Source organism: Kitasatospora sp. NPDC058184, from assembly GCF_042883725.1.
In the GTDB taxonomy this organism is placed as follows: domain Bacteria; phylum Actinomycetota; class Actinomycetes; order Streptomycetales; family Streptomycetaceae; genus Kitasatospora.
In genome coordinates this window covers 267,932-323,434 of sequence record NZ_JBHVVE010000009.1, presented here as the reverse complement: position 1 = coordinate 323,434, position 55,503 = coordinate 267,932, and the positions used below count along the sequence as shown (strand labels likewise).

Genomic DNA, 55,503 nt, shown 5'->3' with positions numbered 1-55,503 from the left:
GCGATGAGCTTGGCCAGACCGACGGGCCTGGCTCCGCCGTTGTCCCGCAGGGCCGTCCTGACCTGGTCGGGGTCGATGTCGCCGACGGCGAACCACTGGTTCACCCGCTTGGCGTCCGGCAGTCGTTCCCAGGTGGGGCCGGCGGGGACGACGACGAACGGCTTGCCCGGGTCCGGCAGCGCGGGGGTGGCGCCGACGGTGTCGGCGACGGTGAGGCGCAGGTCGTTGCCGTTGAGGGTGCGCACCCGGGACGGCCCCGCGGCCAGGTGCTGGGCCAGGTCGCGGCTGACCAGGGCGGGCACCGGGGTGTCCCGGCCGCCTGGCGTCCCGGCCAGCTTCGCCGGGTCGAACTCGCCGACCCCGAGGGCCCGGGCGATCTCGGCGTACGCCGTCGGATCGGTCACCACCACCAGGTTGGCCTCGGTGTAGTCCTGGTCGCCGCCGAAGACGCGGGCCTTGGTCTCCATCCAGACCCCGGTCGAGGTCCGGACGCCCGGCAGGGCGGCCGCGGCCTTGGTGAACGGCTCGGTCAGGGTGGCGTAGTCCGGGAGGGAGACGCCGATGTCCCCGCCCGTGGTGATGCGCGCGGCGCGGGTCCGCACGTCGTCGACGGTGTCGAGCACGGTGGCGCCGAAGCCGGTCGTGGTGACGGCGATCAGCAGGGCGAGCAGCGGCAGCACGGAGGGCCTGCGGCGGCCCGAGGCGTCGCGGGCGGCCCGGGAGAGGCCGAGGAAGCCGATCAGGCCGCGGCCCCGGCCGACGAGGGCGGCCAGCCGGCCGACCACCACCGGCTCGATCCTGGCCAGCAGCAGTCCGCCGGTGACGGCGAGCAGCAGCGGCGCGGCGACCAGCAGCGGGTCCACTCCGGCCCCGGGGTGGCCGACGCCCCGGCGCCGGACCTCCGCGACGGCCGCGGCGGTGACCGCCAGGACGGCGAGTTCGCCGACCAGTCGGCGTCGGCCGCTGACCGGCCGCCGGCGCACCCAGAGCAGGGCCGCGCGGACCGGGAAGCCCAGCAGGGCGATCAGGGTCGCGACCAGGGCCGCCAGCACCGCGCGGTCCCACCGGGGGGTGGGCAGCAGCACCAGGGCGAGCGTCGTGGCGAGCACGGCGGCGGGCAGGACGGTGACCGCCCCCTCGCCGATCAACCGCCGCAGCACCCCGGCGACGGATCCGCCGCGGGCCCGAAGCAGCCGGATCTCGGCGGCGCGCCGGTCGGTGGTGAGCGCGGCGGCCAGGAACAGCACCACGGTGGCGACGCCCGCGACGCCGACCGGTCCGATCACGCTGAGCGGCAGCGAGGCCCGGTAGCGCTCGTCCGCCCTGGTGAGGACGTCGCGCAGGCCGGAGACGGTGTGCAGGTCGGGGCGCCCGATCGCGTCGTGGAGAACGGTGGCGTCGTGCCCGGTCAGGAAGGAGGTGATGACGCCGCGGGTACGGTCGAGCTGGTCGGCGTGCAGCGAGGCGGGGTCGACGGGCAGCCGCCAGAAGTTCTCGGCGTTCGAACCCCAGTGGACCAACGCGGATAGGCTGCCGCCGTCGACGAACCCGCTGGTCGTCCAGTGCTCGTGCTCGGCGTCGGTGTTCAGGCAGGCGCGGGCCGGGCAGCCGAGGTCGTCCCAGAAGGGGTCCTGGGGGTCGTTGACCTCGTAGAGGCCGACCACCACGGTGGTCCGCCGGACACCCGCGCCCTCGTCGCCGTTGTCGATGACGTCACCGAGCTTGATGCGGATGGTCTCGGCGGCCTTCTTGCTGACCACGATCGGCAGCGGATCGCCGACGGCGCCGGGGGTCGGCCAGGTGCCCTCGGTGAGGGTGGCCCGGGCGGCCAGGTCGTGCAGGTAGAGCAGGCTGAGGGCCGGGTACGGCTCCTTGTCCGAGAGGTGGGCGTACCCCGGGTTGGTCATGTAGCGGTCGGCCAGGGCGCGGGCGCCGTAGGCCTGACCCGACGGGGACAGCGTCAGCCGCCCGTCGACCTGCTCGACGAGCTGGCGCTGCACCCGGTCGAGTTCGGCGATGCTGTCGTCCTCCCGCGTCTTGGAGGTGGTCCGCAGGCTGGTCGGGTTGACGCCCTTCTCGCTGACGAAGGACTGGAGCGCCGTGTCCGCGCCCCGGTCCATGACGAGGGGGAAGGCCGCCGCCAGGAAGACGGTGACGAACGCGAGGGCCGCCATGAGCAGCGCGGCCAGCGGGTTCGCCCGCAGCCTGGTGCGGACCCAGCGCGCGGGGCGCCGGGCGGTGTCGGGGGTGGGCACGCGGGTGCCGGCCTGGGTGGTCACATCTCCTCCACGTGGCGCGGGCGGGCGGCCACGTCTCGACGGCGGCGTCCGATGAGGAAGGCCGACAGCAGCAGGGGCGGCCGCGATCGCGGTCGCGTGCGGCGCACTGATCACCGGCAATCGGTCGCCGGATAGCGGACGATGCTGTCAGATTCGATCGAGGAACGGAAGGGATTCGCACGAATCAACTAAGCACTGAGCGAATTCCTTGCATTGGCGGGATCCGGGCCGGCGGCAAGTCGTCGAAATGCCATGCGCACTTCACAACTCCGGCTTCACCGCACGCCCTTGACCAGGCAACTTCTCTTTCCGGAATTCTCTACTCGAAACGGTGAACCCGCCAAGCCGCCCCAACCGTTGCCCCGGACGGAACCGCACAGCCACGCCCGCCAGGAGCGCCGCCCCGACGGCCACCCGCCCGACGGCGGCCGTGACCGGTCCCCGGTGCAGCACTCGCAGACGGGCCACGGGCCGGCGACGCCGACGGCCCACGCCCCGTGGCCGTCGGGGCGGGGCCCGGGAGATCGCCTCCGCAACCTGGCATATTCCGTCCGCCGGAACGGGCTTGAAAGCACCTTCGTGCACCAGCAAAGTGGTCGCCAGTGAACCGGCACCATCGATACGAGGAGGATGCATGACGCAGACGCCCGTACCGTGGGGCATCGGCAGGATGACGCCGTACGCGGCCACCACTGCCACGCTCCCGGCGCTCACGCCCGTGATCGACCCCGAGACGCAGATCGCGGTCGTCGTGGACGAGGACGGCCGCACGGTGGAACTGGGTTCCCATGGCACCAGCACCAGTGGACTCACCCCGACCAGCACCCGCCCCGGCGACGGGGCCGCTCCGGGCGGTGCGACCGACGCCGACAGCACCGAGTCCTACGACCAGGACCAGAGCGGCAGTTGACGCCGAGACACCGTCGGCCGGTGCTGGTGCTGACCAACCCCTACGACGTCACCGCGGACGTGGTCCTGCGCGTCCTCGCGCACCGCCGCTCCCCCGTGGTCCGTCTCGACCCCGGCACCGACCTGCACACGGGCGCCTCGCTGACCGCCTCGTTCCGTACGGACGGCCGGCGGGGCACCCTGCGCACCCCCAGCCGGGAGCTCGACCTCACCGAGGTGGGGGCCGTGTGGGTGCGCCGGGCCTCGCCCTACGAGGGGCCGGCCGACCTCGACGGCCCGGAACGCCGCTTCGCGGCCTCGCAGTCCGTGTGGGGCGCGGGCGGCATCCTCGCCTCCCTCCCCGGGGCGCACTACGTCAACCACCCGTGGGCGAACCGCGCCGCCGAACACAAACCCGCACAACTCGCCGCCGCGCAGCGCTCCGGATTCGCTGTCCCGGACACCCTCATCACCAACGACCCGCAGGAGGCACGGGACTTCGTGGCCCTCCAGCGGGCCGGAGCGGTCTACAAGCCCGTGTGGAACACCCCGTACTCCGTCGACGGCGAACCGCGGGCCGTGTGGGTGCGGGACGTCCGGGCGCAGGAGATCACGGACGCGGTCCGGGCCTGCCCGCACCTGTTCCAGGCCCGGGTCCCCAAGGCGTACGACGTCAGGGTGACCGCCGTCGGCGACCGGCTGTTCGGCGTGCGGATCGACAGCCCGGACCTCGACTGGCGCCACCGGCAGGACCTGATGACCTGCACGCCGATCGCCGTACCCGAACCGGTCGCGCGGTCCGTGGCCGACTACCTCGGCCACTTCCGGCTGGTGTTCGGCGCGTTCGACTTCGCCGTCACGCCGGACGGCAGCTGGTCGTTCCTCGAATGCAACCCCAACGGCCAGTGGGCCTGGCAACCGCCCGAGACCACCGACCGCATCGCACACGCACTCGCTGACGAGCTGCAGAGAGGCCCCGACGCATGAGCACGTCCGAAGAGCTGCGCGCCGCCCTGACGGCCGACCTCGCCGAGAACGGCGCGCTGTCCGACCCGGCATGGATCAAGGCGGCCGAAGCGGTCCCCCGCGAAGCCTTCGCCGGGGCGTACTTCCTCCCGGTCGACGGCAGCGACCCGACCGCCTACCGGCCGGTCCGGCAGGGCGACCCCGGCTGGCTGGAGGGGATCTACACCGACCGGACGCTCATCACCCAACTCGACGGCCACACCGGCGCGGACGAGGCGGACGGACAACCCGTGGTCGGGGCCCCGTCCTCCTCCTCCACCCTGCCGTCCCTCGTCCTCGGGATGTGGCAGCGGCTCGGCACGGACACCGGACACCGCGTCCTCGAGATCGGCACCGGCACCGGCTACTCGACCGCCCTCGGCGCCCACCGGCTCGGGGACGGGAACCTCACCAGCATCGAGTACGACCCGCGGGTCGCCGAACGCGCCGCCGCCGCACTCCGGACCGCCGGCTACCAGCCCCGCCTCCTCGTCGGCGACGGACTGCGCGGAGACCCCGGCGGCGGCGCCTATGACCGGCTGATCGCCACCTGCTCGGTCCGCTACCTACCGATGCCCTGGCTGCACCAAGTGAAGCCGGGCGGCCGCATCCTGGTCACCCTGTCCGGCTGGAGCTACGCCTCCGGCCTGGCCGAGCTCACCGTGACCGGCCCCGGCGAAGCCACCGGCCGGTTCCTGCCCGGCTACACCAGCTTCATGATCGCCCGCCCGCACGACCGCCCGCCCCGCTCGACCCTCACCATGCTGCCCGGCGACGAACGGCCCAGCCTGATCGACCCGGCCGCCGTCGACACCTGGACCGGCAGCTGGGTCGCCCAGCTCGCCGCCCCCTCCGCCGAACGCATGGGCAACGGCGCGACCCAGATCCTCTCCGACGTCGCCACCGGCTCCCAGGCCCGCACCGCACCCCGCCCCGACGGTGGATGGACCGTCACCCAACGGGGCCCGCTGCGGCTGTGGGACCGCGTCGAAGAGGCCGTACGGCTCTGGCAGCGGGCCGGCGAGCCGCACCAGGAAGGCTTCGGGATCACCGTCTCGGCGGCCGGACAACGGGTGTGGATCGGTACGGAGGACGGCCCGGGCTGGGACCTGCCGATCTGAGCGGTTGCACTGGTGGAGGGCAGTGCCCTACCAGAGTCCGGCGGCCAGCCAGACGGTCACGGCCGCGGTGGTGACGAGCCCGAGGTTGAGCGCGATCCGGCGGTCGCCGCCGGTCAGGTGGACGGCGACCGCGCCGGCCTGGAGCAGCACGAGGCCGACGGCCGCCGCCAATGCCAGCGGGGGCGCGACGCCCGTCAGCGGCGGCAGGACCAGGCCGATCGCGCCGAGCACTTCGACCGTCCCCAGCGCCCTGAGGGCGGGCAACGGTACGCGGTCCACCCAGGCCATCATCGGCCGGAGCTGATCGGGGCTGCGGGTAGCCTTCAGCGTGCCCGCGTAGGCGTAGAAGAGGGCGAGCGGTGCCGCGAGGAGCCAGTAGGCGATGTTCATGGTTTCCGTTCGGTGTTCCTGTTCACGTGTCACCGGTCTACGGGGACCGGTCGACTGCTTCAGGCGAGGTCGGTGGCGGGCTCGGTCGCGTAGCGGCTCATCGCCTCGGCGTTGGCCTGCGGCGTCAGCGGCCGGCCGTCGGCGAGCACCTGCTGGAGGTCCCGGAAGTACTGCACGTACAGGTCGGGGGTGAACGTGCTGAGCATGGTGGCGGGTTGGTCGGTCGGGTTGGCGAAGGTGTGCGGGGTACCGGGCGGGACCATCACGAGCGTCCCCGCGGTGGCGTCGTGGTCCTCGTCCCCGACGGTGAACCGCACGGTGCCGGAGAGGATGTAGAAGCCCTCGTCGTGCCGGGCGTGGCGGTGCTGCGGCGGCCCCTGGGTGTGCGGGGCGAGGACGGACTCGGCGATCGCGAGGCGGTGCCCGGTGTGGCTGCCGTCCTCCAGGACGCGCATGCGCGTGGTGCCCAGGACGATCGTCTCGCCGCCGCCGGGGCCCACCACCGAGAGGGCGGGGCCGACCTGCGGTCCGTTGCTCCGTGTCTCCTCGGTCCTGGGTCCTTCGGCCATGGCTTCTTCGGTCCTGGCTTCTTCGGGCGTGGCTTCTTCGGGCGTGGTCTCTTCGCTCATGTCCACCAGTGCACCGCCGGGGCCTCACGGGTGTCCAAGACCCGTCCTGCGGTATCGATACCCGGCGGGTATCGTTGCAGCGTGGAGCTTCGTACCTTGCGGTATTTCGTGGCGGTCGCCGAGGAACTCCACTTCGGCCGGGCAGCCACCCGACTGCACATGACCCAGCCGCCGCTCAGCCGGGCGATCAAGCAGCTGGAGGCCGAGGTGGGGGCCCTGCTGTTCGACCGCTCGCCCGCCGGCGTCTCGCTCACCCCGGTGGGCACGGTGCTGCTCGACGAGGCGCGGGCCCTGCTCGACCACGCCGGCCGCGTCCGTGCCCGCGTGAGCTCGGCAGCCGGCGCCGCGACCATCACCGTCGGCATCCTCGGCAACCTCACCGACCCCGGCGTGACCAGGCTGGCGGCCGCCTACCGCCGACGCCACCCCGGCATCGACATCCGCGTCCGCGACACCGATCTGACCGACCCCACCTGCGGGCTGCGCGCCGCACTCGTCGACGTCGCCCTCACCCGGGCACCGTTCGACGAGACCGCCCTGACGGTGCGCACACTGCGCAGCGACCCGGTCGGCGTGGTCCTGCGCGCCGACGATCCGCTGGCCGGCCGCGGCCGACTCCGGCTCGCCGAACTGGACGACCGCCGCTGGTTCCAGTTCCCCCAGGGTACCGACCCCGTCTGGCAGTCGTACTGGAACGGCGGCAGGCCGCGCGAGGGCGCCGTGGTGCGCACCGTCCAGGAGTGCCAGCAGGCCGTCCTGTGGAACGGCAGCGTCGGCCTGGCCCCGCTCGGACACGACCTGCCCGCGGAGCTGGCCGTGGTGCCGCTGACCGACATGGCGCCGAGCCGCGTGGTGGCGGCGTGGAACGAGGGCGACACCAACCCGTTGATCCGGTCCTTCGTCGAGATCGCGACGGCCGCGTACCGCCGCTGAGCACCGGCAACCGGTCCGGCCGGTGCCACCGCCCTCGCTCGGGCGCGGGCGAACGCCTTCGCCCGCAACACCTTGAACGGCTGCCGGGGTACGGCATGCACAGTACGCCCGCTGCCCGGTTGTCCGCCGTACGGCCGGGAAGCGCGGGCTCCTGTCATCCGCGGAGGTGATGCGTTGCTACGCCTCGGAGATGACGGTGTCTCAGTCTTCACGGCGAGGTCGGATCGGAGTTCGCGACCTACCGTTTCTCACATGACCAGACTCCGTCGCGCCGCCGTGGCCGCCGTGCTCGCCCTCGTCCTGCCGTTGCCGATCGCCGGGGCGAGTTCGGCGCTCGCGGCCACCGCCACAGCTCCCGCCGCCTCCTCGGCGGAGGTGTCCGCCGCAGAGCTCGACCTGCCCCGGCCGACGGGGTCGCAGGCCGTCGGCCGCAGCACGCTGCACCTCGTCGACCGGGACCGCCCGGACCCGTGGGTGCCGGCCGCGGGGGCGCGGCAGTTGATGGTGTCGATGTACTACCCGGCCCGTCCCGGGACGGGCGGTCCGGCGACCCCGTACCTGACCGCCGAGGAGGCCCGGCTGCTGCTGGACTTCCAGGTGCCGGGCGGCACCATACCGCCCGAGGCGGCCACCGGCCTCCACCCGTGGGCCCGCACCGACGCGCGCCCGACGCCGGGCAGGTACCCGCTCGTCGTCCTCTCCCCCGGGTTCACGCTCCCCCGCGGCACCCTCACCGGCCTCGCCGAGGACCTGGCCAGCCGCGGGTACGTCGTCGCCGCCGTCGACCACACCTTCGAGACCTCCGGCACCACCTTCCCGGACGGGCGCACCCTGACCTGCGCCGTCTGCCAGGACCTGAACGACGACAAGATCGCGGCCGTCCCCCCGAGCCGGGCCAAGGACATCTCCTTCGTCCTCGACCAGCTGACCGGCCCCCGCCCCGCCTGGCCGCACGCCCGCATGATCGACCGGGACCGGATCGGCATGGCCGGGCACTCCATCGGCGGCAACTCCGCGGCCAGCACGATGGCCGCCGACCAGCGGATCCGCGCCGGCGTCAACATGGACGGCAAGTTCTTCGACCCGTTCCCCACCGGCGGGCTGGGCGGACGGCCCTTCCTGATGCTCGGCACCCAGTCCGTCCACAACCCCTCGGGCTGGGACACCACCTGGAACGAGGCCTGGGCCCGCGCGGACGGCTGGAAGCGCTGGCTGTCCGTGACCGGCTCCGACCACGGCAGCTTCACCGACGCACCACTCATCGGCGCCCGCGCGGGCCTGCCCGACCCCGAGGCCACGCTCGCCCCACTGCGCGCCGAGAAGATCACCCGGTCCTACGTGGGCGCCTTCTTCGACCTGCACCTGAAGGGCATCCCCCAGCGGCTGCTCGACCGCTCGTCGACGGCGTACCCGGAGGTCCTCTTCCAGCAGCCCCTCCACTGAGCCCGGCGGCCCCTCCGCCAATGCGAAATCCCTTTGCCCGGCCGCCTCGCGTGGTTCGACACTGAGCCCATGCTCGGATTCGTCAGGACCGACAACGAAGCCCTCGTCTCGTGCCTGGGCGACCCGCAACGTGCCGTAGCGGCCTACCGGGAGCTGCTGCGGCGCACGGAGGACGCGCTCGGTGCCATCCGCGCCGGCCTGTCCCACGAGAGCGCAGCCGTACGGGAAGGCTGCTGCCGGCTTCTGGACCACCTGGTCGATACCGAGTCCATGGGCGAGCTCATCACCATGGCCGACGATCCCGACGCCCGGGTCAGGATCGCCGCGTTCCACGCCCTGGCGTGCGACCGGTGCAAGGGGGACACGTGCGCACCGGGCGCGGACCGGGTCCTCGAACCAGCGCTGCGGCACCTGGCCTCCGACCCCGACCCGCGGGCCAGGGCGATGGCCGCCGAGCTCGTCGGCAAGTTCGCCCACACCGATGCCCGAGCCGTCGCCGCCTTGCGCAGGTCCTCCGCGCAGGACCCGAGCCCGGCCGTCCGGAAGAAGGCAGGATGGTTCATCCCCGGAGGGGCCGTCTACGAACGGACCGCCCCTCACCCGCCCAGGTGACGGGCCAGCCCTTACGTCCCCGAAGGGGGCCCAGCCCGGGTCACGCCGGTGGGATCGGGCCGAGGTAGGTGCCGCCGGAGGCGTCGATGGTCTGGCCGGTCACCCAGCGGCCCTGCGGGCCGGCGAGGAAGCCCACGACGTCCGCGACGTCCTCCGGCAGGCCGATCCGGCCCAGGGCGGTGATGGACTCCAGTCCGGCCATCGCCTCCGGGGCGCTCGTCCACGCGGAGGTCATGTCGGTGAGGATCACGCCGGGGTTGACGGTGTTCACGGTGATCCCGCGCCGGCCGAGCTCGTTGGCGAGGGGCGCGGCGAGGGCCACCAGCGCCGTCTTGCTGACGCTGTAGCCGATCTGGAGGGGCGAGCCGATCCGGGCAGCGGCCGAGGCCACGTTCACGATCCGCCCGCCGTCCCGGAGCAGCGGCAGGGCCCGCTGGATCACGAAGACCGGCGTGCGGACGTTGATCGCCATCACCCGGTCGAACTCCTCCTCGGTGATCTGTCCGATCGAACCGGCCAGGTGGATGCCCGCGTTGTTCACCAGGACGTCCAGGCCGTCCTCGCCGTGCTCCGCCAGCCCGGCCGTGAGGCCCTCGAACAGTTCGTCCAGCGCACCACTGGTACCGAACCGGGCCCGCACCGCGAACGCCCGGCCGCCGGACTTGGCGATCAGCTCCACGGTCTCCGCGGCGGCCTCCTCGTTGCCGCCGTAGTGCACCGCGACCAGCGCCCCGTCGGCGGCGAGCCGCAGCGCGACCGCCCGCCCGATCCCGCGCGACCCGCCCGTCACCAGTGCCGTCCTACCGTCCGGTTCGCCCATGGCCGCCGCTCCTTCGTACCCGCCCCGGCCGAGTCCGGGGCCGGTTCCGGATCGTCACGGCCCGATGCCGGACAACCCCTCATACATGCCCGGCGCCGCAGCGCTGATGCCACCCGGCGGACGGCGACACGACGACGGCCCCGGCACGGGCGGTGCCGTGCCGGGGCCGTCGTGGCCGTCGTGGCCGTCGTGGCCGTCGTGGCGGAGGGATCGGATCCGGAGCCCGGAGGGGTCAGATCCGGACCCGGTTGGCCGGAGCCACACCGGCGGCGATCCGGCCTGCTTCGATCCAGCCCGGGGCGTCGCCGCCGTGGTTGAGCCAGACCCTCATCGCGCCGTCGTCCGCCAGGACGAGGTAGTCGTCCCTGCCGTCGCCGTCGAAGTCGGCGAACCGCACGTTGTCGCGGGGGGCGACGCCCGCGGCGATCTGCCCGAGTTCCCGCCAACCACCGTGCCCGTCACCGCCGTTGTTGATCCACGCCTTGACCGAGCCGTCGTCCTCCACGACCAAGTAGTCGGCGCGTCGATCGCCGTTGACGTCGGCGAAGCGCACCTTCCCACTCGGGGCGACGCCGGCGGCGACCCGGCCGATGGCCTCCCAGCCTCCGTACCCGTCACCGCCCTTGTTCAGCCAGACGCTCACCGAGCCGTCGTCCTCCAGGACGAGGTAGTCGGCCTTCCCGTCACCGTCGAAGTCGGCGAGTCGTACCTTCGCGGGCGGGGCGACGCCTGCGGCCACCGTGCCGCCGCTGCGGAAGCCGCCCTTCCCGGTACCCGCCCAGCACATGACCCGGCCGTCCGGCATCACCTCCAGGTGATCGGCCTTGCCGTCGCCGTCGAAGTCCGTGAAGTACGGTGTGGAGTAAGGGAGTTCATCGGGGCCTCGGTCACAGGAGGACTCCTTCGGGACCGGCTCCTCCCAGCCGCCGCGCCCGTCACCGCCCCGGTTGAACAGCATGCACTGGTCGAAAACCCCACCGCCCTTGCTGGCGAGGTAGTCGACCTTCTTGTCCCCGTCGATGTCGCCCAGCCACACGTACTTGCTCGGCAGACCGACACCGGTGGCGACCTGGCCGAGTTCGGTCCAGCCGCGCTCGGCGGTGTCGCCTCCGTTGTTGAGCCACGCGTCCAGCGAACCGTTGTCGCCGACCACGACGTAGTCGGCCCGCTTGTCGCCGTCGACGTCCGCGAAGCGGACCTTGCCGCCCGGCGCGACCCCCGCGGCGACCTTTCCGAGAGCGCTCCAGCCGCCTCCGCCGGGCATGTCGGTGCCCTTGTTCAGCCAGACGTTCACCGAGCCGTCGTCGCCGACCACCAGGTAGTCGGCCTTGCCGTCGCCGTCGAAGTCGGCGAAGCGGACCTTGTCCCCGGTGGCCACTCCGGCCGCGATCCGCCCGACGCCCGTCCAGCCGCCCCGGCCGTCGGTGTTGAGCCAGGCGGAGACGGAGCCGTCGTCCTCGACCACGAGGTAGTCGGCCTTGCCGTCGCCGTTGACATCCGCGAAGCGGACCTTGCCGCCGGGGGCGACGCCGGCCGCCACCGTGCCGACGGCCTGCCAGCCGCCTCCGGCGGGCGTGCCGGTGGTCCCGCCCGATCCGCCGGACGGGTCCATGCCCCCGCCACTGCCGGGCGTGCCCGTACCCGTGGTCCCACTGGAGCCGGTCGACGGATCCATCCCCCCGCCACTGCCGGGCGTGCCCGTGCCGGTGGTTCCGCCGGATCCTGTGGACGGATCCATCCCTCCGCCACCGCCGGGGGCACCGGTGCCTCCCGGCATGTCGGTCCCCCGGTTGAGCCAGGCCTGCACCGAGCCGTCGTCGTTCAGGACGAGGTAGTCGGCCTTCCCGTCGCCGTCGAGGTCGGCGAAGCGGACCTTGCCGCCCGGCGCGACCCCGGCGGCGATCCTTCCGACGCTCTGCCAGCCTCCGCCGCCCTTGGCGTCGGTGCCCCGGTTCAGCCACGCCTGGACCGAGCCGTCGTCGCCGACCACCAGGTAGTCGGCCTTGCCGTCACCGTCGATGTCCACCGGGCCGTCACCCAGGACGCCCCCGCTGTACGGGGCGGGCTTGACCTCGACGTTCTCGGTGATCCAGCCGTCGGCGGCCGCGGCGGCGACACCCTCGTAGAAGGCGTCGGCGATCTTCGTGTAGCCGCTCGGGGTCGGGTGCAGGCCGTCGCCGCCCCTCATGTCGCCCGCGGTGACGGCGCCCATGTCCGCGAAGCCCACCTTCATGCCCTTGCCCCGCCAGCTGTCCACCAGCGGCGGCAGGAGCTTGTTGTAGGCCTCGAACAGGGGCTGGAAGCGCGCCCACGGCGTGGCGGGGTCGGTCGGGGGAACCGAGCCGAGCACCACCGTCGCGTCCGGCGCCATGGCGTGGATCTTCCCCAGCAGGGTGTCCATCCGGTCGCGCGCGTCCTGGGGTGTGGTCGGGGCGCCGCGGTTGAGGTCGTTGGTGCCCGCCATCAACGTGATCACGTTCGGCTTCGCCGCCGGCAGCCAGGTGTCGAGGTCCCCCTCGCGGTAGCCCGCATTGTCCGTCAACTCGTCGATCCGCCAGCCCGAGTGGCCCTCGTGATCGCCGTCGAAGCCTCCGTCGCCGTGCTTGAGGGAGCCGACGAAGTCCAGGCTGCCGGTGTGGTCCTTCAGCGCCTGCCACAGCTCCTTGCGGTAGCCCAGGCTGTCATTGGCGCTGCCCACGCCCTGGGTGATCGAGTCGCCCAGCGGCATCACCGTCAGCTTCGGCACGTCCCACGGGTCCCGGCTCTCCAGACCGGTGTGCCGGACGGTCACCGCACCCGGTGCCGCCCCGGCCCGTCCGTCACAGGCGAACGTGCCGTACTGCGGGTGCGCGTCGTGCTGCCGCACCGTCTGGCTCAGGCACTCCGAGAGGGCCTGCTGCCCGAAGGCGTTCGGGTGGACGAACTCCTGCGCCTCGCCCTGCTTGCGGGTGCTCGGCACGCCGGGCAGGTGGTCGACCCAGCGCACCCACTCGGCGGCGTCGGCGGCCAACGGGGACCGCGGGGAGTTCTCCACCCCGGCCGTCCTGGCGTCCTTGGAGTTCAGCTCGTGCCCCGCGAAGGCGGACCGCGGGTCGAGGAAGACGGCCTTCTTCGCGACCGCGGCCTTCTTGAGGGCGTCGGAGATCGCCGGGGTGACGGTGCGGTTGGTCCAGGCGGCGTCCTCGTCGTAGAAGGGGAACCCCGCCTTGGTGTACCGGTCGTAGGTGTCGCCGGTCTCGCGCATGCCCAGGGGCTGCGGGAACGGGCTCGAGTAGGACTGGACGACCAGGGTGTAGTCGCCGTCCTCGTACCCCGCGTCCCGCATGGCGGCGCGGATGTCGTCGACCGTGCCCTCCACGCTGCCCTGAAGGCCCGCCACCTTGCTCTTCAGGGGAGCGTCCTCGCCCTCGTGGCAGGCGCCCCGGCCGAGCAGGAACCGCTGGGCACAGCGGTTCAGGATGCCGGAGAAGTCGAGGTCGTTCCCGCCGACGGACAGCGCGATCACCTTGACGTTCTGCTGCTTCGCCAGCTCGCGCAGTTGCTGGACCTGTGGCGCTTCGCCCTTGTGGCTCTCGCTGCGGACGTGCTTCGTCTCGGCTCCGGAGCAGGCGATGTTGAAGCGGTTCGCCGGAGGGATGCCGTAGAGGTCGACGCCCTTGATCTCGGCCACGTCCGAGCGGTCGCACCCGTTGCCGCCCTGGTAGGAGGTGCCGCCGTAGACCTTCGTCAGGTCGTAGCGGCAGGTCTCCGCTTCGGCGACCTCCCCGGTGCAGTCCGTCGCGGCGCGGTCGGTGCCGAGACCGGAGCCGGAACTCGGGTAGTCCCCGTTGCCGGCCCAGCGGCCGCCCTCACCGGAGATGTAGCTGTCGCCCATGGACACGACGGCCTCGGAACCGTCCGAGCACTCCGAGCCCGCGCGGACGGACAGCTGGGATGCCGCCTTGCAGGAGAGCTTCATGGCCAGTAGCCAGCGCAGGAAGTCGGTGCCCTTTTCCACACGCTTCCCACCGGGAGCCATCACCTCGTAGGACGTGCCGGCGTCGATCGCCTTCCCCATTTTGCCCCACTCGAGAATCATGTCCTTGTAGCGGATCACGGGGAAATCCCCCTTGCCGGAAGAATCGTCGACAGCGGCCAACATGCGCTTCTCGACCGACCTGTTCCTGGCCGACTCGGCCACTGCCACAATGAGGACGAGCAGTGGTTTCCTCAGATCGCGGTACGGCTCCCCGCTCACCGCCGGTCTCGCGAAGGCAAGCGCGCGCACGGCTCCTTGGATTCCGCTCTTCGCGATGCTGTACACCGCACTATCCTTGCCCTCCAAGTCCCCGTATCTGCTCCCGTAGCCGAGGTCGACCCGTTCGGAACCGGTTCCGGGGCCCTCCGTCTCGATGGCGCCGCCGTCCTTGCGGAGGTAGAAGTACCGGCTGTCGATGTGGAATCCGATGACGTAGGAGTTGGCTTCCCTGATGATCAGCTGAACGCTTTTCTCTCCCCCGAACCCGAGAGAGGTGATGTCGAGCAGCGCGATGCCGTCACCCGTCAGCTCGATATTCGTGACGTTCATGGTTTTCGGGTCACCGGATTCCTGGTCCTCCGTGATGACGAAGTCGTGAGGCTTTCCGTGCAACCCCTGACGCAGATTCGATATGACGGTCGCGAGCCGATCCTTGAAGTCCACCTCTGCCTCGGCTTCGGCAGCGTGGGCGGGGCGGATGAGGACGGCCAGAAGCAGCGACAGGGACAGCAGGAAGGCGCCGGTCCGCAGGAGCGCCCGGGAATGAGGGAGCGTCACAGCCGCGGTCACCTCGCCATCAGGCCGTCGGTCGCGGTGTCCGGCGGCCTGCCGGACGGGGGTGTTCTGTCTGATCGGTGGGCGTTGTGGATCCATGGGTCCGTTTCAGGTGTGGAGTGCCCCGCGATGGCAGGGCTGCCGGTTCGGGGTGGCTGCCCCCGCTCGACAGGTGGCGTCTGATCCCCGCTTGAGGAGTTGGTCGTGCGCCACGGCCCCGGGGCGACCGTGGTTCGAGCCCGCGCTGGCGAGCGCGTCGTCACCGGAGGGCGGTCGTTGGTCGGTCCCCCCGATCGACGCGCCCGAGCATCAATATGTACTGCAATACTAATCTGGACTCAAGTCCACTTTGTATGTGATCCCCGAACTGCGCAGCGCGGTGTTCGCGGCCGTGATGCGCCTGCTGACCGAGCGTGGACCGCAGGCGGTAACCATGGCGGCCGTCGCGGCGGTGGCCGGCGTCCACGAGAGTTCGCTGTACCGGCAGTTCGGCACCCGGGAGAAGCTCCTCTACGAAGCCGCGTCGCGCTACTCCGACGGCGCCCTGCGGCAGCACCCGGTCAGCGACGACGTCCGGGCTGACCTGCGCGCGACCATGGCGTCCCTGGTCGACTACCTGGACACGCCCCAGGGCGCGGCCATCGTGCGCCTGGCCACCGTCACGGTGTCACCGGAGTTCGACCGCGAGAGCACCCTGTACTGGCACCGGCGCCTCGACCACTCGATCGGCATCGTCCGCAACGGCATCGCGACCGGGCAGCTGCGCCCCGACACCGACCCGAGGCTGGTCGTCGACGCCCTGATCGGGCCGGTGCTGGCACGCGTGGCACTGTTCCGCGCGGTGATGGCGAAGCCGGACGCGATGCGCCTCGTCGACCAGGTGCTGCGGGGCCTGCTGGCGTAATCCACCGACGGGCGCGGACGCCGACGCCGGCCCGGCTCTCCGGCTCAACCTCCGGGTGGACGAGGCACCATGACCCCAGGCCAGGTGACCGGCGGGAGCGCCGAACAGCCGGTCGATAATTGGGTGTCGCCGATCAGTCCCGGACTGATAGCGTCCCGGACGTGGCAAAGCTGAACCAGATCATCGCCGTTGAAAAGGGCGTCAAGTCCAAGTCCTTCCAGGAGCTGACGCAGGCCCACCAGGACCTGCAGAAGCCCGCGCTGCTGGCCGGGATCTCCCGCGCCTACCAGCCCAAGGACGAGGAGGGCGAGCAGCTGCCGCCGGAGTCGACCCGGGTGCAGCTGAAGGCCGAGGACATCCTGCGGTCCACCGCGAACACCCTCACCCGGCTCTTCGACGTGACGGCCACCAAGGACTGGGCCAACATCGACGCCCGCGCCGACGTCGTGGTGGACGGCCAGGTGCTCCTCTCCCGGGTGCCGGTGCCGTACCTGCTCTTCCTGGAGAAGCAGCTCACCGACCTGTTCACCTTCGTGAAGAAGCTCCCGGTGCTGGACGCCTCCGAGTCCTGGAACCTCGACCCGTCCACCGACGCCTGGAAGACCGAGCCGGTGCGCACCATCCGGACCAAGAAGGTGCCGCGCAACCACGTCAAGGCCGAGGCCACCGAGAAGCACCCGGCCCAGGTCGAGGTCTACTACGAGGACGTCGCGGTCGGCTACTGGACCACGGTCAAGTTCTCCGGTGCGCTGCCGGCCCGCCGGGTGAACGAGCTCGCCGAGCGGGTGGAGAAGCTCCAGCAGGCCGTCAAGTTCGCCCGCGAGGAAGCCAACGCCGTCGAGGTCACCGACCAGCGGGTGGGTGACGCCGTCTTCGGCTACCTGTTCCGGTAGCCTCATGATCGCCCGCCCGGGGAGCCGGGCGGGTGCGCCGAGCGCGACAAGTCCCCTGCCTGGGAAGCCGGATGGGTGGGCCCGTGCGCGGTGCGAAAAGCTGACACTGACGTTGAAGCTGACCAGGGGTCACAGTGGAGGTTCGAGCCCTCCCCCCGGCACCACCGGCCGGGGTAGCCCAATCAGGCAGAGGCAGGCCCTGTCAATCTCAGACTCTCGCTCCAGTCTCAGCATTCGCCGCCGAACACCGGATCGACCGGGTGCGGACGAATATCGACGAATGCAGGTTCAAGTCCTGTCTGTGCCGCTCCGTGGCACGGTAGTTCAAAGGTAGAACGCGTCGATTTCAACCTGATCCGCGACCCTTAAACGTGCCGGTGTGCGCAATTGGGCGGCAAACAGGGGCCCGGGAGCAGGCTACGCTCCCGGGTCCTCTCGCGTTCCCGCGCGTTCCCGGCACGTCCTGTCCTCACCGCGCGGGGAACAGCTCCAGGATGCGGCGGGCGGACGCCGGGGCCGACGACCCTGCTGCTCAGCGCCTCGTCTCGTACCTGGTCAGGACCACGCCGCCGGGAAACGTCCGTGTCTCCACCAGGTTCAGGTTCACCCAGCTGTCCAGCGCGGTGAAGAACGGCGTGCCGCCGCCCACCAGGACGGGATAGGTGACGATCACGTACTCGTCGATCAGCCCGGCGCGCATGGCCGCCCCGGCGAGCGTCGCACCGCCGATGTCCATCGGGCCGCCGTCCTCGGCCTTGAGCCGGGCGATCTCGGCGATCGCGTCGCCGGTGACCAGGCGGGTGTTCCAGTCCACCTCGCTGATCGTCGAGGAGAACACCACCTTCGGCGTGTCCCGCCAGTTCCGGGCGAACTCGACCTCCGCCGGGGTGGCGTCGGGCTGCTGGTCGCCCGTCGGCCAGTAGGAGCTCATCGTCTCCCACAGCTTGCGCCCGTACAGCGACAGGCCACTTGCCCGCCCCTGGTCGAGCCACCACTGGAACAGCTCGGGGCTCGGCGGTCCGCTCCAGGCGATGTCGTCGCCGGCCGCGGCGATGTAGCCGTCCAGGGTCAGGTTCATGCCGTAGACCAGTTTCCGCATGGCCCAGCCTTCCGTCCGTGGGTGTCCGGCGTACGGACCGGCGCGGCTCGGGACACTCATCGGTGCGCGATCCGGGCTCGCCGGCAGTCCTCGTGCTTCGAGCTCAGCCTGGTGTACTCGGCCGACACTGGCAAACCGCCTGATCCGACCTCACCCTCACGGGGGAATGCCACCGGTTCTGAGACCGGCCATGAGGGACAAGGCCGTCGGAGGCTGCCCTGCCCTGTGCCGTGGATGCTCGAAAAGTCCCCGTTCGACCTGGGCTCGCCCAGAGCCGGTCCACTTGAACGCCGGATTCGAACAGCTCCATCATCGGTTGCCTGCGACGTCCCCGGCACATACCCGAACTCGACTTCCGGGTATGCGTCTTGACGAGAGCGGTGCCGCAGCAGCAGTCCCCCGCGCCCGCCCGCGAGTCCGAGGAGTCCGCCAGGTGATCGACTTCCAGGTGCTGACCGAGCTGGCCTTCCGCGAGGGCGTCGAGCGGATCGGCGTCGGTGTGGTGGTCCGCGACGCCTCCGGCCGGATCCTGATGATCCGCCGGGCCGCGCACGACGTCCTGCCCGGCCTGTGGGAGTACCCGGGCGGCGGGCGGGAGGACGGCGAACCCGTGCCGACCGGGGCGGCGCGGGAACTGGCCGAGGAGACCGGGCTCACCGGCCTGCCGCTGGAGTACGCGCGGCACCTGGACTTCAGCAGCCAACAGGGCCTGCGCGTACGCCAGTTCGTCTTCACCGCCGTCGTGCCGGACGGCACCCCGGTCGTCCTCTCGCCCGACCATGACGGCCACCAGTGGGCCGACGCGGAGCGGCTGCCGCCGACCGGCGAAGGGCAGCGCGCGGTGATCGAGTGGCTCACCGGCCGTCTGGCCGTACCCGGTTGGCGGCCGGCCGGCGGCTACCTCACCACCGTCGCCCGGCCCAGCGCCTACGGCTGCTTCCTGGTCACCGACCCGCGGGGCCGCGTCCTCGGGATGCGCTCCGCCGTCGACCCCGGCGTGTGGAACTTCCCCGGCGGCAACGTCGAGCACGGCGAGACCCCCTTCACCACCGCCCTGCGCGAGGCCCGGGAGGAGTTGGGCCTCGACCTCGCCGCGGAGAACCCCGAAGCCGTCGCCCGCAGGCGCCTGGTCGCCGTCATCCACGAACAGGCCGGCGCCGACCAGCCCGTCCCCGCCTGCGGCTTCGTCTTCGACGGCGGCGTCCTGACCCGCGAGCAGCAGGCCCGGATCCGCCTTGATCCGGCCGAGCACACCGAGTGGCGGTTCGAGACGGCCCACGACTGGCACGCCCGGCTGACCCCCGCCCGGTACCAGCGGCTCCGGCAGGTGCTGCGCGCCCACCGCTCCGGTGTCCCGCTCTACCTGGAGCGCCCCACGCCGACCGACGACGACTTCGAGGGCGTCCTGGTCTTCGTCACCGACCGTGCCGGTCGACTGCTGATGAACCTGCGCGAAGACAGGCCGGGCATGGCCTGGCCCGGCTACTGGACGCCGATCGGCGGCTGGCGGGAGGCCGACGAGAGCGCCCGGGAGAGTGCGGTGCGCGAGGTCCGCGAGGAGGCCGGCCTCGAGATCACCGGCCTGCGGCCCCTCCCCGACCCGCACCACGACCACGGCCTCCCGCTCACCCGCGTCCTGCACGCCGTCTGGGAGGGCCCCGACAGCGACCTGCGGCTCGGCGACGAGGGCCTGGCCGTCCGCATGGTCCCCCTCGACGAGGTGCTCGGCCTCAAGGTCCCGCCCTACCTGCACCACTACCTGCCCCTGCTCGCCGCCGCAGCCGACCAGTCCACCGGGAGCACCGCATGAACCGCACCGACCCCACCGACCACACCGGCCACCTCGCGGACACGGCCGCCGGGGCACCGGGTACCGACCCGCTCGCGCTGGTCGTCGGGGTCCACCTCGTCCTGTTCGACGGCGGCACGGTGCTGCTCGGACGGCGCCGCAACACCAGCTACGCCAACGGGCTGTGGCACCTCCCGGCCGGGCACATGGAGCGGGGCGAGCCGGTCACCCGCGCCATGACGCGCGAGGCCGAAGAGGAACTCGGCATCACCATCGCCGAGGAGGACCTCGAACTCGTCCACACCCTGCACCACCTCGACACCGACCACAGCCGCCTCCAGCTGTTCTTCCGCCCGGCCCGCCACACCGGTCAGGTGCGCAACGCGGAGCCGCACAAGTGCGCGGAACTGCGCTGGTGGCCGCTCGACGGACTGCCGGCCGACACCGTGCCCTACACCGCACACGCCCTCCGCGAGATCACCCACGGCAACCGGCTCTCCGCCCACGGCTGGCCGGTGTGACGCCGGCACCACCGAACCCCCTCGCACCGACCAGCCGCGGAGGTCCGTCTCGCTCGACCTCCCGTGCGTCAGTCCGGCAGCCAGTGCAGTTCGCGTGCCAGGGCCTTGGCGACGGCGCGGATGCGGCGGTGCAGGGGCGACTGCTCGCGCGGGAGGACCAGGTGGAGCGTCAGGCCGGGCGCACCCCTCAGCGGTCGCCAGGTGAGACCGGCCGGTTGCACCGTGGCCGCGGCCTCTCCGGCCGGGGCGAGGGTGACCCCGTCCCGCAGGTCCCGCTGGGACAGGTCGAAAGCGACAGCGGGCGTGTGGAACCGGGGGTGCGGTCGGGTGTCCCGGAACAGCGCGGACAGCTGATCGTGGACCACGGGGTTGGCCGCACGGTCCGGGAGCCGCAGCGGGTACGCGGCCGCGTCGGCGATCTCGATCTCCGCGCGTTCGGCCAGCGGATGGTGCTGCGCCAGCTGGACCCCGATCCGCGAACGCCGCAGCAGGAACCGGCGCACGCCATCGCCCGGTTGTTCACCGCGGGTGATCCCGGCATCGATGCGGCCGTCGGCGACCGCCGGGGAGATCTCCGGTGTCGCCATCGGGACCGCGCCGACCTCGAGTCCGCTGTTGTCGCGAATCAGCCGGTCCACCAGGGCCGGTGCCGTCTCGGCCCCGGCGCTGAGGCTGTATCCGATGCGCAGCGTGCCCAGTGCTCCGGCCGCCGCGCTCCGGGCGGTGTCCCACGCCCGGTCCAGCGCCGCCAGCGCGGGCGGCGCGGACTCCGCCAAAGCCGCACCGGCCGTGGTCAGTTCGACGCAGCGCGTGTTGCGGACCAGCAGGGCCGTCCCGAGTTCCGCCTCCAACCGGCGCATCCGGGCGCTGAGTGCGGGCTGTGCGATACCGATCCGTGCGGCCGCGCGGGTGAAGTTCAACTCCTGTGCCAGCACCAGGAAGTACCGCAGGCTCACCGTGTCCGGCGCCACGCGCCCTCCCCGCCGATTGATAACGATCCGTTCTGAGCCTAGTCCGTACCGGTCTTTCCCTCGACCGCCCGTCAAGCCCTAGCCTGCGCATACCGGGATCGATCGATCCGATTGTCGGTCCGACGTCGGACGTGCCCGGCCGAACACAGGAGGTTTCCATGGCCAAGGGCTACTGGGTCAGCGCCTACCCCGCCGTTTCCGACCCCGCGACGCTGGCCGCCTACGCGGAGCTGGCCGGTCCGGCTGTCCGGGCCGGGGGCGGGCGTCTCCTGTCCCTTGACGGTCGGGTCGTCGCCCACGAGGCCGGAATCACGCAACGCGTCGTTCTGATCGAGTTCGACAGCTTCGAACTGGCCGTCGCGGCCTACGAGAGCGAGGCGTACCAGGAGGCGCTGGTGGCCCTCTCCGGCAGCGTCGAGCGCGACTTCCGCATCATCGAAGGCATCGACTGACCGGCGGGCCCGGCCGTCGCCGAGCATCGGGGGCTCTCGCAGTACCTGGATCACCAGGGTCTCCCGGACGTCCGAAACGCCTGCCAACCTGGTTGAGTCGAACGCGCCGACAACACTCCATGGACACGCACCGCGGCTCTACCTCCATCAGGTCGATTCAGCTGCCCCGTATCCGCGACCATGTCGGCTCGTTCGTCCACGACAGAAGGGGGACGGAGACCAATGGCGGACAACCAGTTCACCACCCACACAGGGCTTTTCGATCTGAGTGGGAAGTACGCCCTCGTCACTGGCGGCACCAGTGGCATCGGGATGATGATGGCGCGCGGCCTTCTCCAGGCGGGCGCCCGCGTCGTCATCAGCTCACGCGACGCGGACAGGTGCGCGGAGGCACAGCGTCTACTGTCCGAATTCGGCGACGTTCAGGCAATCCCCGCCGACCTGTCCAGGCACGACGAGTGTCAGCGCCTCGCCGATCTCGTCAAGGGCGACTCGGAACGCCTGGACATCCTCGTCAACAACGCGGGAGCGATGTGGCGCGAGCCGCTGGCGACGTTCCCGGACGAGGCCTGGGACGCGGTGATCGACCTCAACCTCAAGTCGCCGTTCTGGCTGGTGCAGGCGCTGCTCCCCGCACTTCGCAGGGCGGGCACCGCCGATGATCCCGCGCGGATCATCAACATCGGCAGTATCGCCGCCATCCACGTCGCCGAGTCGCCCAACTACTCGTACGCCAGCAGCAAGGCGGCACTCCATCAACTCACCAGAGTGCTTGCCAGGGAGCTGGGCCCCCAGCACGTCACGGTGAACGCGGTAGCACCGGGAGTGTTCCCGTCGCGGATGACGGCGTCCGCACTCGATGCCATCGGCGACACGATCGCGGCGGCGGCCCCTCTGCGCCGAATCGGCCGCGACGACGACATGGCGGGTATCGCCGTGTTCCTCGCCGGCCGGGCCGGCTCCTACCTCACGGGCGCCGTGATCCCGGTGGACGGCGGCATCGCGACGACCGCATCGGGTACCCCCTAGACTGCGGAACGGACTTACGGTGAGGAGATGGCCACGATGGATCCACGCACCGAGATCCGGGAGTTCCTCAGCTCGCGTCGCGCCCGCATCGCACCCGCGCAGGCGGGCCTGCCCGCTTACGGCGGCAACCGTCGGGTCAAAGGTCTGCGCCGCGAAGAGGTGGCGCTACTGGCGGGGGTGTCGGTCGACTACTACGTGCGCATGGAGCGCGGCAGCCTCGCCGGTGCCTCCGATGGCGTGCTGGACGCGCTGGCCTCCGCCCTGCGACTCGACGAGGCCGAGCGCCACCACCTGTTCCACCTCGCACGCCAGTCCAGGGTGCCCGGCGGCCCACCCCGGCGTAGGCCCGCCGTGATGGTGCGCTCGACGCTGCAGCAGGTGCTCGACGCGGTCTCCGACGCACCGGCCTGGGTCAGTACCGGCCGTTATGACGTGCTCGCCACGAACAACCTCGCTCGCGCGCTGTTCTCACCGGTGCTGGCCGACCCGCGACGGCCCGCGAACACGGCGAGGTTCGTCTATCTGAACCCCGAGGCGGCCAGGGACTTCTTCGTCGACTACGACCAGATCGTCGGTGACGTGGCCGCGAAGCTACGCATGGAAGCCGGCCGCGATCCGCACGACGAGGAGCTGATCGCCCTGGTCGGCGAACTGTCGACGCGCAGTGAGCTGTTTCGGCAGCGGTGGGCATCCCAGGACGTGCGACTGCACCGGTCCGGCCGCAAGCGTGTTCGCCATCCGATCGTGGGCCGGCTCGACCTGGACGTCGAGTCCCTGGAACTGCCCGCCGAACCCGGCCTGCTCCTCAACGTCTACACGGCACCCGCGGGCACACCGACCGCTGACAATCTGGCGCTCCTCGCCTCGTGGGCGGCCACCCACCAGGCGCCGGCGACCGAGCTCGAAGCGGATGACGGACAGTCCAACCGTTGAAGGTGGCGCCGTGGCGGCGCGATGATGCTTGACGCCGTGTCGGTGGCTCGGACAGGGCCGGCACTGGCATGGATGTTCCTCGAGCCCCGACCACCGTCCGCTCACCCACCCCGGAGGCAGCACCGTGGAGAGCCTTCTCCAGGCCGTGGCCGTGATCGCCCACGACCGCGACCGGAACCTGGTCGCGACCCTGCACTACGCCGCGAACAGCTGGATCACGGCGTCGGCGTGGACGATCCCCGGCGGCAAGGTCGAGGTCGGTGAGCGCCTCGACGAGGCCGCCGCGCGCGAGCTGCGGGAGGAGACCGGGCTGCTCGTCGAGCCGGCGGACCTGCGGCTCGTACACACCGTCCAGGTGCGCACGGGCTGGGACGGCGAGCACCCGTTCCTGCTGTCGGTGTTCCTCGCCACCGCGTGGCGCGGCGAGCTGACGAACACCGAGCCGGACAAGCACCTCGACGCGGTCTGGTCCCCGGCCGACGGGCTACCGCTGCCGATGTTCCCGACCGCCCACGCCGCCCTCACCCACCACCTCTCCGGCGGGAGGGGCTTCTCCACCTACGGCTGGGACGACGAAGGCTTCGACCCACGGGCCCTGATCGGCGCGTGACAGCGGCGGGCCGCCGCCGACCGGGCCGCCCGCTTCGGCCCCGGTGTCCTAGCTCAGACACCAGCCGCGAAGTAGGTCGTGGGTAGCGGGACGAGAGCCGCTGGCCGAGCCCACCGGCCTGGCGGCCCTCAAGGAGGAGGTCGCACGCCGCTGGGGCGTCCTGGACGTGCTGGACGTGCTGAAGAGCGCCGACTTCCTGACCGGTTTCACCGAGGAGTTTTCCTCGGTAGCCGCGTACGAGCGCATCGAGCGTGACGTCCTCCAGCGCCGCCTCCTGCTGGCCCTCTTCGCGCTGGGCACGAACATGGGCATCCGGGCGATCGTGGCGACCGGCGAGCATGGCGAGAGCGAGGCCGCGCTGCGGCACTTCATCACCGTCGACAACCTGCGGGCCGCCGTCATCAGGCTGGTGAACTCCACCTTCGCCGCCCGCGACACCGCATGGTGGGGGCAAGGCACCGCGTGCGCGTCGGACTCGAAGAAGTTCGGGTCCTGGTCCTCGAACTTCATGACCGAGTACCACACCCGCTACGGCGGCGACGGCGTGATGATCTACTGGCACGTCGAGCGGAAAAACGCCTGCCGGCCGGCACCGCCGACTAATCGGTCGCCCAGACACACTTGTCGGGTTGACCGATCCGACGGGTGCGGACGCCGCACGCAGCCGTGTCGAGCAGAGTCGGACCGGGCGGCGAGAGGTCACACAGCTCGTCGCCCCGTTTCAGGGGGGCGGCAGGAGGAGCCAGGCCTCAGTCGGGCAGTCCCCAGAAGGAGCCGTGCAGACCGACCTCGGCGAAGTAGGCGCCGGCGGCGGCGGGGTCGCGGCGGGTGTAGCCCGGGTCCAGGCGTCCGGTGTACCAGTCACCGGCGAAGTGCCACAGGGTGCCCAGATCCATGACATAGCCGCGTTCCTGGCCCGTTTTCCGCAGCCAGGTGTCGACGCAGTCGGTGGAGCAGAACAGGCGCTGGTTGCCGCAGGTGTGCACGACGTCGTCCCAGACCCGGTGCATGGGGGTGAGGAAATGGGCGACCTGGTCGCCCTTCGGGGGTGCCTCCCGGCCGACCACCCAGGCGTGCGGGGTGTCGCAGGCCGGGCAGCGCGTGGCGACCAGGACGTCGGGCTCGTCCTTGAGCAGGTGGGGCATGGCGAACGAGTCCCAGGCGCAGCCGCCCCACCACAGGGTGTGTGTCCCCATGACGGAGAAGCCGAGCGGCACGGACGCGAAGGGGTGGGCCATCACGACCTGGTCGTCGTCCTGCGGGTCCAGGACCACGTCGTGGTTTGCGTGAAGGGCGCGCAGTTCCTGGCGCACCTGATCGGGGGCGAGTCCGGTGAGTGCGGCGAGTTCCGGCACGCTCGGAGCGTGTCCGGTGCGGGCGAATCCGTGGTAGACGGCCAGGCGGACCCGCTCCGTGGCGTGAAGGCTCGTCGGTGCTGCTGAGGCGTTCCCGGTCATTCCCCTGGTTCCTTCGCTGGTCGAGGTGCTGGTGTCCAGCGTGCGCCGTGGAAGCGCGCGGGGGCTTGAACGCTCGTGCGGCACACTCGGGACATGACTTCTGCCGGGGAGCGCGCCGCCTACTGGCGGGTTCCCGGGCTTGCGCTGGAGGCCATGGACGCCCGCTTCGAGCGGTACGCGTATCCGATGCACGCCCACGACACGTACTCGTTCGGCGTCACCGACGACGGCGCGCAGTCGTTCGTGTGCAGGGGAGGGCGGCACGTCAGCGCGGCCGGGCTGGTCATGGCGTTCAATCCGGACGATCCCCACGACGGGCGGTCGGCGGTCCAGCACGGCTACCGCTACCGGATGCTGCACCTCGGCGAAGGTCTTGTCCGGGAGGTCCTCGCCGACGCGGCGCCCGGCGACGCCGGGCTGCCACTCTTCGACACTCCGGTGGTGGACGACCCGGTCCTCGCCCGAGCGGTGGCCCGCCTCCATACTGCCGTCGCCGAGAACGCCTCCCGGCTGATCGTCGAGGAACGCCTCGCCGCCTCCGTGCTGGCTCTGACCCGCCGTGCCGCGACGCGGTCCGCGCCGGTTCCGGACCAGCGGGGCCGGGTGGACCTGGCCGCGATGGCACGGGCCCGCGATCTGCTGCGGCAGCGCTTCGCCGAGAACGTCGGCGCCGACGAGCTGGCCCGGGCGGCCGGGTGCAGCCGTTTCGCGCTCTACCGGGGCTTCCGCACGGCGTACGGCTTCGCACCCAGCGACTACCAGCGCGATCTGCGATTGCGCCGAGCCCGTGCGCTCCTGGCCGAGGGCACGGCGCCGGCGACGGTGGCCGCCGAGGCCGGCTTCGCGGACCAGGCCCACCTCACCCGATGGTTCACCCGCACCTACGGCGTCACCCCAGCCGCCTACCGCACGGCGCTCCACAGAGGAGGCCAGCGGCCGTGGCCAGGGCGTGTTTCATAGGTGGTCGCTCGTGAAACACCGCGCCGCCCGGCAGTCCCTCGACGCACAGCTCGACTCCCTCGCCGAGGCCGGGGTGACCCGGGTCTTCTCGGAGAAGATCTCCACCCGCGCCACCCGCCGGCCCGAGCTGGAGGCCGCCGTGAAGCTCGCCGGAGAGATCCGCTCCTCCGGCGTCGCCGTGACCCTCGTCGTCCATGAGCACAAGCGGCTCGGCCGCGGCATCGAACTCGCCATGCTCGCCGAAGAGCTCAAGGCCAGCAACGTCGGCCTGGAGTTCCTCACCGGGGAGTTGAAGGGCTCACACGACCCCTCCGGCATCGTGTTCACCGTGCTCGCGGCCATGTCCGGCATGGAGCGCGAGTACATCCGCGACCGCACCCTCGAAGGCCACGAGTCCGCCCGCAAGCGCGGCAAGACCATCGGCGGTGCGGGCGTCACCGACGGCTCCATACTGTCCATGGCCCTCCACCTCCGCGACCAGGACATGAGCCTGCGCGATATCGCCAAGCGGCTCGTCACCACCATCGGGGCGAAGAAGGGCCGGCACCCCTCACCCGCCACCGTCATGCGGATGCTCCGCGAACACGACGAGCAGGCCGCCACGGCGGCGAGCATGTGATCACCCCGCTACTTTGCGGCTGGTGTCCGAGCTGGGACACCGGGGCCACTTCCGGGAGTACCGTGGCGGCGCGCCACACCCCTCGGGCGGCCGGTCGGCGGCGGACTGCGGGCGGGTCAGTGCAGCCAGGGCTGGTAGTTCGGGTTGTCCACGCAGCCGGACTCGACCAGGGAGGCGGTGGCCCGGTCGACCGGGCAGGCCCGGCTGATGAAGTGCCGGTCCACGCCGCCGGGGAACGCGACCTCCACCTGGTCGGCGTACTGGTGCTGGTCGCCGATGGTCGCGTTGACGTCGATGCCGCCGGGGGCGTCGATGAAGTAGTCCCAGGGCACCTTCTTCCACTTCTTGTACAGCTCGGGGTCGTAGGTGGTGCTGACGAACGGCGAGGGCTGGTTCTGGAGGACGTAACTGGTGATGTCGTACTGGCCGTTGACGGTGTCCTTCGGCGCGAAGCCCTGCTCGAAGATGACGGACGGGTCGCGGCCGTCCGAGCGGAAGAGCGGGTGGCAGTTCTTGCGCCAGTGCGGCGTGGGGGTGATGCGGGGTACGTCCACCCGGCGGTCCACAGCGGCGTACAGCGGGTCCGGGCCTTCCGGGATGCTCTCGAAGGTGCTGGCGGGGAGGGTGACGGCGGGCCGGTCTGCGCAGTCGTCGGCACGCAGTTCGGCCTCGTCGGCGAAGTCGATGCGCCGGCCGTCCAGGACGATGGCGACGGCCTCGGTGCCGAGTTCACGGACGATGACGCCGTCGCACTGGGGGCCGCTCCAGAGCGCCTCCCCGCTGGGGTCGAGACAGCGGAACGGGGCGGCGTCGGCCTGGGCAGCGGGGGCGGCGGCGGCCAGGCTCTCGGGGGTGAGCACGACGGCGCAGGCGAGGGCGACCGCGCTGGCGGCCGTGCGGATTCGAATGTTGATCACGGCCGTTACCCTGGCCGCCCGCTGCCCCGGGGGTACCGCAACTCACCCGATCGAGGGCGTGTCAGCGGCTTCGGTGGACGCCTTCAGGCGTCCGGGTCCGCGTGGATCGGGCGGGCTCGCTCCACGGCGGGCCCGCCTCCCCGCCGTCAGCCGACGACGACCGGCTCACCGGTCAACTCGACGCCGGACCGGCCGAGTTCGGCGACGGCCCGGGCGGTGGTGTCGGCGGCGACGCCCGCGGTGTAGTCGAGCAGGACCCGGACGGCGAAGTCGGCCCGCACCCCGTCGAGCGCGGTGGCCTTCACGCAGTGGTCGGTGGCGATGCCGACCACGTCCACCTCGGTGACGTCCCGTGCGCGCAGCCAGTCCGCGAGGGCGGTCCCGTCCGAGGTGAAGCCCTCGAAACCGCTCTTGGAGGCGGAGTGCGCGCCCTTGTAGAAGACCTCGTCCACGATCGTCTCGGCCGTGGGCGCGAAGTCGGGGTGGAACTCGCCTCCTTCGGTGCCGACGACGCAGTGCACGGGGAAGGAGTCCTTGAAGTCCGGGTGGTCGGAGAAGTGGCCGCCCGGGTCGAGGTGGTGGTCGCGGGTGGCGACGACGTGCGTGTACTCGCGGCCGGCGGTGCGTTCGACGAGCTCGGCGATGGCGCGGGCCCGCCCGGCACCGCCTCCGACCGGAACGGCTCCGCCCTCGCAGAAGTCCTTCTGCACATCGACGACGATCAGTGCACGCCCCACGGCACAGGCCTTTCTCACGGGAGTCTCGGTCCCCCACCCGTGCCCTGCCGGACGGCGGCCCGCGCCTCCCGTGCGCGATGTTCACCCGGGCCGAGCAACCCCGGAGGGGCGGCTCCGCTCACCCGGACGGGAACCGGACCGGCTGTGGACCGGGCCGCCGAGGGCGACCTCGGGGATTCCGGGCGGATCGGCGCATTCATGGCCATCGGCAATCAGAAGTGGTCAACAGCGGTTCACTACGGGGCAGTTCCGACCTTTCGGTCATGGCCGCCGACCGCACTCCGTACTGTTGTGAAGCGAGCACGCCCCGGTCGCCTTCCGACCCGGTTTGATCGCTGACTGTTACTATCCGGTGACAATTCGCCCATGATCGATGGGCGGCCCAGGACGTCCCCAAAGATGGCAGAGCCCGAATCGCGGCATCCACGCCTTCGGGCGAGCAACCACCTCCCCCGGAAAGGGGTACCCGTGATCGTCTCCAAGCGGAACCGCCTGCGCCTGGCCGCCGTGGCCACCCTCAGCACCCTCGCCCTCGGCCTGGCGGGCACCGCCCTGGCGGCCGGCCCCACCACCACCGACCCCGCGCCCACCGGGCCGTCCGTCACCGCGCCGTCCGTCACGCCCCAGCCCGCCACCCCGCAGGCGGCCACGCAGGCCACCATCACCGCCAAGCCGTCGGTCACCACGGTCCAGGCGTGGGAACTGTTCCGGGTCACCGGCACGACCACCGGGCTCAAGGCGGGGAGCACGGTGACCCTGCAGCAGAAGCAGAACGGCGCGTGGGTCACCCTGCCCGCCTCGGTGCCCACGACCAGCAGCGGTGCCTACTCGCTCGGCGTGAAGCTCGGCATCACGGGCCTGAACGAGCTGCGCATCGTCAGCGGGGACACCGCCTCCCCGGTCTTCACCGTCACCGTGCGCTGACACCGGTCACGGCCCCCTTCTCCGCGGCTCACGGCCCGGGGCGGGCGGCACACCAGGAGCCACCCGCCCCGGGCCGAACGCGAACTGCGCCTGGCCCTCGGCCTGTTCGACGCACTCGGTACACCCATCCAGAGGACCTGCGACAGCGCGGCACCACCGCCTCCCGGTCGAGCGGCGTACGGCCCGGGCATCCCCCGATACCGGGCCGTACGAGCACGCCAGGACCCGCACGGCACCGATCCGGCTGCCCGACCTCAGGGTCGGGCCACCTCGGCACGCCGTGCGGGTCGGCGTCGGGGAGTGCGGGTCAGCGCACCGTGACGGTGAACACGGGCGAGGCGGTGCTGCCGCTGACGATGCGCAGCTCGTTCAGGCCCTTGATGCCGAGCTTCACGCCGAGCGAGTAGGAACCCTTGCTGTTGGTGTGGACGGAGGCGGGCAGGGTGACCCACGCGCCGTGCTGCTTCTGCTGGAGGGTCACCGTGCTTCCGGCCTTGAGGCCGGTGGTCGTGCCGGTGACCCGGAACAACTGCCACGCCTGGACGGAGGAGACCGACGGCTTGGCGGTGATGCCGGCCTGCGCGGCGGCCGACTGCGCGGCGGACACGGGCTGGACGGCCGGGGTGGCCGCCATGGCGGTGCCCGCCAGCCCGACGGTGAGCGCGCTGAGGGTGGCCACGGCGGCCAGGCGCAGGGAGTTCCGCTTGGAGACGATCACGGGTGCACTCCTTTCACAGGAGGGTTCGGCCCGAGGCCCGATCGATGCGATCGACGTGACTCGGGCTCTGTCACCTATAGGGACGCCCCGCTGGGCACTTCGGTTGTGGACGGAACGTCACTTTCTTGTAACAGCAGGCGAGTTCGCGATCAGGGTCAGGGCGGACAGGCCAGGCCGGATCACATGAGCTTCCGGCTGCCGCCCTCCTTTGTCAGAGCGCCCACGTTGATCGGCTGGAGGATGACGGTGATCGCGCCGGCCGAGAAGTGCTGCACCGGGCCGCCGGTGTTCCGCCCGTGGAAACTGTGCGGCAGCGCCTGCCCGTTGGTCGGGTCCGTACCCGCCGTATACATGTCGACGATGCCCTCGTACCCCTGCCGGGCCTTGGCGTCGTTGCCGTCCGCGGCCTGCTCCACGGTGATGCGGTCGTCGCCGTCCTCGGCGACGACCGCCGCCACGTGGTAGGGCCACCCGCTGGTGTTGTCCGGGTGCTCGAAGTCCTCGTCCCACGCGGTCTCCACGATGGCGAACGCCTGGCCGGGGCCCGGCCGTTCCTCGCCGTTCGCGTTCGGGCCGCCGGGCCGGGCGTTCGCGTAGGCCGCCGCTCCCTGCGCGTTCTCCGCGTCGCCCAGGCCGAACTGGTGTCCGCCCAGGGCGAATTCGCTGGCGTCCTGCCCGAGGGCCAGCCGCTGCCGGTGCATGATCTCCTCGGCGGTGTGGGCACAGTCCGCGAGGAAGGACGTCTTCGGCTCGTACTCCGCGTACGTGCGTCCCGCGATCTGCCCGCTCTGCCCGGTGGCCTTGCAGTACCGGGGCGCCGGGGCGCCTTCCGCGACCCAGATGACGGTGGTGTCCGCCGCGGGATCGGCGGTCAGGAGGTAGAGGCCGTTCTGCGAGACCCGTGCGGGCCCCAACTCCTCGGTGGTGACCTGGGCGTAGCGCTGGACGGCCGTCGCGCCGGCGGCGCGCGCCGTACCCCGGGCCGTGGCGTCCACCGTCCGCTGGACGGGGGCTTCTTCGAGGCCGTGGTCGCTCTGCTCGGGCATCCGGCTCATCACCCGGACCGCGTTGGCCTCGGCCTCGCGCTCGAAGCGGTCCCCGGGGTCGGAGACGCTCAGCCCGGACCCGTTGTCCGTACCGGCCACCGGACCCTGGCGCTGCTGGATGACGTGCGTCAACTCATGGGCGAGGGTGTGCTTGTCAGCGCCGCCGTCGCCGATGACGACATGGCTGCCGGAGGTGTAGGCGCGGGCGCCCACCTCGGCGGCGGAGTCGCGGGCCGCGGAGCCGGTGTGCAGACGGACGTCGGAGAAGTCGGCGCCGAAGCGGGATTCCATGTCCCGCCGCAGCGGTTCGTCCAGCGGCCTGCCCGGCGTACGCAGCACGTCGTGCACGGCGGAGCGCTGCACCGGCTCCTCCACGGGCGGCTGGTGGCCGCAGCCCGCGCCGTGCCGGTGCCCGTGCCCGTGCCCGTGCCCGTGCCCGTGCCCGTGCCCGTGCCCGCTCCGCTGGAGCATCCGGACAACGGCCGCGTTGCCGACGGTGCGCTGCAGTCCGAGGAGCCCGTCGGGCGCCTGGCCGCCGCGCGGGGCCTCCCCGGACCGTGTGGCCGCGCTCCTGGGGGTGCGCTGCGGCTGCTTCTCGTCCTTCGTCGGCTCGTGCGCGTGCATGGAACTCCGCTCGTGGGGACGGCAGTTTCGTGGTGTTCCCCCTACATACCCGGTGCGGCGGTCGCGGGTAAGGGGCGCGAGGGCACGATGCACTGCCCGTACGGGCAACACGTCCGTCCCGACGAGCACCGACGGCCGAGCCCGACCCGGGCGAACCGTCAGCCGCGCGGCGGCAGCCGTCGGGTGATCCGGCCGAACAGGTCCTCCAGCGGCTCGCCGAGGTCCCGGCCGAACTCGGTCAGCCCGTAGGTGACCTGGGGCGGCGTCGTCGGCTCGACCTTCCGCCAGACCAGGCCGTCCTGGACCAGCGCGCGCAGGGTCTGGGCGAGCATCTTCTCGCTGATGCCCTGGATGCTCTCGCGCAGCTCGTAGAACCGGAGGTCGTTGGCCCGCAGGGAGATCAGCACCCAGATGCCCCACCTGCTGGTCACGTGGTCGACCATGTCGCGCGCGGGGCAGTCGGTGTGAAACACCTCATACCGCCGCCCGGTTTCGGCCTGCTTGTCCTGCGCACCTACCTCCATGTGCTGAGCTTACGTCAAGGTACGTCCTTACCAAGGGTTAGCCGCCGCTCCTAGCGTGAAGGCCACAGAGTCCATCGGGCAAAAGGAGCTGACCATGATCGTGGTGACCGGGGCTACCGGGAATGTGGGCCGACCGCTGACGCGGGCGCTGGCGAAGGCGGGCCTGCCGGTGACGGCGGTGTCGCGGCACGCGGCGCCCGTGCCGGACGGTGTCCGCCACGTGGCGGCCGACCTGGCCGATCCGGCCGGCCTCGTACCGGCGCTGGCCGGGGCGGAGGCGCTGTTCCTGCTGCTGTCCGGCGACCTGCACGCCGCCGGAGCCGGCCCGGCCGACATCATCGGCCGGGCCGCGGCCGGCGGGGTCCGCCGGATCGTCCTGCTCTCCTCCCAGGGCGTGGCGACCAGGCCCTTCGGCCCGACGCGGATCGCGATGCGCGCGGTGGAGGACGCGCTGCGGGACTCCGGCCTGGACTGGACCATCCTGCGGCCGGGCGGCTTCGCCTCCAACGCCCTGTGGTGGGCCGAGTCCGTCCGCGCGCACCGGGTCGTCGCCGCCCCCTTCGGCGACGTCGGTGTGCCGATCGTCGACCCGGCGGACATCGCCGAGGTCGCGGCGGCCTGCCTGGTGGACGACCGGCACACCGGCGCCGTGTACGAGCTGACCGGTCCGGAGGTGATCACCCCGCGCCGGCAGGCGGAGGCCGTCGCCGCCGCGCTGGGCACGCCGGTGCGGTTCCACGACCTCACCCGCGACGAGGCCCGGGCCGCCATGGCCCGGAGCATGCCGGTGGAGCTCGCCGAGGACACCCTGGACATCCTCGGCTCCCCGAACCCCGCCGAGCTGCGCGTCAGCCCGGACGTGCGGCGGGTCCTCGGCACCGCCCCGCGCACCTTCGCCGACTGGGCCGCCCGGCACGCCGCCGCGTTCCGCTGAACCCGGTCGGCACCGCCGGAGCGTCCTGGGCCGGTCGGTCCACTACCGGCACCGGATGCTGGAGTTCACGACGCGTCCTCCTCCGGCACAGCGCACCGGACCGCGGCACCTCCACGCTGGGCGGGAAGGCCGGTGCGCTCGTTCTGCAGGTCCCACAGTTCCCTGAACCGGCCGCCCTCCTCGGCCACCAACTCCGCGAACGTGCCCTCCTGGAGGACCTTCCCGTCCTCCAGGACGACGATCCGGTCGGCGACGGCCACGTTGGTGAGCCTGTGGGTGACCAGGACGACCGCCCGCTCCCGCGCGACCGCCCGCAGGTTCTGGAAGATCCTGTGCTCGGCGCGCGGGTCGAGGGCGGCGGTCGGCTCGTCCAGGACGAGCAGCCCGGCCTCGCGGTGGAACGCCCGGGCGATGGCCAGGCGCTGCCACTGGCCGCCGGACAGTTCCTCGCCGCCCATCCACTCCACCGCGAGCAGGGTGGACAGGCCCCGGCGGAGCCGGGCGACGACGTCGGCGGCCCCGGAGGCGTCGGCGGCGCGCAGCACCGCCGCGTCGCCCTCGGCGGTGGGCTGGCCCAGGGTGATGTTCTCGCGGCAGGTCAGCGGCCAGCGGGCGTAGTCCTGGGGGACGACGGCGACCTGGCGCCACAGGGCGTGCGGGTCGAGGTCGCGGGTGTCGGCCGCGTCCCAGCGCACCGCTCCGGCGTCGGGCAGGTAGAGCCCCGCGAGGAGCTTGGAGAGGGTGGTCTTGCCGGAGCCGTTCTCCCCCACCAGGGCCAGGATCTCGCCGCGTTCGACGTGCAGGTTCACCCCGTCCAGCGCCTTGCGGTCGGAGGCGGGGTAGGCGTAGTCGAGGTTCTCCACCGCGATCCGGTGCGGGGCCTCGGGCGTCCCGGTGCCGCGCTTGGGCCGGTGGCCGCCGGCGGTGTCGAGGAAGCTCGACCAGTCGTCCAGGTACATGCCGGTGCGGAAGAGGTCCGCGCCGTAGCCGACGATGCCGCGCAGGCTGGTGCTGACAGCGGTCAGGGCGAACACCGCCGCTCCGCCGCGCGGCAGGCTCATCCGGCCGGTGCTGACCAGCCACAGCATCGCCGCCCACACCACCGCGGTGCCGAGGCCGGAGGCGGCGGCCCCGATCACCGACACCCGGGCGCTCTGCATCGCCGCGCGGCGCGAGGTGGCGTCCAGCCGCCGGCCGACCTGGTCGTACTTGACGAGCAGGAACTCGCCCATGGTGTCGGAGCGGACCTGGTCGGCGTTGCGCTTGAGGTGGATGTACCAGCGCAGGTTCGCCATGATCCGGCGGTCGCCGACGGCCGCCCGGTTCGCCAGGAACTGCACCCGGGCGGCGTGCACCGACGCGATGCCCTGGGGCAGCGCCGCCAGCACCAGCAGCGGCAGGAGGGCGGGGTGGAGCACGGTCAGCACGCCGGCCGCGCCGAGGAGCGAGGCGAGGGAGGCGAGCAGGTTCTGCGCCTCTCCGACGATGTCCACGCAGACCTCGGCGCCGCGGTCGGCGGCCTCCAGTTCGTCGTTGTAGCCGGCGTGGTCGTAGGCGGTCAGTTCGGCCGCCACGGTGGCGCGCAGCACCGCGGCCTCCGCCTCCCGGGAGATGCGGGGCGACAGGTGGATGGTGACGGTCCGGATCGTGATGCCCAGCAGGGAGCGGGCGCCGGCCGCCGCCGCGATGACCAGGATCGACGGCGCCGCGCGGGTGAGCTTGTCGCCGACCTGCCCCGGGCCGAACAGGGCCGAGATGGTGCCGGTGGTCGCGAACAGGCCGGCCGCGCCGAGCACCGCGGAGACGGCCTGGCAGGTCAGGAGCAGCGCGACAGAGGTGCGGTCGATGCGCCAGCCGAGGCGGAAGGCGCGGACGACGAGCGCGGGCAGGCGGCGGGCCATCGCGCTGACGCTGATCGCCTCGATCGCCTCGATGCGGCGTCCGTCGGCGAGCCACTGCAGTTCCTCGTCGGCGGCCTCGGCCGACGCCGTCGTGGTGCTCAAGCGTTCGCCTCCTCGCGCGGGGCGGGGGCCAGCGGCAGGCGGGCCACCAGGGCCCCGGGGACGGGTGGGACGTGGATCGACGGGGCGGGGGAACAGGCCACAGATCCTCCAGGAGCGGAGCGGTGCGCGGACGTGCGGACTCACCGGTCCCGGCCGACAGGAAAGCTCAAGTGGCCTTTCCTCAGGCTGAGTTGACCGGTCCGACGGAGTCGTTACGGGCGGCTGGGCGTCCGATGATGGTGCTGTTCGAGCGCGGCGTTCAAGTGGATTCGCCTCCGGGCGAGCCCGGGTCGAACGGGGACTTTTCGAGCACGATCCGGGCATGGTTCAGCGCATATGCCAAGCGGACGGGCGGCGGACGGGCGTCGCCGGATTCACCCGTTCGGCTGGTCTGCCGCCCGAGGGGATGCCGCGCCGCCAGGCTCCTGAGGCGGGTGGGGTGGCAGGAGTTGAGTACGGATACTCATGTCCCGGGCCAACTGGATCGGGCACGATGCTCACCGTCAGTGAGCTTGTGCGGAAGGGTTCTTGTGTCCATGGTCCGAAACAACGTCAGGATTCCCCTCGTGGTCGGCGCGGCCGCGATGGCCGCAGCCGTCGCCGCCGGGTGCTCCTCCGATCCGGGAGCGGGGCCGGGAACCGGCCCGGGAGCCGCCCCCGACAAGCCGGCCGCGACCTCGGGCGGCGCCGGCTCCCCGGGTGCCGCCCCGACGTCCACGCCGACGCTCCAGGCGTCCGGCGCCCCGGCGTTCGGCTCGCCCAGCAGTACGCCGACCGGCCCGCCGATCCCCACCGGAGCCGCCCTGCGCGAGCTGCTGCCGACCGCCGCCACGCTGCCCGCCGGGTGGCGGATCGAGGGCAACGGCAGCGAGAACGACTCCGGCACCTACGTCCTGGAGGAGCCGGCCAAGCCGGTCCTGCCCCAGGAGCCGTGCACCCAGATGCGCCTCGCCGGAAGCGTCCTCTCCCTGGACTACAGGGCCTCGGGCGCGACGAACGAGGTCTACGACGGCGAGAACAGGGTCGAGGTCTACCTGGGCGCCTACCACGCCGGCGACGCGGCCAAGCTGCTCGGCGAGATCCGGGCGTACGCGGACCGCTGCACGTCCTTCACCGGCAAGGGGATCGACGGGAAGGCGATTCCGCTGACCGTGACGCTGCAGCCGGTGCCGGGGCTCGGCGACGAGGCCGTCGACGTGAAGAAGGTACCCCAAGGCCCGTACCACAGCGAGGAGATCGTGGTGACGCGGCTCGGCGACCGGCTGCTGTTCCTCAGCGGCGACAACATCCTCGGCCGACTGCCCAACCTCATGCAGCTGGCGGTGCCGCTGTCGAAGACCGCCAGGTGAGCGTCGGATGAGCGCCGGGTAGTCGGCCCGCCCGGGACGACGAGCCCCCGGGGCGGTGGCGCCGGCGGCGGCCTCGACGCCACCGGCGGCGACATCGGCGTCACCGCCCGCGGCGGAGCGCGAGCCCGGACAGGCGCGCCCGCCGCGGCTCAGGGCAGCCGGGAGTACGGGGGCCGGGCGTCGTCCGGAGCCCCGTGGTCGCTGGAGACCAGCAGGAGCACCGTGGCGCGCCGGGCCCCCAGCGAGCGCAGCCGGTGGGGCGTGGTGGCCTTGAGGTAGACGCAGTCGCCCGGGTCGAGCGTGATCGCGCGCGACGGCAGGACCAGTTCGACCCGCCCCTCGTGGACGAAGACGAACTCCTCGCCGGGGTGGTCCCGGAACGGGGCGGGGCCGTCGTCGAGCGGCGGGTAGAGCATGAACGGGGTCATGCCCTTGGCGCCGGCGTCGAGCGCCATCCCCTCGTAGCGGGTGCCGGGCTCGTCCGGGGCGGTCAGGGCCTGACGCTCCGCGGCCCGGGTGACGGTGACCTCGCTCAGCTCCTCGGCCTCGGCGAAGAGGCTGTCCAGGGGGACTTCGAGGGCCTTGGCGAGGGAGGCGCAGACGGCGATCGAGGGAACGCTCTGACCTCGTTCGACCTTCGACAGGTAGCTCTTGGTGACGCCGGACCGCTCGGCCAGCGCCTCCAGGGTCATCAGCCGTTCCTTGCGCAGCTGCCGCACCCGGTTGATCACTGGTTCTTCCTCTCCCGTGCCATCCACCTCCGATGACACACCGTGTCCTCTGGCGGGCCATGCTACGCCGCGGCGCCGCCGGTGCGCCCGGGAGGCCCTGTCGCACTCGCCGCCCTTGTCGCAGGAAACCTTGTGTCCTATGGTGAACAATGTTTCCTCCGGAGCCACGGCTCCGGACACAGGCCTGGCCGCCGGGGCGAGGCCGGAGAACCGGAGCACACACATGGCGAACACCCTGCAGGACTCGAAGGACGTCCTCGTCGACCGCGCCGCGCGGCAGATGGACCGGCACTTCGGGGACTCGACACTGACCACGCGCCAGAAGCTGGCGCTCACCTGCCGGATCGCGTACGACGGCGGCCACGACTCGGGGCTCGCCGGGCAGATCAGCTCCCGCGGGCGCGAGCCTGGCACCTACTACACCCAGCGCCTGGGCCTGGGCTTCGACGAGATCACCGAGGACAACCTGCTCCTGGTGAACGAGGACCTGGAGGTCCTGGAGGGCACGGGCATGCCCAACCCCGCCAACCGCTTCCACTCCTGGATCTACCGGGCGCGCCCGGACGTCAACTGCGTCATCCACACCCACCCGCTGCACACCGCCGCACTGGCCATGCTGGAAGTCCCGCTGGTGGTCTCCCACATGGACACCACACCGCTGTACGACGACTGCGCCTTCCTCAAGGACTGGCCGGGCGTGCCGGTCGGCAACGAGGAGGGCGAGATCATCACCGCCGCCCTCGGCGACAAGCGGGCCGTCCTGCTGGCCCACCACGGCCAGCTGGTGACCGGCTCCACGATCGAGGAGGCGTGCACCCTGGCGCTGCTCATCGAGCGGGCCGCCCGCCTGCAACTGCTGGCGATGTCGGCGGGGACCATCCAGCCCCTGGACCCGGCGCTCGCCCGCGAGGCCCACGACTGGACCTCCACCGACCGGCGCAGCCGGGCGAACTTCGCGTACTACGCGCGCAAGGCACTGCGCACTCACCCCGACTGCGTCAACGGACAGGTGGACCTCTGATGGCCAATCCGCCCCTGCAGGGCATCATCTCCTACCCGGTCACCCCCTTCGACGCCGCCACCGGCGAGGTCGACCTGGCCGCACTGCGCGCGCTCACCGGAGACCTGGTCGCCGCCGGCAGCCACGCCGTCGCCCCGCTGGGCAGCACCGGCGAGAGCGCCTACCTGACCGGGAAGGAGTGGGACGCGGTCTGCGAGACCACCCTGGACGCGGTGGCCGGGCGGGTGCCCACCCTCGTCGGCGTCTCCCACTGGAGCACCGAGGGCACCGTCCGCCGCGCCCGGGTGGCCGCCCGCCACGGCGCCACCGCGATCATGGTGCTGCCCCAGGTGTACTGGAAGCTGACCGAGGACGAACTCGCCCGGCACTACGACGAGGTGGCCCGCGCCACCGACCTGCCGATGATGCTCTACAACAACCCCGGCACCAGCGGCGTGGACCTGCGCCCGGAGACGGTGGTCGCGCTCGCCCGGAAGATCCCCAACCTCACCATGGTCAAGGAGAGTTCGGGCGAGGTGTCCCGCTTCCGCGCCATCCGGGAGCTGTCCGACGGAGAGCTGTCCGTCTACAACGGCAGCAACCCGCTCGCCCTGGACGCCTTCCGCGCCGGAGCCGCCGGCTGGTGCACGGCCGCCCCCTGCCTCCTCCCGCAGCCGGTGCTGGAGCTCCACGCCGCGGCCGTCGGCGGACAGCAGGAGCGCGCGGACGCGCTGTTGCGGGAGCTGCTGCCCTTCCTGCGGTTCATCGTCCGGCACGGCCTCCCCCGGACCGTCAAGGCGGGCCTGGAGATCCGGAACCGCCCCGCCGGGCCGCCCCGGCCGCCGCTGCTGCCGCTGCCCCTAGAGGAGACGGCGCAGCTGCGGGAGCTGCTCACCGGCCTCCTCCCGCCCTCCGCCGCCTGACGGTGCCCGCCCCCACCGGCTCCCCTGTGCGAGGACACCCGTCCCCGCACAGGGGAGCCGGCACCACCAAGGGCCTACGGGTCGAGCCGGACGGTGGCGACGGTGTCCCAGCAGATCCGCCACCCCGGCAGGTCCGTACCGGGCACCGGGACGCGCCGCCAGAACACCTCGTTGACGATGATCCGGTTCACGGTGAACGGGGCGTGGCCGGGCCGGACCCGATGGATGGCCTGCGCCAGCTCGTCGCTGTCGGTGTCGGCGGCCGCGTAGGCGGCGGTGGTGTGGAGCACGCCGAGCGGGTACGCGGTGGAGTCGGGGCCGAAGACCCGGTGGACGGCGCCGCGGACGCGGTGCTGGAGGGCGGCGAGTTCGCCGTCGGGGTGGAGGTCGAGGCGGACGCCGGTGCGGTGGGCGAGCGGCGAGCCGGCCTGGAGGGCGATCGGCCCGCTCCCGGCCACCGCGGCCCGCAACCGGTCGGCGAGGTCGCGGCGTTCGGCGTCGGTGACGGCGTCCGCCGGGGCGGAGGTGAGCATGTCGAGGGTGATGTGCGTCCGCTCGTCCGGCACCGGCAGGACGGGGAAGCCGGCCAGGACCTCGCGCAGGCCGGCGAGGAGCGTGTGCAGGGCCGAGCCCGCCGGCAGGTCGGGCAGGGCGTACACCTGGAGGGCGCGCAGGCCGTCCGGCCAGGGCCGCTGTCCGAAGGTCGGGTGGAACGCTTTCACGTCGCCTCCTGCTGATCGGGGTCGGTGGCGGCCCGGCGGGACGGCGGCCCGTCCGGGGTGAGGCTGTCGACCGTACGACGGGGTTCAGCGTACGGGCGGATCCCCCGCTCCGTACCGGCCCCGGCGTCAGGCGTCCCGGCGGGACAGGCCGAGGGCGGCCAGGGTGAAGGCGACGGCGAGGTAGCCGGCCAGGGCGGCGAAGCAGCCGACCGGGCCGAGGCGGTCGGCGCCCGCCGACGCGACCGTGGTGCCGAGGCCTTCGAAGACGCTCTGCAGGCCGAACCGTGACACCCCGTCGCCGAGCGGTGCCAGCAGCATCGGGGAGAGGAAGAACAGGCCGAACAGGGCGGCGACCGCGCCCGCCGTGTGGCGCAGGACGAAGCCGAGCGCGAGGCCGAGCAGGGCGAAGGCGGACAGGAACAGGCCGCAGCCGACCACGGCGCGCGCCACGCCGGGGGCGCCGAGCGGGACAGCGAGGTGCCGGCCGCTCAGGGCGCGCCGGCCGAGCAGGAAGGTCAGGAAGGCGAGCAGTTGCCCGAGCAGCGCCGAAACCCCGCCGACCACCAGGGCTTTGGCGACGAGCACCTGGCCGCGCCGGGGCACGGCCGCGAGCGTGGTGCGGATCTGGCCGGTGGTGTACTCGCTGGAGGCGGCCAGCGTGCCCAGGGTGCCGACGGCCAGCACGGCGACGTAGAAGCCGCCGGAGAAGCCGTAGCGGACCGGATCGAAGCGCTCGCGTTGCTCGGCGCTCCAGGAGGCCCAGTTGTCGGCCGCGCTGGCGTAGTCGATCAGGCCGATGAACAGCGCGGCGGCCAGGGCCACGGCCGCCGCGAGCGGGGTCGCGCGGACGCTGCGCAGCTTGACCCACTCCCCGGCCAGGGCGCCCCGGGTGGTCGGTGCGGTGCTCATGCGGTCCTCTTTCCGGGAGTCGTGGCGGAAGCCGTGGAGGTGGCCCGGTGGTCGACCGCGCCGCCGACGGCGTCCATGAAGGCCTGCTCCAACGAGGCCTGCCGGACGGTGAGTTCGTGGACACCGATGCCGTGCCCGGCGGCCAGTTCGCCGATGGCGGACGGCTCCAGGCCGACGACGGCCAGCGCTCCGGCGGGCTCCTCGCCGACGGAGGCCGCCCCGGCCGCGCGCAGCAGCCGGGCCAGCTCCGCCGGACGGGCGCAGCGCACCAGGACGTCGGTGCGGGCGTACTCGGCGAGGAAGTCGGCCGTCGAGCGGTCCGCGACGAGCCGTCCGCGCCCGATGACCACCAGGTGGTCGGCGGTGAGGGCCGTTTCGCTCATCAGGTGCGAGGAGAGCAGGACGGTCCGTCCTTCGGCGGCGAGGTCGCGCAGGAGGGTGCGGATCCACTGGACGCCTTCCGGGTCCAGGCCGTTGACGGGTTCGTCGAGCAGCAGGACGGGCGGGTCGCCGAGGAGCGCGGCGGCGATGCCCAGGCGCTGCTTCATGCCGAGCGAGAAGCGCCCGGCCCGGCGCCGGGCCGCCGTCGCCAGACCGGTGAGTTCCAGCACCTCGCGGACCCGGCGGGGGCCGATGCCGTTGGTGACGGCGAGGCCGAGCAGGTGGTGGCGGGCGGAGCGGGCGGGGTGGACGGCGCCGGCGTCCAGCAGCGCGCCGACCTCGCGCAGCGGGTGGCGCAGCGAGGCGTACGGGCGGCCGTTGACGGTGGCCCGCCCCGCGGTCGGGGCGTCCAGGCCGAGGATCATCCGCAGGGTGGTGGACTTGCCGGAGCCGTTCGGTCCGAGGAAGCCGGTGACCCGGCCGGGGTGGACGGTGAAGGTGAGTCCGTCCACGGCGAGGGTGCCGCCGTAGCGCTTGCTGAGGTCGCGTACCTCGATCATCGTGCTGCCTTTCCTTGTGGCGTGCCTCCACGCTCCCGTCCGCGCCGGGGGCCCGGCCTCCCACCGTGGGCGGAATCCCGGCATCGGACGGGGGCCGGTCTCTGCCCGTGGTCGTAGGCCTGGGGGGCGATGCCCCGGCGGCGGGCCGCCGCTAGCCTGGGGCGATGTCCGACATCCCGCGCCCGCCGGTGACCGGAAGGCTCCGCCCGGGCCACTGGGTTCTGGTCGACCTGGCGGTCTCCCTGGCCCTGACCGTGCTCACCTGGCTGCGGGTGCTGGACGCCTACCGGGTGTTCGACCCGCACCACCGGGGCTACGCCGAGCCGACCACGGCCGAGCTGGTGGCGGTGCTGGGGTGCGTGGTCGTCGTCGGCGCGGCGGCGGGCCTGCGGCGGCTCGCGCCGGTGGCCGCTGCCGGGGTGGTGTTCGCCGCCTGGGTGGTGGTCGTGGCGGTGGCCGGACGGCTGACCATCGCCAACCTGGCCGGGTTCCAGGTGGTGCTCGCCGCCGCGATGACGGTCTACCTGGTCGCGGCGGTCGGCGCGCCGCGGGTCGGCGCGGCCGCGCTGGCGTTCGGGCTGGTGGGCGCCGGGCTGAGCGGGTTCGGCTCGCGGGAGCTGTGGAACAACCTGGTGTTCGCCGCGCTGGCGGTCGTCACCGCCTGGGCGCTCGGCAGCGCGGCGGCCCGCTACCGCGCGTACGGGGCGGAGCTGCGCCGTCACCAGCTGGACCTCGCCAGGGCCGAGCTCGCGGAGGAGCTCGCCGAGGAGCGGATCCGGCTGGCCCGGGAGCTGCACGACGTGATCGCGCACAGCATGAGCGTGGTCAACGTCCAGGCGGGGTACGGCCGTTTCGTGATCGGCCGGGATCCGGCGAAGGCCGAGCAGGCACTGGACGCCATCCAGGCGATGAGCCGGGACGCGATGGTGGAGATGCGCGGCCTGCTCACCGTCCTGCGCGGGGCCCCGGCCGAAGGCGCCGACCGTGGAGCGGGCGCCGAGTTCGCCCCCGCGCCCCGACTCGCCGACCTGGAACGGCTGGTGGCCAGCAGCGCCGAGGCCGGGGTGCGGGTCGAGCTGAGGGTCGGCGGCCGGGTGCGGCCGCTGGCGGACGGCGTCGAGCTGTCGGCGTTCCGGATCGTCCAGGAGGCACTGACCAACGTGGCCAGGCACGCGCGCACCGACTCGGCCCGGGTGGACGTGGCGTACGAGGACGACCGGTTGGTGCTGGAGGTGACCGACCCCGGGTGCGGCACGCCGGTCGTCGCGACGGGCGGCATCGCGACAGGCGGCGGCGGGCACGGCCTGGCCGGGATCGCCGAACGGGTCGGCCTGTACCGGGGCCGCCTGGAGGCCGGGCCGGGCCCGGACGGCGGCTTCCGGGTCCGGGCCGTCCTGCCGCTGGCCGAGGCCGCGGTCGAGGCCGCGTCATGACGACGGCCGGGGAGCGCCCCGCCCCGCCGATCCGGGTCGTGGTCGCCGACGACCAGGCGCTGGTCCGGGCCGGCCTGGCCGGGATCGTGGCCGCCGCCGACGGGTTCACCGTGGTGGGCGAGGCCGCCGACGGCGCGCAGGCCGTCCGGCTGGCCCGCACCGAGCACCCGGACGTGGTCCTGATGGACATCCGGATGCCGGGCACCGACGGCCTGGCGGCCACCCGGCGGATCACCGCCGAGAGCGGCGTACGGATCCTCGTGCTCACCACCTTCGACCTGGACGAGTACATCTACGGGGCGCTGCGCGCCGGAGCCTCCGGCTTCCTGCTCAAGTCCACCCCGCCCGAGGAGCTGCTGACCGCGATCCGGGTGGTCGCCGCCGGGGAGGCGCTGCTCGCCCCGAGCGTCACCCGCCGGCTGATCCGCGCGTTCGCCGCCGCCTCCACCGGCCCCGCAGAACCGTCGGCGGACCGCGACGGCGAGCGGCAGCGGGTCCTCCAGGCCGTCACCGGACGGGAGTTGGAGGTGCTCACGCTGATCGGCCGCGGGCTCACCAACACCGAGATCGCCGAGCGGCTGTGCGTCAGCACCGGCACGGTCAAGACCCACGTCGGCCACCTGCTGGCGAAGCTCGCCGCCCGCGACCGCGTCCACCTGGTGATCACCGCCTACCGGGCGGCCCTGGTCGCCTGACACCCGCCCCGGGCTCCTGGACCCCGCCACCCGTGACAGCGGGTGATGACGCTACTCGGCGCAGCGGGTTTGCCGCCCGTCAGCGGGCCCGGAACGCTGGGAGCCCGGGGGGAGCCACCCGCCACACCAGGAGTCCCCGCAGATGTCCCCGAAAACCGTCGCCGCGCTCGCCGCGGGCCTCGTCGGCACCATAGCCCTCGCCCACGTCGCCTTCGCGGGCGCCCCCGTCACCCTGAACATGGCCACCGGCAGCGCCGAGTGCACGCTCACCTGGGCGAAGCCCGGCATCACCTTCAAGGCCCTGACGCCCGGCGGCAACGCCGCGTCCTTCCGGGACGTCGACGCCACCGGGACGGTCACCATCGACCTCACCTCCGTCGGCAACCCCGTCACCCTGGCGAACTCCGTCTACATCCGGACGGCGGCCAAGGGCGGCTTCACCCTGACCGATGCCTCCGGCCACTACGTGCAGGTCTCGAACCTCGAAGGCAGCCTCTCCGGCGACAGCACGTTCGTCGTGCAGACCAGCAGCGACCCCGCCGGCACCCGCCTCCCGGTGTACAACATCCCCACCCGGCCCCGGATCAGCCCGGACGTGCAGTCCGTGCTGCCGCCGCGCGTCAACCTCGCGCTCTCCGACATCTGGATGAGCGTCCTGCCCGAGTTCGCCACCGTCATGAACCAGACCTTCGGCGACGGCACCCTCCGGCCCGGCGACCAGCTCGGCACCTGCACCGCCCGGACCACCTCCTGACGCGGCCGCCACCGGGCGATACCGGGGCGCCGACCGGGTACAGGTGACGGGGGCGGCCCCGCCCCTGACCCGGCGTCCGGGAGGAAACCCCATGTCCGCACCGTTCCAGCACCGCCGGTTCGCCGTCGACGACGACGGCAACGACCTGGGGTACCTGCTGTCGCTGCCGGACGGTTACCAGGACGGGCCCGGGCCGTGGCCGCTGCTGCTCTTCCTGCACGGCGCCCTGGAGCGCGGCGAGGACCCGGCGGTCCTGGCCGCGCACGGCCCGGTCCGGCAGATCGCCGAGGGGGCGAGGCTGCCGTTCGTGGTGCTGGCCCCCCAGTGCCCGGCCCACAGTTCCTGGGTGGCGGAGCTGAGCAGCCTCGCCGCCCTCCTGGCGGAGGTGGAGCGGGAGGTCCGGATCGATCCGGACCGCCGGTACGTGACCGGCCTCAGCATGGGCGGCACCGGCTCGTGGGCGCTCGCCGCCCGGTACCCGCGCCGGTTCGCCGCCGCCGTACCGGTCTGCGGCTCCTGGCTGCGGGAGTCCGCTCCGCGCCTGACCGCCGTCCCCGTCTGGACCTTCCACGGCGAGGAGGACGAGGTCATCCCGGTCTCGCACACCGAGCGCCTGGTCGACGCGCTGCGCGCACTGGGCGGCCCGGTGCGGTTCACCCGCTACCCGGGCGTCGGCCACGACTCCTGGACCCGGACGTACGACGACCCCGAGGTCTACGACTGGCTGCTCGCCCAGTCCCGCCCCGGCGATCCCACCCTCCGAACGGTCCCCGCCCCCACCGCGGCCGCCGCGGACAACCACGTGGAGCCCGCTTAGGCCTATGGCCGGGATCCGCTCGCCCAGGGCCCTCGGCTGACGCCGGTCCACCTGGGCGTTGATCGTCTGTCTACCGCCGTCACGCACGATCGATCCCGCAGAGCGCGCCCCACACGTTCACGGGCGCGAACGGACGAGAGAGGCACACGGGGACATGAAGACGACGAAGAAGCTGCGGCACACCGTGCTCGGGATCGCGGCCGGCATGCTGGCCCTGGTCGGGACGGTGGCGTCGGCGGGGACCGCGCACGCCGACGGCCCGCCCGCCGCGTACCTGGACGAGCCCGGCATCCTCTACCGCGGCGGCCACATCGAGGCGGGCGACACCCAGCTGGTCCTGCAGAACGACGGCAACCTCGTCCTCTACCGGGCCTACCAGGACCCGAGTCTCGTCCACGCCGTGTGGCAGGCGCCCAAGACCTGGGGCTGCGGCTACAAGGCGATCATGCAGGGCGACGGGAACTTCGTCGTCTACGACGTCAACAGCCACCCCTGCTGGAGCGCCGACACCTTCAAGCCCAGTTCCCTGGCGAAGGCCAGCCTCGCGGTCTCCGCCCTCGGCGGCCTCAAGGTCGTCTTCGTCAACCCCAGCGGCGGCCGGAGCATCAGCTGGGCGACGATTCGCAGCTCCGACCTGTACTAGGCACGGTGTCGGCGGTCTGCCGGTGGTGACGGTGATCCATCAGCGGTCTGTGGGTGGCGCGTTGTTCATTGGCCGGGCGGTGCGTCGCCGACGACGCACCGCCCGAGCCGAAGGAGCCCCCGTCATGTCCTCCACCCACCCCAGCCCGCCGTGGGACGTCCACCGGCTGCCCTCCGCCGCCGGCAGGTCCTTCCTGGTCACCGGGGGCAACGCCGGGATCGGCTACTTCGTCGCGGAGCAGCTCGCCGGGGCCGGGGCCGTCGTGGTGCTGGGGAGCCGGGACGGGGCGAAGGCCTCGGCCGCCATGGCCTCGATCCGCTCCCGCGTCCCCGGCGCGCGGCTGCGCCACCTCCGGCTGGACCTCGCCGACCTGGCGTCCGTGCGGACCGCCGCGGACGGTCTCGGACTCGACCGCCTCGACGCGGTGGTCCACAACGCCGGTGTCGCGCTCGACGATCCGCCGCGGTGCACGACGAAGGACGGCCACGAGCTGATGTTCGGGGTCAACCACCTGGGGCACGTCGCGCTGACCCGGGCCCTGGCGCCGCTGCTGTCCGCGGCGCCCGCCGCCCGGGTCGTGACTGTGGGGAGCTTCGCGGCGCGCTCCGAGCGGCTGGACCCGGACGACCTCCAGTCGGCCCGGGACTACCGCCCGAAGCGCGCCTACGGCCGGTCGAAGCTGGCGCAGATGTCCTTCGCCTTCGAGCTCGACCGCCGCCTGCGCGCCCGCGGCAGCACCGTGCTCAGCCTGGTGGCGCATCCCGGCGGCGCCCTGGACTCGCTGACCCCGGCCCGCCCGGGGGTGCACGCGGCGACCCGCGGCAGCCGGCTGCGGGGCGCGCCCGCCGGGCTGCTGCTCCAGGGCAAGGACCGCGGGGCCTGGCCGATCGTCCGGGCCGTCCTGGACCCGCGGGTGCGCGGCGGACAGCTGTGGGGGCCCAGGGCCTTCGGCCTGCGCGGCGCACCGGAGCTGGAGCCGGTCCGCGCCCACATGACCGATCCGGCCCTCGCCGCGCGCCTGTGGGACGCCAGCTGCGAAGCGGCCGGCGTCGAGCCCGACCTGGCCCTCCTGTAGCGGCGGCTTCGTCCCAGCGGCTCCCCCGGTGCCCGTCCATCCCAGGAGGTGGCAGGGCACACGCGCCGGGGGGACCCTGGAGGGGGCGGCCGGCTGCCCCGCGCGGAGCCGAGGAGGTTGACCCGTGAGGTTCATCCAGATCATCGAGTACCGGACGAGTCGGATCGACGAGTTCAACGCCCTGCTCGACAGCTGGGTCGAGAAGAACGCGGGCCACCGGCTGGCGACCCGCTCGCTGCAGACCCGTGACCGCGACGGCGAGAACGTGTACCTGAACATCGTGGAGTTCCCCTCCCACGAGGCGGCGATGCGGAACTCCGACCGCCCTGAGACCTCGGAGTTCGCCGCGCGGGCCGCCGCCCTGTGCGACGGGCCGCCGGTGTTCCGCAACCTCGACCTGGTGAACGAATGGACCTTCCAGGCCTGAGCCGACGCACGGACGCCGCACCGACAGGCGGCGGGGACGGCGGGATTCCGGTCGGCCGGTAGATTCGCTCCCTCACCACCGACCGAGGGAGTCCCCGTGCCCGACCGGCCCAGCCTGCTGTACGTGACCGACCTGGCCTACCCCGCCCGCGGCCGGCGCTACGGCGACGAGGACGTCCTCCTCACCTCCCGGCTGCGGGAGCACTTCGACCTGGCCCTGTGCCACCCGCTCGACGCCCGGGCCCTGATGGGGCGCTTCGACGCGGTCGTGGTGCGCAACAGCGGCCCGGTGCTGCACTACCGGGAGGAGTACGCCCGGTTCCGTTCCCAGGCGCTGGCCGACGGCGTACGCGTCTACAACCCGCTGACCGGGCGGGGCGACATGGCCGGGAAGCGGTACCTGCTGGACCTGACCGCGTCGGGCCACCCGGTCATCCCCACCGTCGACCGGCCTCAGGACCTCGACCGGCTGCCCGCCGCCGAGCGCTACGCGGTCAAGCCCGAGGAGGGCGCCGACAGCATAGGCCTGCGCTTCCTCACCCGCGAGGAGTTGGACGGCGTCGAGTGGAGCGAGGTGCTGGTCCAGCCGCGGATCGACTTCCGGTACGAGGTCTCGTTCTACTTCGTGGACGACGCCTTCCAGTACGCCCTCCACACGCCCGACCCGGCCCGGCGCTGGGTCCTGGAGCCGTACGAGCCGAGCGCCGCCGACCTCGCGTTCGCCCGCGGCTTCGTCGACTGGAACACGCTCGCCCACGGGATCCAGCGGGTGGACGCCTGCCGCGCGCCGGACGGGCGCCTGCTCCTGGTCGAGCTGGAGGACCTCAACCCCTACCTCTCCCTCGACCTGGTCGCCGAGGAGGTCCGGGAGGGCTTCGTCCGGGCCATGGCGGACTCGCTGCGCCGCTTCCTGGACTGACCCCGACCGCGTACGCCGCCGCCCCGGGAATCGCCTCCCGGGGCGGCGGCGTAACCGGTCGGGCCCTCAGCAGATCCGCGGCAGCTGCTCGCCCATCGGCAGGTCGACCACCCGGGTGCCGCCGAAGCCGGTCCGGGCGACGACCATTCCCGGGTGCTCCGCGACGCACTCGCCGATCACCACCGCCTCCGCGCCGAGCGGGTGGGCGCGCATGGCGGCGAGCACCGCGTCCGCCGAGACCCGCGGGACGAAGGCGACCAGCCTGCCCTCGTTGGCGATGTACATCGGGTCCAGGCCCAGCACGGCGCAGGCGTTGGCCACCGGCTCCGGGACGGGGACGGCCCGTTCGCTGAGCACCACGCCCACCCCGGCCGCGACGGCGATCTCGTTGAGCGCCGCGGCCAGGCCGCCCCGGGTGGGGTCGCGCAGCACGTGCAGGTCGGCGGTGGCCGCGAGCATCGCCTCGACCAGGCCGCCGAGCGCCGCGCTGTCGCTGCGCACCTCGACCCCGAACTCCAGGCCCTCCCGGACGCTCATGATCGCGACCCCGTGCAGCCCGATCGGCCCGCTGACGATCACCACGTCGCCGGGGCGGGCGCGCTGCGGCCTGATGTCGACCCCGGCCGGGACGAGCCCGATGCCGGCGGTGTTCAGGTAGATGCCGTCCCCGTGCCCGGCCTCGACCACCTTGGTGTCCCCGGTGGCGATCTCGACCCCGGCGGTACGGGCGGCGGCGCCGAGCGCCCGGGCGACCCGGTCCACCACGGCCATCTCCACCCCCTCCTCCAGGATGAAGCCGCAGGACAGGTAGGCCGCCCGGGCCCCGCTCATGGCGAGGTCGTTGACCGTGCCGTTGACGGCGAGGTCGCCGATGCAGCCGCCGGGGAAGAACAGCGGCCGCACCACGTAGGAGTCGGTGGAGAAGGCGAGCCGGGCGCCGCCCAGCTCCAGCACCGCGGAGTCGCCGAGCCCGGCGAGCACGGGGCCGCCGAAGGCCGGCGCGAACAGGTTCTCCACCAGTTCGGCGGACATCGCCCCGCCGCCGCCGTGGCCCATCACCACCCGGGGGTGGTCGCGCAGCGGCAGCGGGCAGCTCCAGCCGGAGAAGTCGGGCCGCTCGGTGCCCGGGTCCGTGCCCGGGTCGGCGCCGGGCCCGCTGAGCAGTTCGGTGTCAGCCAACGCGACCCGCCTCCTGAGGCGCCTGAAGCTCCCGACGTTCCTGCGGCTCCTGGGCCCGGACGGACGTCCCCGGTACGCCCAGCCGCCGGTACAGGTAGTACGCCGCGCACGCCCCCTCGCTGGACACCATCGTGGCGCCGAGCGGCGTGCGCGGTGTGCAGACGGTGCCGAAGGCCTCGCACTGGTGGGGCTTCAGCAGCCCCTGCAGCACCTCGCCGCTGCGGCAGGCGGCGGGTTCGCGGGTGGTGATCCCGCCGACGTCGAAGCGGTACTCGGCGTCGTGGTCGCGGTAGCGCGGGGAGAGCCGCCACCCGCTGCGCGGGATCACGCCGATGCCCCGCCAGGGACGGTCGGCGACCTCGAAGACGTCCTCCAGCATGGCGCGGGCCGCCGGGTTGCCCTCGGGGCGGACGGCCCGCGGGTAGGCGTTGTCGACGGTGTGCTCGCCGCGCTCCAACTGCCGTACGGTGCGCCGGATGCCCTCCAGGATGTCCAGCGGTTCGAAGCCGGTGACGACGATCGGCACCCGGTGGCGTTCGGCCAGCGCCGGGTACTCGGCGGTGCCCATCACGCTGCACACGTGCCCGGCGGCGAGGAAGCCCTGGACCCGGCAGTCCGGCGAGTCCATGATCGCCTCGATCGCGGGCGGCACCCGGACGTGCGAGACCAGCATGCTGAAGTTGCGCAGCCCCTGCTTCCTGGCCAGGTGGACGGCCATGGCGTTCGGCGGGGCGGTGGTCTCGAAGCCGATGCCGAAGAAGACCACCTCCCGGTCCGGGTTCTCCCGGGCGATCCGCAGGGCGTCCAGCGGCGAGTACACCACCCGGACGTCGCCGCCCTCGCCGCGGACCCGGAACAGGTCCCGGTCGGTGCCGGGCACCCGCAGCATGTCCCCGAACGAGCAGAAGACCACCCCCGGCCGGGCCGCGATCGCCAGGGCCCGGTCGATCATCTCCAGCGGGGTGACGCACACCGGGCAGCCCGGCCCGTGGATCAACTCGACCTCCTCCGGCAGGAGTTGGTCGATGGCGTGCCGGATGATGCTGTGCGTCTGGCCGCCGCAGACCTCCATCAGCGCCCACGGCCGGGTGACCGTCGCCCTGATGTCGGCGAGCAGCCCGGCGGCCAGCTCGGGGTTGCGGAACTCCTCCAGGTACTTCACCGTCCGGCCTCCTCAGCCTCGGCCCCAGAGCCCGCCGCCGCCCCGGCGGCCTCCCAGGGATCGCCGAACTCCTCCTGCAACAGCCCGAGTTCCTCGAAGAGGGCGAGGGTGCGCCGGGCCGACTCCTCGTCCAGGCGCTGCAGCGCGAAGCCCACGTGGACGATCGCGTAGTCCCCCACCGCCAGGTCCGGCAGGTACTCCAGGCACACGTCCTTGACCACGCCGCCGAAGTCCATCACCGCCATCCTCGCCCCGTCCCGCTCCCCGATCTCCGTCACCCTGCCGGGCACAGCCAGACACATCCGCTCTCACTCCTCCCGGGTGGCCGTCGACCGGGCGGCCACCATCAGCTGGCCGAGCGCCAGACCACCGTCGTTGGGCGGCACCCGGCGGTGCCGCAGTACCGTGAATCCGTCCTCCCCGAGGCCGCTCGCGCAGGCCGAGGAGAGCAGTGCGTTGGCGAAGACCCCGCCGCTGAGCGCCACCGTGGTGGTGCCGTACCGGTCCCGGACGGCCGCGCAGCTCCGCCGGACCAGGTCGGCCACCGCACGGTGGAAGCGGGCGGCGACCAGGCCCGCGGGGGCGCCCGCGGTCACGTCGGCCACCACGGCGGCCAGCACCGGCCCGGGGTCGGCGGTCCAGCCGCCGGCCCGCGCCGACAACCCGAACGCGTAGCCGTCGTCCGCCCGCGCCGCCGACCCGGCCCCGGGGCCGTCAGCGCGGCCGAACCCGCAGGCCGCCGCCTCCAGTTCGATCGCCGCCTGGGCCTCGTACCCGGCCCGGTGGCAAACCCCGGCGAGCGAGGACACCGCGTCGAACAGCCGCCCCATGCTGGAGCTCGGCAGGCAGTTCAGTCGCCGCTCCAACTGCCGTTCCAGCAGGCCGAGTTCCGCCGCTCCGCAGGCCCGGACCGGCGGCAGCTCCGGCAGCCAGGGCAGCCCGGCCGCGCGCAGGTGGGCGAGCGCCGTCCGGTACGGGCGCTCGACGGCCGCGTCCCCGCCCGGCAGCGGCACGTACCCGAGGTGGGCGAGGCGGCGGAACCCGTCGTAGTCGGCCAGCAGCACCTCGCCGCCCCAGACCGCGCCGTCCGCGCCGTAGCCCGTGCCGTCGAAGGCCACCCCGAGCACCGGGCGGCTGCCGTCCAGTCCGTGCTCGGCCATCACCGCGGCGATGTGGGCGTGGTGGTGCTGGACCCGGTGCACCGGCCGACCGGCGGCGGTCCGTTCGGCGTGCCGGAGCGAGCGGTAGCCGGGGTGCCGGTCGGCGACCAGCAGTTCGGGCCGTACGCCGCTGACCGTGCCGAGCTGCTCGACCGCCCGGTCGAAGGCCCGCAGGGTGGCCAGGTCGTCCATGTCGCCGATGTGGCCGGACAGCCAGGCGTAGCCGTCCCGGGCCAGCGCGAAGGTGTTCTTCAGGTCGCCACCGACCGCCAGCGCCGGGCGCACGGGCACCGGCAGCGGGATCGGCAGCGGCGCGTACCCGCGCGAGCGGCGCAGCGGCAGCTGCTCGCCGTCCACCACCCGCACCACCGAGTCCTCGCAGGGCACGTGGATCGGCCGGTCGTGGCCGAGCCAGCCGTCGACCAGCGGGGCGAGCCGCTCCAGCGCCTCCCGGTCCTCGGTGACGATCGGCTCGCCGGAGAGGTTGGCGCTGGTCATCACCAGCAGGTCCGGCCCGGGGGCGGCGAGCAGCAGGTGGTGCAGCGGCGTGTACGGGAGCATCACCCCGAGGTCGGGGCTGCCCGGGGCCACGCCCTCGGGCACCGGCAGGCCGGTGCGGCGCAGCAGGACGATCGGCCGGACCGGCCCGGCGAGCAGTTCCCGCTCGACCGGGACGACGGGCAGCAGGCCCTCGACGGTGGCGAGGTCGCGGGCCATCACGGCGAAGGGCTTGCGGCCGCGCCGCTTGCGCCGGCGCAGCAGGGCGACGGCCGCGGCGTCGCGCGCGTCGCAGGCGAGGTGGTACCCGCCGATGCCCTTGACGGCGAGGACCGCGCCGTCGGCCAGCAGCCGCCGGGCCTCCGCCAGGGCCTGCTCCCCGCCGAGGTCGGGGCGTCCGGGCACGGTCAGCGCGAGCCGGGGCCCGCAGGCGTGGCAGGCGACGGGTTGGGCGTGGAACCGGCGGTCGGCGGGGTCCGCGTACTCGCGGGCGCAGTCCGGGCACAGCGGGAAGCCGGCCATGGTGGTGTTGGCCCGGTCGTACGGCAGGCCGGTGACGATGGTGTGCCGGGGGCCGCAGTTGGTGCAGCTGATGAACGGGTGCCGGTGGCGGCGGTCGGCCGGGTCGGCGAGTTCGGCCAGGCAGTCGGCGCAGACGGCGGTGTCGGGCGGGATCAGGGTGGCGCGGGCGCCGTCGGGGCGGGAGGGGACGATGCGGAAGCCGGTGGCGCCGGTGGCGGCGAGCGGCGCGTGCTCCACCGCGTGCACCTGGGCGAGCGGCGGCGCGTCGCCGGCCACCCGCCGGCAGAAGGCGTCCAGCGCGTCCGGGCTGCCCTCGACCTCGACCAGGACGCCCTCGCCGGTGTTGGTGACGGTGCCGGCCAGTCCGAGTTCACCGGCCAGGGTGTGGACGAACGGCCGGAAGCCGACCCCCTGTACCAGGCCGCGGACGGCGACCCGCCGCCGCTCGCGGTCGAGCCCGGGGTGGGCGGCCGTCACGCGTGCTCCCCCACGGCGGTGTGGCCGTGGTCGTGGCCGTGGTCGTGATCCTGAGAGTGCCCATGGTCGTGGTCGTGAGAGTGCCCGTGGTCGTGCGGCGCCGCCGCGGCCATCACCGGCCGGTGCGGCCGCGCCCCGTCCAGGACGCCGAGCGCCCGGTCCAGCAGCGCCCCGACGCCCTCGCCCGTCCGGGCCGAGGTGTTCAGCACCTCCACCCCGGGGTTGACCCGCTGGACGTTGGCCAGGAACGCCGCCTCGTCGAACTCGGCCGCCGCCGCGAGGTCCGTCTTCGTCACCAGCACCAGGTTGGCCAGCCCGAAGGCCGTCGGGTACTTGAGCGGCTTGTCCTCGCCCTCGGTCACCGAGGCCAGCACCACCCGCAGCGTCTCGCCGAGATCGTAGGAGGCCGGGCAGACCAGGTTGCCGACGTTCTCCACGAACAGCAGCCGGCAGTCGTCCGGCAGCCAACCGTCCAGGTGCCCGGCGAGCATCCGCGCCTCCAGGTGGCAGAGCCCGTCGGTGAGCACCTGCTTCACCGGGGCGCCCGAGCGGGCCAGCCGGCGCGCGTCGTTCTCGGTGGCGAGGTCGGCGGTCAGCGCGGCGACGGGCACCCCGCGTCGCCGGGCGAGCCCCAACTCGGCCTCCAGCAGCGCGGTCTTGCCGCTGCCGGGGCTGGACAGCAGGTTCACCGCGACCGTCCCCCGCGCGGCCAGCGCCGCCCGCAGTCCGCGGGCGCTGTCGTCGTTGCGGGCGAGGACCGCCTGACGGAGGTCGACCGTGCGGCACATCGGCATCAGCCTTTCTGGTTCGGCCCGGACGTCAGCGTTCCCGGGCCCACTCGACGTCGAGGATCTGCAGCTCGCGGCCGGACAGCAGCTCCACGCCGCCACCGCCGGAGCAGCTCGGGCAGCCGAGGTCCGGCGGCATGCCGACCGCCCACTCGACCGCGCAGGGGGCGCAGCGGGCCCGGGCCGCGACGGACTCGGTGTCCAGCGCCGCGCCCGCCACCAGCGTTCCGGCGCAGGCGAGTTCGAAGCAGAAGTCGAGGGCCTCGGGCACCACGCCGGCCAGCTCGCCGACCCGCAGCCGCACCCGTGCCACCCCGGGGGCCCCGTGTTCGCGCGCGGCCGTGTCCACCTGCTCGACGACGGCTTCGGCGATCGACATCTCGTGCATGGGTCCCTTCCCGGAGCGGGCGGCAACGCGCCCCATTACAGGGCTCGGTGGCGGCGGCGGCCCGCAGCCGCGCCGCCACCGTCCGCGGGGCTGCGCCGTTCGCAGCAGTGCGCGCCTCACATCCGGGAGATGCGCACGTACCGCTTGAGGTCCGGCAGGTTCTGCCAGACCAGTGCGCCGATCCCGGCCAGCAGGGCCGCGCAGAACAGTTTCCTCAGCATGGTGTTGTCTCCTTCTCCGGCTGCTTCTCCGGCTGCGCGGCCTCGTCCACGACCCGCAGGACCATTCGCACCGCCTCCGCCACGGCGGCGGCGACGGGCTCGCTGAGCCCGATGCCCTCCTCCAGCGAGGCCGGCTCGCAGCCGACCACCAGGACGCGTTCGGGCGGCTCGCCGCCGGTGCCGGCGGCGAGCGTG

The 55,503-nt window shown here is 73.0% G+C and carries 56 protein-coding genes and 2 pseudogenes (2 of these 58 only partly in view); 31 read left to right on the top strand and 27 right to left on the bottom strand.

All coding sequences use genetic code 11. From position 1 onward, the window contains the following. On the bottom strand, positions 1–2,279 hold the 5' portion of the coding sequence (locus tag ACFVXH_RS19770; RefSeq protein ID WP_387825473.1) for a hypothetical protein. The gene continues 535 nt to the left of window position 1, outside the view; the window shows 2,279 of its 2,814 coding nt (coding positions 1–2,279); its start codon is at positions 2,277–2,279; its stop codon lies off the left edge, out of view. A gap of 634 nt (positions 2,280–2,913) precedes the next feature. Between ACFVXH_RS19770 and tgmA the strand changes: the two genes are divergently transcribed. Genes tgmA through tgmC form a run of 3 tightly spaced genes read left to right on the top strand, consistent with a single transcriptional unit; the run spans position 2,914 to position 5,293 of the window. Continuing rightward, on the top strand, positions 2,914–3,189 hold the full coding sequence (gene tgmA, locus ACFVXH_RS19765) for a putative ATP-grasp-modified RiPP (RefSeq protein WP_049649147.1): 276 nt from the start codon (positions 2,914–2,916) through the stop codon (positions 3,187–3,189). A 20-nt stretch (positions 3,190–3,209) separates the two neighbouring features. After that, positions 3,210–4,154, top strand: a complete 945-nt coding sequence (gene tgmB / locus ACFVXH_RS19760; protein ID WP_387825470.1) for an ATP-grasp ribosomal peptide maturase — start codon at positions 3,210–3,212, stop codon at positions 4,152–4,154. Further along, positions 4,151–5,293, top strand: coding sequence for an ATP-grasp peptide maturase system methyltransferase (tgmC, locus tag ACFVXH_RS19755; RefSeq protein WP_387825468.1), 1,143 nt, complete (start codon positions 4,151–4,153; stop codon positions 5,291–5,293). The genes tgmB and tgmC overlap by 4 nt, the downstream gene beginning before the upstream one ends. Before the next feature lie 27 nt (positions 5,294–5,320). Here tgmC and ACFVXH_RS19750 read toward each other — a convergent pair whose 3' ends face one another. Both ACFVXH_RS19750 and ACFVXH_RS19745 read right to left on the bottom strand, forming a co-directional pair. Then, positions 5,321–5,683 (bottom strand): DoxX family protein, encoded by a 363-nt coding sequence (locus ACFVXH_RS19750; RefSeq protein WP_387825465.1) that lies wholly within the window; start codon positions 5,681–5,683, stop codon positions 5,321–5,323. 59 nt (positions 5,684–5,742) lie between these two features. Next, positions 5,743–6,252, bottom strand: coding sequence for a cupin domain-containing protein (locus ACFVXH_RS19745; protein WP_387825462.1), 510 nt, complete (start codon positions 6,250–6,252; stop codon positions 5,743–5,745). A gap of 141 nt (positions 6,253–6,393) precedes the next feature. Here ACFVXH_RS19745 and ACFVXH_RS19740 point away from each other — a divergent pair, with 141 nt between their 5' ends. From ACFVXH_RS19740 to ACFVXH_RS19730, 3 genes are all read left to right on the top strand, one after another. Further along, a complete protein-coding gene (locus ACFVXH_RS19740) occupies positions 6,394–7,245 on the top strand; it encodes a LysR family transcriptional regulator (protein ID WP_387825459.1) in 852 nt (283 codons plus the stop codon). A 252-nt stretch (positions 7,246–7,497) separates the two neighbouring features. After that, on the top strand, positions 7,498–8,688 hold the full coding sequence (locus tag ACFVXH_RS19735; protein WP_387825456.1) for an alpha/beta hydrolase family protein: 1,191 nt from the start codon (positions 7,498–7,500) through the stop codon (positions 8,686–8,688). A 69-nt stretch (positions 8,689–8,757) separates the two neighbouring features. Further along, positions 8,758–9,300: a HEAT repeat domain-containing protein gene (locus tag ACFVXH_RS19730; protein WP_387825453.1), complete on the top strand. Its 543-nt coding sequence runs from the start codon at positions 8,758–8,760 to the stop codon at positions 9,298–9,300. Between the two features lie 40 nt (positions 9,301–9,340). Here the strand turns inward: ACFVXH_RS19730 and ACFVXH_RS19725 are convergent, their stop codons facing one another. From ACFVXH_RS19725 to ACFVXH_RS19715, 3 genes and pseudogenes are all read right to left on the bottom strand, one after another. Then, on the bottom strand, positions 9,341–10,120 hold the full coding sequence (locus ACFVXH_RS19725; RefSeq protein WP_387825450.1) for an SDR family NAD(P)-dependent oxidoreductase: 780 nt from the start codon (positions 10,118–10,120) through the stop codon (positions 9,341–9,343). A gap of 232 nt (positions 10,121–10,352) precedes the next feature. Next, the gene (locus tag ACFVXH_RS19720; RefSeq protein WP_387825656.1) at positions 10,353–14,177 is read right to left on the bottom strand and encodes an FG-GAP-like repeat-containing protein; all 3,825 of its coding nucleotides are present in this window, start codon (positions 14,175–14,177) and stop codon (positions 10,353–10,355) included. 45 nt (positions 14,178–14,222) lie between these two features. Further along, positions 14,223–14,567, bottom strand: a pseudogene (locus tag ACFVXH_RS19715) (ribosome-inactivating family protein); the annotation flags it as partial. Here ACFVXH_RS19715 and ACFVXH_RS19710 point away from each other — a divergent pair. The 3 genes from ACFVXH_RS19710 (at position 14,556) to ACFVXH_RS19700 (ending at position 16,709) form a co-directional block, all read left to right on the top strand. Beyond that, entirely contained in the window at positions 14,556–15,095 is a 540-nt protein-coding gene (locus ACFVXH_RS19710; protein ID WP_387825662.1) for a hypothetical protein, read from the top strand. The pseudogene ACFVXH_RS19715 and the gene ACFVXH_RS19710 overlap by 12 nt on opposite strands. Before the next feature lie 172 nt (positions 15,096–15,267). Next, the gene (locus tag ACFVXH_RS19705; protein ID WP_387825447.1) at positions 15,268–15,816 is read left to right on the top strand and encodes a TetR-like C-terminal domain-containing protein; all 549 of its coding nucleotides are present in this window, start codon (positions 15,268–15,270) and stop codon (positions 15,814–15,816) included. 161 nt (positions 15,817–15,977) lie between these two features. Then, positions 15,978–16,709, top strand: a complete 732-nt coding sequence (locus ACFVXH_RS19700; protein ID WP_049649138.1) for a hypothetical protein — start codon at positions 15,978–15,980, stop codon at positions 16,707–16,709. 532 nt (positions 16,710–17,241) lie between these two features. Here ACFVXH_RS19700 and ACFVXH_RS19695 read toward each other — a convergent pair. After that, positions 17,242–17,808, bottom strand: coding sequence for a dihydrofolate reductase family protein (locus tag ACFVXH_RS19695; RefSeq protein ID WP_117485808.1), 567 nt, complete (start codon positions 17,806–17,808; stop codon positions 17,242–17,244). Between the two features lie 433 nt (positions 17,809–18,241). On the opposite strand from ACFVXH_RS19695, the gene ACFVXH_RS19690 reads away from it, so the two are divergent. Continuing rightward, entirely contained in the window at positions 18,242–19,618 is a 1,377-nt protein-coding gene (locus ACFVXH_RS19690; RefSeq protein WP_387825443.1) for an NUDIX domain-containing protein, read from the top strand. Beyond that, the gene (locus tag ACFVXH_RS19685; RefSeq protein WP_082345143.1) at positions 19,615–20,118 is read left to right on the top strand and encodes an NUDIX domain-containing protein; all 504 of its coding nucleotides are present in this window, start codon (positions 19,615–19,617) and stop codon (positions 20,116–20,118) included. Before ACFVXH_RS19690 ends, ACFVXH_RS19685 begins: the two co-directional genes overlap by 4 nt. 68 nt (positions 20,119–20,186) lie before the next feature. On the opposite strand, the gene ACFVXH_RS19680 is transcribed toward ACFVXH_RS19685, so the two are convergent. Then, positions 20,187–21,089: a LysR family transcriptional regulator gene (locus ACFVXH_RS19680; RefSeq protein ID WP_387825440.1), complete on the bottom strand. Its 903-nt coding sequence runs from the start codon at positions 21,087–21,089 to the stop codon at positions 20,187–20,189. A 158-nt stretch (positions 21,090–21,247) separates the two neighbouring features. Between ACFVXH_RS19680 and ACFVXH_RS19675 the strand changes: the two genes are divergently transcribed. The 5 genes and pseudogenes from ACFVXH_RS19675 to ACFVXH_RS19655 all read left to right on the top strand — a co-directional run. Continuing rightward, positions 21,248–21,541, top strand: coding sequence for a DUF1330 domain-containing protein (locus tag ACFVXH_RS19675; protein WP_387825437.1), 294 nt, complete (start codon positions 21,248–21,250; stop codon positions 21,539–21,541). Between the two features lie 222 nt (positions 21,542–21,763). Further along, entirely contained in the window at positions 21,764–22,570 is an 807-nt protein-coding gene (locus tag ACFVXH_RS19670) for an SDR family oxidoreductase (protein WP_387825434.1), read from the top strand. Between the two features lie 36 nt (positions 22,571–22,606). Beyond that, the gene (locus tag ACFVXH_RS19665; RefSeq protein WP_387825654.1) at positions 22,607–23,503 is read left to right on the top strand and encodes a helix-turn-helix transcriptional regulator; all 897 of its coding nucleotides are present in this window, start codon (positions 22,607–22,609) and stop codon (positions 23,501–23,503) included. A gap of 124 nt (positions 23,504–23,627) precedes the next feature. After that, the gene (locus tag ACFVXH_RS19660; RefSeq protein ID WP_074003274.1) at positions 23,628–24,113 is read left to right on the top strand and encodes an NUDIX domain-containing protein; all 486 of its coding nucleotides are present in this window, start codon (positions 23,628–23,630) and stop codon (positions 24,111–24,113) included. Between the two features lie 166 nt (positions 24,114–24,279). Next, positions 24,280–24,684 (top strand): annotated as a pseudogene (locus tag ACFVXH_RS19655) (Tn3 family transposase); the annotation flags it as partial. Between the two features lie 178 nt (positions 24,685–24,862). Here the strand turns inward: ACFVXH_RS19655 and merB are convergent. Further along, a complete protein-coding gene (gene merB, locus ACFVXH_RS19650) occupies positions 24,863–25,570 on the bottom strand; it encodes an organomercurial lyase (protein ID WP_387825431.1) in 708 nt (235 codons plus the stop codon). A gap of 93 nt (positions 25,571–25,663) precedes the next feature. Here merB and ACFVXH_RS19645 point away from each other — a divergent pair, with 93 nt between their 5' ends. Both ACFVXH_RS19645 and ACFVXH_RS19640 read left to right on the top strand, forming a co-directional pair. Further along, complete coding sequence (locus ACFVXH_RS19645; protein WP_387825428.1) at positions 25,664–26,530, top strand: AraC family transcriptional regulator; 867 nt, start codon at positions 25,664–25,666, stop codon at positions 26,528–26,530. A gap of 10 nt (positions 26,531–26,540) precedes the next feature. Next, positions 26,541–27,149 carry a recombinase family protein gene (locus ACFVXH_RS19640; RefSeq protein WP_387825425.1) on the top strand — a complete coding sequence of 203 codons (609 nt, stop codon included), beginning with the start codon at positions 26,541–26,543 and terminating at the stop codon, positions 27,147–27,149. Between the two features lie 116 nt (positions 27,150–27,265). On the opposite strand, the gene ACFVXH_RS19635 is transcribed toward ACFVXH_RS19640, so the two are convergent. Next, positions 27,266–28,066 (bottom strand): ADP-ribosyltransferase, encoded by an 801-nt coding sequence (locus ACFVXH_RS19635; protein ID WP_387825423.1) that lies wholly within the window; start codon positions 28,064–28,066, stop codon positions 27,266–27,268. Positions 28,067–28,212: 146 nt separating this feature from the next. Beyond that, positions 28,213–28,803 carry an isochorismatase family protein gene (locus ACFVXH_RS19630; protein WP_117485821.1) on the bottom strand — a complete coding sequence of 197 codons (591 nt, stop codon included), beginning with the start codon at positions 28,801–28,803 and terminating at the stop codon, positions 28,213–28,215. A 468-nt stretch (positions 28,804–29,271) separates the two neighbouring features. Here ACFVXH_RS19630 and ACFVXH_RS19625 point away from each other — a divergent pair, with 468 nt between their 5' ends. After that, positions 29,272–29,727 (top strand): hypothetical protein, encoded by a 456-nt coding sequence (locus ACFVXH_RS19625; protein WP_387825420.1) that lies wholly within the window; start codon positions 29,272–29,274, stop codon positions 29,725–29,727. A gap of 307 nt (positions 29,728–30,034) precedes the next feature. Here ACFVXH_RS19625 and ACFVXH_RS19620 read toward each other — a convergent pair whose 3' ends face one another. From ACFVXH_RS19620 to ACFVXH_RS19610, 3 genes are all read right to left on the bottom strand, one after another. Continuing rightward, a complete protein-coding gene (locus ACFVXH_RS19620) occupies positions 30,035–30,445 on the bottom strand; it encodes a hypothetical protein (protein ID WP_387825417.1) in 411 nt (136 codons plus the stop codon). 179 nt (positions 30,446–30,624) lie between these two features. Then, a complete protein-coding gene (locus ACFVXH_RS19615) occupies positions 30,625–32,115 on the bottom strand; it encodes a DUF4157 domain-containing protein (protein ID WP_387825415.1) in 1,491 nt (496 codons plus the stop codon). A 158-nt stretch (positions 32,116–32,273) separates the two neighbouring features. Beyond that, positions 32,274–32,639 (bottom strand): helix-turn-helix domain-containing protein, encoded by a 366-nt coding sequence (locus ACFVXH_RS19610; protein ID WP_049649118.1) that lies wholly within the window; start codon positions 32,637–32,639, stop codon positions 32,274–32,276. 94 nt (positions 32,640–32,733) lie between these two features. Between ACFVXH_RS19610 and ACFVXH_RS19605 the strand changes: the two genes are divergently transcribed. Then, a complete protein-coding gene (locus ACFVXH_RS19605; protein WP_387825412.1) occupies positions 32,734–33,573 on the top strand; it encodes an SDR family oxidoreductase in 840 nt (279 codons plus the stop codon). 65 nt (positions 33,574–33,638) lie between these two features. Here the strand turns inward: ACFVXH_RS19605 and ACFVXH_RS19600 are convergent, their stop codons facing one another. Then, positions 33,639–35,576 carry an ABC transporter ATP-binding protein gene (locus ACFVXH_RS19600; protein WP_387825409.1) on the bottom strand — a complete coding sequence of 646 codons (1,938 nt, stop codon included), beginning with the start codon at positions 35,574–35,576 and terminating at the stop codon, positions 33,639–33,641. A 536-nt stretch (positions 35,577–36,112) separates the two neighbouring features. Between ACFVXH_RS19600 and ACFVXH_RS19595 the strand changes: the two genes are divergently transcribed. Then, positions 36,113–36,925, top strand: coding sequence for a hypothetical protein (locus tag ACFVXH_RS19595; RefSeq protein WP_387825406.1), 813 nt, complete (start codon positions 36,113–36,115; stop codon positions 36,923–36,925). Positions 36,926–37,074: 149 nt separating this feature from the next. Here ACFVXH_RS19595 and ACFVXH_RS19590 read toward each other — a convergent pair whose 3' ends face one another. Further along, on the bottom strand, positions 37,075–37,656 hold the full coding sequence (locus ACFVXH_RS19590; protein WP_074002663.1) for a helix-turn-helix domain-containing protein: 582 nt from the start codon (positions 37,654–37,656) through the stop codon (positions 37,075–37,077). Positions 37,657–37,879: 223 nt separating this feature from the next. Between ACFVXH_RS19590 and ACFVXH_RS19585 the strand changes: the two genes are divergently transcribed. Then, entirely contained in the window at positions 37,880–38,677 is a 798-nt protein-coding gene (locus ACFVXH_RS19585; protein WP_049649115.1) for an aldolase, read from the top strand. Then, positions 38,677–39,579: a dihydrodipicolinate synthase family protein gene (locus tag ACFVXH_RS19580; protein ID WP_387825401.1), complete on the top strand. Its 903-nt coding sequence runs from the start codon at positions 38,677–38,679 to the stop codon at positions 39,577–39,579. The genes ACFVXH_RS19585 and ACFVXH_RS19580 overlap by 1 nt, the downstream gene beginning before the upstream one ends. A 74-nt stretch (positions 39,580–39,653) precedes the next feature. Here ACFVXH_RS19580 and ACFVXH_RS19575 read toward each other — a convergent pair whose 3' ends face one another. The 3 genes from ACFVXH_RS19575 to ACFVXH_RS19565 all read right to left on the bottom strand — a co-directional run bounded on the left by ACFVXH_RS19575 (position 39,654) and on the right by ACFVXH_RS19565 (position 42,151). After that, positions 39,654–40,301 (bottom strand): 2'-5' RNA ligase family protein, encoded by a 648-nt coding sequence (locus ACFVXH_RS19575; protein WP_387825398.1) that lies wholly within the window; start codon positions 40,299–40,301, stop codon positions 39,654–39,656. Between the two features lie 126 nt (positions 40,302–40,427). Continuing rightward, a complete protein-coding gene (locus ACFVXH_RS19570) occupies positions 40,428–41,210 on the bottom strand; it encodes a hypothetical protein (RefSeq protein WP_380744695.1) in 783 nt (260 codons plus the stop codon). Next, complete coding sequence (locus ACFVXH_RS19565; protein WP_387825395.1) at positions 41,207–42,151, bottom strand: ABC transporter ATP-binding protein; 945 nt, start codon at positions 42,149–42,151, stop codon at positions 41,207–41,209. Before ACFVXH_RS19565 ends, ACFVXH_RS19570 begins: the two co-directional genes overlap by 4 nt. 164 nt (positions 42,152–42,315) lie before the next feature. Between ACFVXH_RS19565 and ACFVXH_RS19560 the strand changes: the two genes are divergently transcribed. The 8 genes from ACFVXH_RS19560 (at position 42,316) to ACFVXH_RS19525 (ending at position 48,913) form a co-directional block, all read left to right on the top strand. Next, positions 42,316–43,584: a sensor histidine kinase gene (locus tag ACFVXH_RS19560; RefSeq protein ID WP_387825392.1), complete on the top strand. Its 1,269-nt coding sequence runs from the start codon at positions 42,316–42,318 to the stop codon at positions 43,582–43,584. Continuing rightward, positions 43,581–44,279 carry a response regulator gene (locus ACFVXH_RS19555; RefSeq protein WP_387825389.1) on the top strand — a complete coding sequence of 233 codons (699 nt, stop codon included), beginning with the start codon at positions 43,581–43,583 and terminating at the stop codon, positions 44,277–44,279. The genes ACFVXH_RS19560 and ACFVXH_RS19555 overlap by 4 nt, the downstream gene beginning before the upstream one ends. Positions 44,280–44,421: 142 nt before the next feature. Beyond that, a complete protein-coding gene (locus ACFVXH_RS19550; protein WP_049649109.1) occupies positions 44,422–45,033 on the top strand; it encodes a hypothetical protein in 612 nt (203 codons plus the stop codon). A gap of 91 nt (positions 45,034–45,124) precedes the next feature. Continuing rightward, positions 45,125–45,850, top strand: a complete 726-nt coding sequence (locus ACFVXH_RS19545) for a prolyl oligopeptidase family serine peptidase (RefSeq protein ID WP_387825386.1) — start codon at positions 45,125–45,127, stop codon at positions 45,848–45,850. 154 nt (positions 45,851–46,004) lie between these two features. Continuing rightward, positions 46,005–46,493 carry a hypothetical protein gene (locus ACFVXH_RS19540; RefSeq protein ID WP_387825383.1) on the top strand — a complete coding sequence of 163 codons (489 nt, stop codon included), beginning with the start codon at positions 46,005–46,007 and terminating at the stop codon, positions 46,491–46,493. A 124-nt stretch (positions 46,494–46,617) separates the two neighbouring features. Then, a complete protein-coding gene (locus tag ACFVXH_RS19535; protein ID WP_380745649.1) occupies positions 46,618–47,568 on the top strand; it encodes an SDR family NAD(P)-dependent oxidoreductase in 951 nt (316 codons plus the stop codon). A gap of 124 nt (positions 47,569–47,692) precedes the next feature. Further along, positions 47,693–47,995 carry a hypothetical protein gene (locus ACFVXH_RS19530; RefSeq protein WP_049652574.1) on the top strand — a complete coding sequence of 101 codons (303 nt, stop codon included), beginning with the start codon at positions 47,693–47,695 and terminating at the stop codon, positions 47,993–47,995. A gap of 96 nt (positions 47,996–48,091) precedes the next feature. Next, a complete protein-coding gene (locus ACFVXH_RS19525; RefSeq protein ID WP_387825379.1) occupies positions 48,092–48,913 on the top strand; it encodes a hypothetical protein in 822 nt (273 codons plus the stop codon). A gap of 66 nt (positions 48,914–48,979) precedes the next feature. On the opposite strand, the gene hypE is transcribed toward ACFVXH_RS19525, so the two are convergent. From hypE to ACFVXH_RS19485, 8 genes are all read right to left on the bottom strand, one after another. Next, positions 48,980–50,077 carry a hydrogenase expression/formation protein HypE gene (gene hypE, locus ACFVXH_RS19520; RefSeq protein ID WP_387825651.1) on the bottom strand — a complete coding sequence of 366 codons (1,098 nt, stop codon included), beginning with the start codon at positions 50,075–50,077 and terminating at the stop codon, positions 48,980–48,982. A gap of 7 nt (positions 50,078–50,084) precedes the next feature. Next, positions 50,085–51,254 (bottom strand): hydrogenase formation protein HypD, encoded by a 1,170-nt coding sequence (gene hypD, locus ACFVXH_RS19515; RefSeq protein WP_387825376.1) that lies wholly within the window; start codon positions 51,252–51,254, stop codon positions 50,085–50,087. Next, the gene (locus ACFVXH_RS19510) at positions 51,251–51,556 is read right to left on the bottom strand and encodes a HypC/HybG/HupF family hydrogenase formation chaperone (RefSeq protein WP_049652580.1); all 306 of its coding nucleotides are present in this window, start codon (positions 51,554–51,556) and stop codon (positions 51,251–51,253) included. Before ACFVXH_RS19510 ends, hypD begins: the two co-directional genes overlap by 4 nt. A gap of 6 nt (positions 51,557–51,562) precedes the next feature. Next, positions 51,563–53,911, bottom strand: coding sequence for a carbamoyltransferase HypF (gene hypF, locus ACFVXH_RS19505; protein WP_387825373.1), 2,349 nt, complete (start codon positions 53,909–53,911; stop codon positions 51,563–51,565). Beyond that, entirely contained in the window at positions 53,908–54,699 is a 792-nt protein-coding gene (hypB, locus tag ACFVXH_RS19500; RefSeq protein ID WP_387825370.1) for a hydrogenase nickel incorporation protein HypB, read from the bottom strand. The genes hypF and hypB overlap by 4 nt, the downstream gene beginning before the upstream one ends. 31 nt (positions 54,700–54,730) lie before the next feature. Further along, entirely contained in the window at positions 54,731–55,087 is a 357-nt protein-coding gene (gene hypA / locus ACFVXH_RS19495; protein WP_049652583.1) for a hydrogenase maturation nickel metallochaperone HypA, read from the bottom strand. A 116-nt stretch (positions 55,088–55,203) separates the two neighbouring features. After that, positions 55,204–55,308, bottom strand: a complete 105-nt coding sequence (locus tag ACFVXH_RS19490) for a DUF6893 family small protein (RefSeq protein ID WP_375873132.1) — start codon at positions 55,306–55,308, stop codon at positions 55,204–55,206. Next, positions 55,302–55,503, bottom strand: partial view of a hydrogenase maturation protease gene (locus ACFVXH_RS19485; RefSeq protein ID WP_117485856.1) — the 3' end only. 320 nt of this gene lie beyond the right edge of the window; the window shows 202 of its 522 coding nt (coding positions 321–522); the start codon falls outside the window, past its right edge — the gene reads right to left on this strand; the stop codon is at positions 55,302–55,304. The genes ACFVXH_RS19490 and ACFVXH_RS19485 overlap by 7 nt, the downstream gene beginning before the upstream one ends.

Bases quoted from the DNA above. Each gene is read 5' to 3' on its own strand.
- ACFVXH_RS19560 (WP_387825392.1), top strand. From the start codon at position 42,316: ATGTCCGACATCCCGCGCCCGCCGGTGACCGGAAGGCTCCGCCCGGGC.
- ACFVXH_RS19735 (WP_387825456.1), top strand. From the start codon at position 7,498: ATGACCAGACTCCGTCGCGCCGCCGTGGCCGCCGTGCTCGCCCTCGTC.
- ACFVXH_RS19685 (WP_082345143.1), top strand. From the start codon at position 19,615: ATGAACCGCACCGACCCCACCGACCACACCGGCCACCTCGCGGACACG.
- ACFVXH_RS19645 (WP_387825428.1), top strand. From the start codon at position 25,664: ATGACTTCTGCCGGGGAGCGCGCCGCCTACTGGCGGGTTCCCGGGCTT.
- ACFVXH_RS19730 (WP_387825453.1), top strand. From the start codon at position 8,758: ATGCTCGGATTCGTCAGGACCGACAACGAAGCCCTCGTCTCGTGCCTG.
- ACFVXH_RS19510 (WP_049652580.1), bottom strand. From the start codon at position 51,556: ATGTGTCTGGCTGTGCCCGGCAGGGTGACGGAGATCGGGGAGCGGGAC.
- ACFVXH_RS19725 (WP_387825450.1), bottom strand. From the start codon at position 10,120: ATGGGCGAACCGGACGGTAGGACGGCACTGGTGACGGGCGGGTCGCGC.
- ACFVXH_RS19545 (WP_387825386.1), top strand. From the start codon at position 45,125: ATGTCCGCACCGTTCCAGCACCGCCGGTTCGCCGTCGACGACGACGGC.
- hypA (WP_049652583.1), bottom strand. From the start codon at position 55,087: ATGCACGAGATGTCGATCGCCGAAGCCGTCGTCGAGCAGGTGGACACG.
- ACFVXH_RS19585 (WP_049649115.1), top strand. From the start codon at position 37,880: ATGGCGAACACCCTGCAGGACTCGAAGGACGTCCTCGTCGACCGCGCC.
- merB (WP_387825431.1), bottom strand. From the start codon at position 25,570: ATGACCGGGAACGCCTCAGCAGCACCGACGAGCCTTCACGCCACGGAG.
- ACFVXH_RS19580 (WP_387825401.1), top strand. From the start codon at position 38,677: ATGGCCAATCCGCCCCTGCAGGGCATCATCTCCTACCCGGTCACCCCC.
- ACFVXH_RS19615 (WP_387825415.1), bottom strand. From the start codon at position 32,115: ATGCACGCGCACGAGCCGACGAAGGACGAGAAGCAGCCGCAGCGCACC.
- ACFVXH_RS19570 (WP_380744695.1), bottom strand. From the start codon at position 41,210: ATGAGCACCGCACCGACCACCCGGGGCGCCCTGGCCGGGGAGTGGGTC.
- ACFVXH_RS19695 (WP_117485808.1), bottom strand. From the start codon at position 17,808: ATGCGGAAACTGGTCTACGGCATGAACCTGACCCTGGACGGCTACATC.
- ACFVXH_RS19605 (WP_387825412.1), top strand. From the start codon at position 32,734: ATGATCGTGGTGACCGGGGCTACCGGGAATGTGGGCCGACCGCTGACG.
- ACFVXH_RS19490 (WP_375873132.1), bottom strand. From the start codon at position 55,308: ATGCTGAGGAAACTGTTCTGCGCGGCCCTGCTGGCCGGGATCGGCGCA.
- ACFVXH_RS19745 (WP_387825462.1), bottom strand. From the start codon at position 6,252: ATGGCCGAAGGACCCAGGACCGAGGAGACACGGAGCAACGGACCGCAG.
- ACFVXH_RS19555 (WP_387825389.1), top strand. From the start codon at position 43,581: ATGACGACGGCCGGGGAGCGCCCCGCCCCGCCGATCCGGGTCGTGGTC.
- ACFVXH_RS19720 (WP_387825656.1), bottom strand. From the start codon at position 14,177: ATGGGGAAGGCGATCGACGCCGGCACGTCCTACGAGGTGATGGCTCCC.
- ACFVXH_RS19750 (WP_387825465.1), bottom strand. From the start codon at position 5,683: ATGAACATCGCCTACTGGCTCCTCGCGGCACCGCTCGCCCTCTTCTAC.
- tgmA (WP_049649147.1), top strand. From the start codon at position 2,914: ATGACGCAGACGCCCGTACCGTGGGGCATCGGCAGGATGACGCCGTAC.
- ACFVXH_RS19670 (WP_387825434.1), top strand. From the start codon at position 21,764: ATGGCGGACAACCAGTTCACCACCCACACAGGGCTTTTCGATCTGAGT.
- ACFVXH_RS19565 (WP_387825395.1), bottom strand. From the start codon at position 42,151: ATGATCGAGGTACGCGACCTCAGCAAGCGCTACGGCGGCACCCTCGCC.
- ACFVXH_RS19535 (WP_380745649.1), top strand. From the start codon at position 46,618: ATGTCCTCCACCCACCCCAGCCCGCCGTGGGACGTCCACCGGCTGCCC.
- ACFVXH_RS19540 (WP_387825383.1), top strand. From the start codon at position 46,005: ATGAAGACGACGAAGAAGCTGCGGCACACCGTGCTCGGGATCGCGGCC.
- ACFVXH_RS19550 (WP_049649109.1), top strand. From the start codon at position 44,422: ATGTCCCCGAAAACCGTCGCCGCGCTCGCCGCGGGCCTCGTCGGCACC.
- ACFVXH_RS19595 (WP_387825406.1), top strand. From the start codon at position 36,113: ATGGTCCGAAACAACGTCAGGATTCCCCTCGTGGTCGGCGCGGCCGCG.
- hypB (WP_387825370.1), bottom strand. From the start codon at position 54,699: ATGTGCCGCACGGTCGACCTCCGTCAGGCGGTCCTCGCCCGCAACGAC.
- ACFVXH_RS19610 (WP_049649118.1), bottom strand. From the start codon at position 32,639: ATGGAGGTAGGTGCGCAGGACAAGCAGGCCGAAACCGGGCGGCGGTAT.
- ACFVXH_RS19675 (WP_387825437.1), top strand. From the start codon at position 21,248: ATGGCCAAGGGCTACTGGGTCAGCGCCTACCCCGCCGTTTCCGACCCC.
- ACFVXH_RS19665 (WP_387825654.1), top strand. From the start codon at position 22,607: ATGGATCCACGCACCGAGATCCGGGAGTTCCTCAGCTCGCGTCGCGCC.
- tgmC (WP_387825468.1), top strand. From the start codon at position 4,151: ATGAGCACGTCCGAAGAGCTGCGCGCCGCCCTGACGGCCGACCTCGCC.